We start from the raw sequence: 55,083 nt of genomic DNA on the forward strand, positions 1-55,083 counted from the left end.
TGTGCCTACCTGCTCAAGCCCGACGCCCTGCCCGAGGGCGAAGACGCGCATGAGCGCGCGGCAGCGGCCGGCAAGCAGAACCTGTGGACGCGCACCGTCGGCCTGTACGAGCACAGCCTGGACTGGGTGCTGGGCCACCAGCGCCTGACCCTGGCCGTGGCCGGTGGTGCACTGGTGCTGACCGTGCTGCTGTATGTGCTGATTCCCAAGGGCCTGCTGCCCGAACAGGACACCGGCCTGATCACCGGCGTGGTGCAGGCCGACCAGAACATCGCCTTCCCGCAGATGGAACAGCGCACCCGGCAGGTCGCCGAAGCACTGCGGCACGATCCGGATGTGACCGGCGTGTCGGCGTTCATTGGTGCCGGCAGCATGAACCCCACGCTCAACCAGGGCCAGCTGTCGATCGTGCTGAAGGAGCGCAGCCAGCGCGATGGCCTGGAGCAGATCCTGCCGCGCCTGCAGAAGGCGGTGGCCGGCATTCCCGGCGTGGCGCTGTACCTGAAGCCGGTGCAGGACGTGACCCTGGATACCCGCGTGGCCGCTACCGAGTACCAGTACTCGCTGTCGGACGTCGATTCGGCAACGGTGGCGACCCAGGCCACGCGCCTGACCGAAGCGCTGCGCAAGCGCCCGGAACTGGCTGACGTCGACAACAACCTGTCCAACCAGGGCCGCGCCCTGGAGCTGAACATCGACCGCGACAAGGCCAGTGTCCTGGGCGTGCCGATGCAGACCATCGACGACACGCTCTACGATGCGTTCGGCCAGCGCCAGATCTCCACCATCTTCACCGAGCTCAACCAGTATCGCGTGGTGCTGGAAGTGGCGCCGGAGTTCCGCACCAGCACCGCGTTGATGGAGCAGCTGGCGGTGGCCTCCAATGGCGCCGGCGCGCTGACCGGCACCAATGCCACCAGCTTCGGCCAGGTCACCTCGTCGAACTCGTCGACCGCCACCGGCATCGGCGCGCAGAACACCGGCATCACCGTCGGCGCAGGCAACATCATCCCGCTGTCGGCGCTGGCCGAAGGCAAGGTGAGCAGCGCGCCACTGGTGGTCAGCCACCAGCAGCAGCTGCCGGCGGTGACGGTCTCGTTCAACGTGGCGCCGGGCTATTCGCTGTCCGAAGCGGTGCGTGCAATCCAGGAGACCAAGGACAGCCTGGACATGCCCACCCACCTGCATGCCGAGTTCATCGGCAAGGCCGCCGAGTTCACTGGCAGCCAGACGGACGTGGTGTGGCTGCTGCTGGCCTCGCTGGTGGTGATCTACATCGTGCTGGGCGTGCTGTACGAGAGCTACATCCACCCGATCACGATCATCTCCACGCTGCCGCCGGCCGGTGTCGGCGCGCTGCTGGCGCTGATGCTGTGCGGCCTGAGCCTGTCGGTGGATGGCATCGTCGGCATCGTGCTGCTGATCGGCATCGTCAAGAAGAACGGCATCATGATGGTGGACTTCGCGATCGAGGCCCGCCGCGCCGGTGCCAACGCGCACGAAGCAATCCGCCGTGCCTGCCTGCTGCGCTTCCGCCCGATCATGATGACCACCGCCGCGGCCATGCTGGGCGCGCTGCCGCTGGCCCTGGGCACCGGGATCGGCTCGGAGCTGCGCCGCCCGCTGGGCATCGCCATCGTCGGCGGCCTGCTGCTGTCGCAGCTGGTCACGCTGTACACCACGCCGGTGATCTACCTGTACATGGAGCGCTTCTCCGAGTGGCTTGCCCGCCGCCGCGAGCAGCGTGCGTTGCGCGACGGGTCGCTGCAGGAGCCGCAGGCATGATCCACGCCCCGCTGCTGCGGGGGGCCGCGCGATGAACCTGTCCGGCCCCTTCATCCGCCGCCCGATCGGCACCGCGCTGCTGGCCATCGGCCTGTTCATGGTCGGCCTGATCTGCTACCTGCGCCTGGGCGTATCGGCACTGCCGAACATCGAGATCCCGGTGATCTTCGTGCATGCCAGCCAGTCCGGCGCCGATGCGGCGACCATGGCCTCCACGGTTACCGCGCCGCTGGAACGCCATCTCGGCCAGCTGCCGGGCATCGACCGCATGCGCTCGTCGAGCTCGGAAGGCAGCTCGCTGGTGTTCATGATCTTCCAGAGCGGCCACAACATCGATTCGGCCGCGCTGGACGTGCAGACGGCGATCAACTCGGCCCAGGCCGACCTGCCCTCGGGCATGGGCTCGCCGATGTACCAGAAGGCGAACCCGAACGATGACCCGGTGATCGCCATCGCGTTGACCTCGCAGACGCAGTCGGCCGATGAGCTGTACAACGTCGCCGATTCGCTGCTGGCGCAGCGCATCCGCCAGATCAGTGGCGTCGCCTCGGTCGACATCGCCGGCGCGTCGACGCCAGCGGTGCGCGTGGACGTCAACCTGCGCCTGATGAACGCGCTGGGCCTGACCGCCGATGACCTGCGCAATGCGGTGCGCGCGGCCAACGTGACCTCGCCCACCGGCTTCCTCAGCGACGGCAACACCACCACCGCGATCATCGCCAACGATTCGGTGGCGCGTGCGGCCGACTTCGCCGATCTGGTGGTCAAGACCCAGGGCGATGGCCGGGTGATCCGCCTGAAGGACATCGCCAACGTCTACGACGGCCAGCAGGATGCCTACCAGGCCGCGTGGTTCGACCACAAACCGGCGGTGGTGATGTACGTGTTCACCCGTGCCGGCGCCAACATCGTGGAGACCGTGGACCGGGTCAAGGCGCAGATCCCGACCCTGCGCGACTACCTGCAGCCAGGCACCACGATGACGCCGTACTTCGACCGTACGCCGACCATCCGCTCGTCGCTGCATGAAGTGCAGATCACGTTGCTGATCAGCCTGGCGATGGTGGTGCTGACCATGGCGCTGTTCCTGCGCCGGCTGGCACCGACGCTGATCGCCGCAGTGACCGTACCGCTGTCGCTGGCCGGTGCCGCGTTGGTGATGTACGTGATGGGCTTCACCCTGAACAACCTGAGCCTGCTGGCGCTGGTGATCGCGATCGGCTTCGTCGTGGACGATGCGATCGTGGTGATCGAGAACATCATGCGCCACCTCGATGAGGGCATGCCGCGCATGCAGGCGGCGCTGACCGGTGCGCGCGAGATCGGCTTCACCATCGTCTCGATCACCGCCTCGCTGGTCGCGGTGTTCATCCCGCTGCTGTTCGCCAGCGGCATGATGGGCGCGTTCTTCCGCGAGTTCACCGTCACCCTGGTGGCGGCCATCGTGGTCTCGATGATCGTTTCGCTGACGTTGACCCCGGCGCTGTGCAGCCGCTTCCTCAGCGCCCATGACCACAGCGCGCCGCCGTCGCGCTTCGGACGCTGGCTGGATGCCGGCCACGAGCGCATGCTGCGCATCTACACCGTGTTCCTGGACTTCTCGCTGCGCCACGCGCTGCTGCTGTCGCTGACGCCGCTGATCCTGATCGGCGCCACCATCTTCCTGTTCGGGGCGGTGAAGAAGGGCGCGTTCCCGCCGCAGGACACCGGCCTGATCTGGGGCCGCGCCAATTCCAGCGCCACCGTTTCCTTCGAGGACATGGTCGCCCGCCAGCGTCGCATCACCGACATGCTGATGGCCGACCCGGCAGTGAAAACCGTGGGTGTGCGCCTCGGCAGCGGCCGTCAGGGCTCCAGTGCACAGTTCAACATCGAGCTGAAGTCACGCAGCGACGGTCGCCGCGAAACCACCGCACATGCGTTGGCGCGACTCAGTGCCAAGGCCGATCGCTACCCCGACCTGCAGTTGCGCCTGCGCGCGATCCAGGACCTGCCCAGCAACGATGGCGGCGGTTCCAGCCAGGGCGCGCAGTACCGCATTTCCCTGCAGGGCAACGACCTGGCTGCTTTGCAGGAATGGCTGCCCAAGCTGCAGGCGGAACTGAAGAAGAACCCGAAGCTGCGTGACGTCGGCACCGACGTGGACAATGCCGGACTGCGCCAGAACATCCAGATCGACCGCGCCAAGGCCGCGCGCCTGGGCATCACTGTCGGCGCCATCGACGGCGCGCTGTACGGTGCGTTCGGCCAGCGCCAGATTTCCACCATCTATTCGGACATCAACCAGTACAGCGTGGTGGTCAACGCCCTGCCCTCGCAGACCGCCACCCCGGCGGCGCTGGATGAGGTGTATGTGCGTGCGCGCAACGGCGACATGGTGCCGATCACCGCGGTGGCCACGCAGATGCCCGGCCTGGCCCCCTCGCAGATCACCCACGAGAACCAGTACACGACGATGGACCTCAGCTACAACCTGGCTCCGAACGTGAGCATGGGTGAGGCCAAGGCGATCATCGATGCCACCGTCGCCGGCATGCGCATGCCTGGCGACATCCGCCTGGCCGACGATGCGGGCTTCGGCTTCAATTCAGATCCCAGCGACATGCTGATCCTGGTGTTTGCCGCGATCCTGACCGTCTACCTGGTGCTGGGCATGCTCTACGAGAGCCTGATCCACCCGGTCACCATCCTCTCCACGCTGCCGGCGGCGGGCGTCGGTGCGCTGCTGGCGTTGTTCGGCACCAACACCGAACTGTCGGTGATCTCGATGATCGCGCTGGTTCTGCTGATCGGCATCGTCAAGAAGAACGCGATCATGATGATCGACTTCGCCCTGGTGGCGCAGCGCGAGCATGGGCTGGCGCCGCGCGACGCCGCACGCGAGGCCAGCATCGTGCGCTTCCGCCCGATCATGATGACCACGATGGTCGCGATCCTGGCCGCCGTGCCGCTGGCGATCGGCCTGGGTGAAGGGTCCGAGCTGCGCCGCCCGCTGGGCATCGCGATGATCGGCGGCCTGCTGTTCTCGCAGAGCCTGACCCTTCTCAGCACGCCGGCGCTGTACGTGATCTTCTCGTGCCTGGCCGAGCGTTGGCGCGCACGCCGCGCACGCAGGCGCGAAGCCAAGCTGCTCAAGCGCGCGCAGCGGGCGTAGAAGGGCCCATCCACGCGCGGCGTGGATCTATGGGTAGAGCCGGCCGCTGGCCGGCTTTCTCCGTACCGCAAATCTGCCGGCCAGCGGCCGGCACTACCGGATTCCTGCGCGGGCTGTCCCCTTCACCCCACACCCGCAATAATGGTCGGAGACCCTTCCGCCGAGCCTGCATGTCCGCCCGACAATCCCGCCTCAGCCGCCTGTGGGCCCACGAGAAGGCCAGTTACGGCCTGCGGGTGTTCATCGCCCTGACCGCGGCGCTGGCGGTGTGCTGGCAGCTGGATGCGCTGACCGCCTTGCCCGGCGTGTTCCTCGGCATCATCGCCAGTGCCATCGCCGAAACCGATGACAACTGGTGGGGCCGGACCAAGGCGGTGGCGCTGTCGCTGTTGTGCTTCTGCATCGCCGCAGCATCGGTCATCTGGCTGTTCCCGTGGCCGTGGATCTTCATCGGCGCGCTGGCGCTGTCCACCTTCGGCCTGACCCTGCTCGGCGCGCTCGGCGAGCGCTATGCGTCCATTGCCCAGGCCACGGTGACGCTGGCGATCTACACCATGATCGGCCTGGAACAGCACGGTGCCAGCGACCTGCACAGTGCGCTGGAAGCGGTCAGCCACCTGCTGGCCGGTGCGGTCTGGTACGGCCTGCTGTCGATCCTGTGGACCGCGCTGTTCGCCAACCGGCCGGTCCGCGAGCGGGTGGCGCGACTGTACGTTGAGCTGGGCCGCTACCTGCAGCTGAAGGCCGCGCTGTTCGAGCCGGTGCGCGAAGCCGACCTGCAACGTCGCCAGCTCGACCTGGCCGAACAGAACCGCCGCGTGGTCGGCGCGCTGAACGAGGCCAAGACCGCGATCCTGGCCCGCTTCGGCCGCTCCGGCCGACCCGGCGTGAACTCCGGCCTTTACCTGCGCCTGTACTACATGGCGCAGGATTTCCACGAGCGCGCCAGTTCCTCGCATTACCCGTACGGCGCGCTGGTGGACGCGTTCTTCCACAGCGACGTGCTGTACCGCTGCCAGCGCCTGCTTGACCTGCAGGGACAGGCCTGTGCCCGCCTGGGCGAGGCAATCCGGCTGCGCCGTCCGTTCGTGTACGGCGAAGGCAACCAGCAGGCCGGGCGCGACCTGGCCGATGCGCTGGCCTACCTGCGCGACCAGCAGCGGCCGCAATGGCAGCGCCTGCTGGGCTCGCTGGACCTGCTGGTGCACAACCTGCGCAGCATCGAACGGCGCCTGCTGGATGCCGAGCGCTCCGAAGCCAGCCTGGACAACGTCGATACCCGCCTGCGCGACAGCAACCCACACACCCTGCGCGAGATGGGCGTGCGCATCCGCCAGCAGCTTACGCCCGGCTCGGTGCTGTTCCGGCATGGGCTGCGCATGGCGCTGGCGCTGATTGCCGGCTTTGCAGCGATCCGCCTGTTCAATGCGCAGAACGGTTCGTGGGTACTGCTGACCATCGTGTTCGTGTGCCGGCCCAACTTCGGCGCCACCCGCCAACGCCTGGCCCAGCGCATCGTCGGCACCCTGGCCGGACTGGTGCTGACCTGGGCGCTGCTGCAGCTGTTCCCGCAGCTGCACGTGCAGCTGCTGATCGCCTTGCTCTCTGCACTTCTGTTCTTCTTCACCCGCACCGACCGCTACCTGGTGGCGTCGGCGGCGATCACGGTGATGGCACTGACCTGCTTCAACCTGATCGGCGACGGCTTCGTGCTGATCGTGCCGCGCATGGTCGATACGGTGCTGGGTTGCGCGATCGCAGCGGCGGCCGCGTTCCTGGTCCTGCCCGACTGGCAGGGCCGGCAGCTGCATCTCGTCCTGGCACGCGTGCTGGACACTGCGGCTCGCTACCTGGATTCGGTGCTGGGCCAGTACCGCAGCGGCATGCGCGACGACCTGGCCTACCGCATCGCGCGGCGCGACATGCACAATGCCGATGCCGCGCTGTCCACCGCACTGTCGAACATGCTGCGTGAGCCCGGCCATGTGCGCCGCAATCTGGATGCCGGCTTCCGCTTCCTGGCGCTGTCCAACACGCTGCTGGGACACCTGTCGGCGCTGGGCGCGCATCGCGACCAGGTGGACAGCTATGCGGGCGACCCGCTGGCATTGGCGGCCGGCGAGCGCGTGCGCAAGGCACTGCAGCAACTGGCCTCGGCGCTGACCGCACGGCAACCGGTCGCCGACGATGACAACGACGCCGACCGCGCGGTGGCCGCCGAGCTGGAGCAGATCGACGAGGCGATGCCGCCGAAACTGCAGCTGATCCGCACGCAGATGGCGCTGGTACTGCGAATGCTGCCGAAGGTACGGGCAGCGGCCAATGAAGCGGTGACCAGCCTGACCTGACTCCTCATCGCTGATCGGAGATCCCACCCACGCGTGGCGTGGGTCAATTGCGCCGTGTGCAACGGCGCGTTGCGCGTGGCGCTGCGGTTCGATCACGCGGCCGCGCGGATACTGGGCAATTCCCCCCGCTCCGGACTATCGCCATGAAAATCGAGCTCAGTGGCCGCACCGCGCTGGTCACCGCCTCCACCGCCGGCATCGGCCGGGCCATCGCCCAAGGACTGGCCAGCGCTGGTGCGCGTGTCATTCTCAATGGCCGCAGCACCGACAGCGTCGAGCGCGCCCGCCGGCACCTGCTCGCCACCGTGCCGGGAGCCGACGTGCTCGGCCTCGCCGCCGATCTCTCTGATGCAGCCGGTGTCGAAACACTGTTGGCCGGCCTGCCCAAGGTCGACATCCTGGTCAACAACGCCGGCATCTTCGGCCCACAGGACTTCTTCGAGACCGATGACGCGACCTGGGAGCGCTACTGGCAGACCAACGTGATGTCCGGCGTGCGCCTGTCGCGTGCGCTGCTACCGGCAATGGTCGATGCCGGCTGGGGCCGCGTGCTGTTCATTTCCTCCGAATCAGCGCGCAACATTCCCGCCGACATGATCCATTACGGGGTCAGCAAGACCGCGCAGCTGTCGTTGTCGCGCGGCTTGGCCAAGCGCGTGGCCGGCAGTGGCGTCACCGTCAACGCGGTGCTGCCCGGCCCGACCCTCTCCGATGGTTTTGCGGCGATGTTCGAGGATGAACGCCAGCGCAGCGGCAAGCCGCTGGAGCAGATCGGCCGTGAGTTCGTGATGGCGCACCGGCCGTCCTCGGTGATCCAGCGCACCGCCACGGTCGAGGAAGTGGCCAACATGGTGGTGTACCTGGCCTCGCCGCAGGCATCGGCAACCTCGGGTGCGGCGCTGCGCGTGGATGGCGGCGTGGTCGACGATATCGTCTGAGAGTGCTGGCAGGTGTGCGGACCAACGGTCCGCACCCACAGGTCCGCACCCACAGCAGAGGGGAAGGAATGCTAGGCTGCGCCGGTCAAGGAGGTTCCATGTCCGGTCACAACCAGTTCGCCCTGCTGCGCCAGCGCCGTTTCCTGCCGTTCTTCGTGGTCCAGGCGCTCGGTGCGTTCAACGACAACGTGTACCGGCAGGCGATCATCAGCATGTTGCTGTTCATGGCTGTGCCGGAGGAAGAACTGGGGTTGTACGCCACCCTGGCACCGGCCATCTTCATCCTGCCATATTTCCTGTTCTCGGCGCTGGCCGGGCAGATCGCCGACAAACTGGAAAAATCGCGACTGATCGTGATCACCACCACCATGGAGATCGTGATCATGTCGCTGGCGGCCACCGGCTTCCTCACCCAGAGCCTGCCGGTGCTGCTGGTCGCGCTGTTCTGCACCGGCATGCAGTCCACCCTGTTCGGCCCGGTGAAGTACTCAGTGCTGCCGTCGGTGCTCAGGCCAGAAGAGCTGACCGGCGGCAACGGCCTGGTCGAGATGGGCACCTCGATGTCGATCCTCTCCGGCATGATCGTCGGCGGCCTGGTGTTCACCGTGGCTGGCAGTCACGGCACGGTGGTGGCCGCGTGCGCGATCATCGCCCTGGCGATCTGCGGCAACATCGCCGCCCGCCTGATTCCCAAGGTCGATGCCGGCGACCCGAATCTGAAGATCAACTGGAACCCGTTGCCGGAATCGCTGGCGGTGCTGCGCATGGCGCGCCAGCAGAAAGCCGTACGCAACTCGATCCTGGGCGTGTCCTGGTTCTGGTTCGTCGGCACCGTGCTGACCTCGCAGTTGCCGGCCTATGCGGTGACCAACCTGGGCGGCCAGCCGACCCTGTACATCTTCGCGCTGGCCCTGTTCTCGGTGGGCACCGGCGTCGGCTCGCTGCTGTGCGAGAAGCTGTCAGCACGTACGGTGGAAATCGGCCTGGTACCGCTGGGCGCGTTCGGCATGACCGCGTTCCTGCTCGACCTGTACTTCGCCCGCAGCGGCGAAGCGACAGTGCACGGGCTGACCATCGGGCCGTTCCTGCAGCAGCCCGGCAGCATCCGCATCGTCATCGACCTGATCGGCATCGGCCTGTTCACCGGCATCTTCGTGGTGCCGCTGTTCGCACTGATCCAGAGCCGCACGCCGAAGGCGCAGATGTCGCGCGTGTTCGCCGCACTGAACATCCAGAACTCGGGCTTCATCGTCGCTGCGGCGCTGCTGTCGCTGGCCGCCCACAAGCTGCTGCACTGGACCATTCCGCAGCAGTTCCTGGCGCTGGCCATCGCCAACGCGCTGGTGGCGATCTACATCTTCACCATCGTCCCCGAATTCCTGATGCGCTTCCTCAGCTGGCTGATGGTGCGCACCCTGTACCGGCTGCGCCCGCACGGCATCGAGGCCAACGTGCCGGACGAAGGCGCCGCACTGCTGGTCTGCAACCACGTCAGCTACATGGACGCGCTGATCCTGTCGGCGACCATCCCGCGCCCGGTGCGCTTCGTCATGTACTACAGGATCTTCAACATCCCGGTGATGCGCTGGATCTTCCGGACCGCCAAGGCGATCCCGATTGCCGGGGCGCGCGAAGACCCGGCGCTGATGCAGCGTGCGTTCGATGAGATCGACGCGGCGCTGGCCGAAGGCGAACTGGTCTGCATCTTCCCCGAGGGCGCGCTGACCCGCGACGGGCAGATGGCGCCGTTCAAGTCCGGCGTCGAGAAGATCCTCGAGCGGCGGCCGGTGCCGGTGGTGCCGATGGCGCTGCGCGGCATGTGGTCGAGCATGTGGAGCCGCCGCGACAGCCGCCTTGGCCGCATGCGGGTGCCGCGTCGTTTCCGCGCCACGGTCGAGGTGGTGGCGGCACCGGCCGTGGATGGCCGCACCACCAGCGCCCCGGTGCTGGAGGCCCAGGTGCGGGCCCTGCGTGGTGATCACGCCTGATCGACCGCACGGACACGGGTAGACCGTCCCAGCGACAAGCCCCCCATCCTCGCCCTCCGATGCATCGCAGAGGTCCGTCAGATGCGTCAGATCAAGGGCCATACCGGCCAGTATCTGACTGTAACCGCATACATGCAGCGCGGGTTGAGGTAGATTACGCACCCACAGGGGGGAGGTTCGGCCGTTTCATCATGGCCGGCCACCAAGGAATGGAGTCTTGCTTTGAATCAACCGCCACCGCTCAGCCGTCCGGTCTACATCCCCAACCATCTGGTCTGGGCGATCCTGACGACGCTGTTCTGCTGCCTGCCGTTGGGCGTGGTGTCGATCGTCTATGCCTCCCAGGTCGATGGCCGCCGCGCCGCCGGCGACCTGCCGGGGGCCTACAGTGCGTCGCGCAAGGCGGGCTGGTGGGCGGTGGCTTCGGCCGTGGCCCTGCCGGTCCTGTTGCTGTTGTGGTTCGGGCTGTTCGGCGGCTTGGCCGTACTGGGCGCTCTTTCCGACCAATGATTCACCACCACCACCCATCAAGGAGCTTGAACCCATGAACACCGCCACTCCGCAGGTCCCGAACAATCTGGTCTGGGCCATCCTGAGCACCCTGTTCTGCTGCCTGCCGGCCGGCATCGTGTCGATCGTCTACGCCGCGCAGGTCAACGGCAAGCTGGCCGCTGGCGACATCGCCGGTGCCCAGGACTCCGCCGCCAAGGCCAAGAAGTGGGCGATCTGGTCGGCCATCGCCGCCGTCGTGGTCGGCGTGCTGTACGGCATCCTGATCGTCGCTGTCGGCGGCATGGGTGCGATGAACAACAGCGGCTACTGATCCGCGTGGACGGATCCGGCGCCCGCGCCGGATCCGTTGCTGCAATGTCCGCACTTCCCGCCCGCTCCCGATTCGCCCGCTGGGCACCGCTGCTGGCCGCCACCGGCCTGGCCGCCGGTGCCGCGGTGGTGCTGCGCAATGTCAATCCGTATGTCGCCGGCAATCCTTTGCCGAGCTGCCCGCTGTACGCGCTGACCGGCCTGTACTGCCCGGGCTGTGGCAGCACCCGCTGCCTGTATTCACTGGTACATTTCGACCTGCCCGGCGCGATGGCGATGAACCCGCTGCTGGTCATCAGCCTGCCGTTCCTGCTGCTGATGCTGCTGAACGTCGCCGGCATCCGGCCGCGCGTGCTCGACCCGCTCATGCGGGTACTGGCCAATCCAACGTTCTGGCTCTGGGTGCTGCCCGGGTATGCGCTGCTGCGCAACCTGCCGTGGGCGCCGTTCACTGCACTGGCACCGATCTAGGTTTCCAGCCAACGGCCGCAGCCCCTCGTGGTGGGCGGCGTTTGAAGGCAGAAGCCTTGGGGTTGGCCGGGCGGGATGGGTTTGCGGGGGACGCCGTGAATCCGTCCATGGAGTCTTGGCCGCGGCATCCATGCGGCTCACGCCCCTGCGCAGCCCACCCGCCCGGCCACGGACAGTTTCCGTGTGCGTCCACCACGGAAAAGAAGGAGAAGATCAAAAGCGGAAGCGGATCGCTTCGCTGCGCTCGCTCGGAGCCGAGCATGGCTCGGCTCTACAGAACGTCAGTGCGCGGAAAACTGTCGAAGGCGGGGTGGGTCGGATGGCGGGGGTGTGAGCCGCATGGATGCGGCGACCAAGCCTCCATGGACGGATTCACGGCGTCCCCCGCCATCCGACCCACCCCGCCGACCCACTGCAATCCTGCCGTTGCAGTTGCTGTCGACTCTGCAGGTGTAGGGCTGCAAGCCCTGCAAAACAACTACGTCACCCAGCCTGCAATCACCAGCAGGGCGAGGACCGCCAGCCACAGCAGCAGCATCCGCCACACCAGGCTCATCGCATCACGCAGGTCCGGCAACCGCTGCCACACCGGCAGCAACCCTGCCTCGGTGTAATCGTGCGCATCCTCACGCAGCTCGGCGTTGACGCTGGCCCGCGCCACCGCGCCAAGGAACCCGATGTTGCCGGCCAGGCGTTCGCCATGGGCCTGGCGCCAGGCCTTCCACGCCGTATCGAAATTGCCCACCAGCGCCATCGAGAAGGCCATCAGCTGCGCCACCGGCCACTCGATCCAGCCCAGCAGGCGCTGCGCCAGCGCCAGCGGCTCCACCGGCACGCGTGCGCGCATCGGGCTCTCCGCCATCAGCGCCAGCAGCCGGTACCCGAGCGCGCCAGCCGGGCCCAGCAACAGGAACCAGAACAGCACCGCGAACCAGCGCCGCAGTGCGTTGAGCACCGTCGCCTCGACCAGTGACGGAATGTCCTCGCGCAGGCTGCCGCCGGCCGACTGCAGGTTGCGCACTGCAGCCTGCCGCGTCGCCGCATCATCGGCATCGATAATGGCCTCGATATCGCGGTCCAGGTCACGCGGGCCCCAGCACCAGGCCAGCACCGCCACGCCCAGCAGCAGCGACGGCAGGCCGAACAGCACCCCGCGCAACAGCCACGCCAGCAGCACCATCAGCAACAGCGGCGGCAGCAGTGCCAAGGCAACGCCGGCCGGTCCCTGCCAGGCCTTGCCACCACGCGCATCCAGCCAGCCCAGCCAACGCCGGAAACCGTCGAAACGGCGCAGCGAGGCAGCAGCGGCCGGAGCAACATGGCCCAGGGCCAGTGCCACCAGCACGGCGGCCAGAGTGGTGAACATGGCAGGTCTCCCTACGAAACAGAACGCTCGGCGCCGCTACCTTACCTGTCGCAGCGGCGCCCTCCGCGATGACCCGCACTGTAACCCGGGCCGTGTTCAGGTGGCGGCAATGCAATCGCCCCAGCCGGCCCGGCTCAGCCCTTCTGCTGCCGGTACCAATGCTCGATCAGGCCGCGCGAAATCGAGATCGGCGGCGACAGGCGGATACCCTGGCCATCGTCCTCCACGTCGCGCGCCAGTGCCGCGCCGACCTCGTCGGCACTGAACCAGCGCGCGTCTTCCAGCTCACCGTCCACGGTCGGCAGGTCATCCTGCGCCTGTGCGCGGAAGCCAACCATCAGCGCACCCGGGAACGGCCAGGGCTGCGAACCGAGGTACTGGCAGGCCGTCACCCGCACCTTGCTCTCTTCATGGACTTCGCGCACCACGGTCTGCTCGAAGGTCTCGCCGGGTTCGACGAAGCCGGCCAGCACCGAGTAGCGACGCGGGGCCCAGTTCGACTGCCGGCCCAGCAGCAGCCGGCCCTGGTTTTCCACGGCGACGATCACCGCCGGGTCGACACGCGGGTAGTGTTCGGTGGAACACTGCCCGCAGCGGCCGACGAAGCCACCACGGGCAAACGCCACGGCGCCGCCGCACACGCCGCAGAAGCGGGTGCGCGAGTGCCAGTACGACATGCCGCGGGCATAGCTGAAGGCGGTCGCATCGGCCATCGACCACAGCAGCGCGGCCTGGCGCAGATCAAGCCGGCGTGGTGCGCTGATGGTGACGTTGGTGGCTTCAACCGAGAACCACGCCTGCTCTCCGCGCAGGCCGAGGAAGATCGCGGCACCCGGGCCGCCGCCGATGTCGGCGCCGGTCAGCGCCAGTGGCTGATCGTCATCGCCGGTGAAGGCGCTGCCGTCCTGATCGAGCACGAGAATGCGCGCGCCCGGCCACAGGCGCGCCAGTGCATCGGCATCTTCGCGCAGGGCATCGGCGCGCTCCAGCGGTTCACCCACGAAGGCGAAACCGGAAAGCGGCGAAGGAGTATTGGGCATCCTGCAAGCGTGCCGCCAATCGATGCGGGTGGCAAGGTCGGCGCTGTGCGCAATCTGCCGTTGTGGATGCAGGAAGGATCATCCACGCATGGCGTGGATCTACCCGCTCTGGCAGGTGCCAACCCTGGTTGGCACATTCCGGCCACAGGCCTTTTACATGCTGAAGCTGCTGCCGCAGCCGCAGGTGGTCTTTGCGTTCGGGTTGCGGATCACGAACTGGGCACCGGTCAGGCTCTCGGTGTAGTCCACCTCGGCGCCCATCAGGTACTGCAGGCTCAGCGGGTCGACCAGCAGGGTCACCCCGCTGGTCTGTACCGCCAGGTCATCCTCGGCACGGTTCTCGTCGAACTCGAACCCATACTGGAAGCCCGAACAGCCGCCGCCCTCGATGTACACACGCAGGGCCAGGTCGGGGTTGCCCTCTTCCTGGATCAGGGATTTGACCTTGGCGGCCGCCGACTCGGTGAAGTTCAGCGGGCGCTCCAGCGATTGGTAATCGGGCGCGGCAACCGGGGTGGCGCCGGGCAGGGAGACTAGCGTGCTCATGGTGCCAGCATGGGGGTGCCGGGGATGGCTTTCAAGCCATCGCCTCGGCCAGCTTGCGGCGTGCGGCGGTGTCGCCCTTGCCGCCATTGGCCTCATCGCCTTCCGGCGCCGGCAGGGCCGCCATCGGGGCGCTGGCATGGATCAGGCGGCCGTTCAGCTGGGCGCCCGCATTCATCTCCACCACCTGGTAATGGACGTTGCCATTGACCCGTGCGCTGGGGGTCAGCTCGACCTTCTCGGTGGCGTGTACATCGCCGTCCAGACGGCCGCTGATGACCACCACCTGGGCCCGGATCTCACCCTCGATCACGCCATGCTCGGCGACCGTCAGGGTCGCGCCGCTGGCGCCTTCGGTGGCGATCACCTTGCCGTGGATGCGACCTTCCACATACAGGCCACCACTGAATTCCACATCACCGCGGATCACCACCTGGTTGCCGATCAGGGCATCCACCACCAGCTGGCCTTCACGGTTGGATTTGCTGCTTCCGAACATCTGCCTACTCCCCTTTGCTGGCCGGCGCGCCGGCCTGTTTCCAGTCGAATACCTGGGTGGTACCCCCCGTACCACTCCCCAATGTCACCCGCACGCGTTGCGGGGTGAAGTCAGCCGGCAGCATCACGCTGCCGGTGAGCTGCTGGAAGTACCGGAACGAGTAATCCTGTCCCGGCACCTTGCTGCGCTGGTGCAGATCATCCCAGCTGATCGTGGCCAGCTTGCCGTTCTTCACGCCTTCCACGGTGAAGCGCATCTGCCCCTGGCTGATGGCGCCGCGGTTGAGGTTCTGGGTCAGCACGGCGGTGTACTGCCAGGTGCCGGCCGCTTCCGGGCTGAACTCGATCGAGTGGGTGTTCAGGCCCTTGCGCTGGCTGGTCGAACCCACCAGGCGCTCATAGAAGGCAACGTCGGCGCGCAGGCCGGCGATTTCCTCATCGCGCTCGGCCAGCGAGGACTGCACCTCGGTATTGGCGGCGCGGCTGATGCGGTCGGAGGCTTCCAGCGTGGCCTGCTTCTGGCGCAGCTCGGTCAGCTGCGCCTGCAGCGTCTCGGCGCGCTTCTCGGCAGCCTGCAGGCGCTGGCCCTGGGCATCGCGTGGCGTGGCCATCCAGCAGCCACCCAGCACCGCCAGCACCAGGCTGAGCAGCCAGATGCCGCCGATCACCAGCAGGCGGCGACGGTCGGCCGGCGGTTGCGGCGCGCCGGGCAGGCGTACCTGCACGCGCATGGGAGGACGGTTGGTCATGGGTGGTTTCCGGGGTATCGCGAGGGCGACACCGGTACGGCCCCTGTGGCAAACGACGGGCTAGTGTATGACAGGACGGGTGGGTTTCCTGCGCCGTGGCCGGCCACGGTCTGTGGCGTTCAGGCATGCCATCGTCGATAGTGTGGTCCCCTGCACAGTTCCGTCGCCGGAGCATCGCCATGACCGAAGCCCACCTGTTCGTGATCGGCATCCTGCTGGCCTGGCTGGCCGGCATCCGCGTCTACCTCACCGTGTTCGGCGTCGGCCTTGCCGGCCTGCTCGGCTGGGTCGACCTGCCGCCCGCTCTGCAGGCCACCGAATCCTGGTGGGTGCTGGGCACGTCGGCGGCGCTGGCCATCGCCGAGTTCTTCGCCGACAAGATTCCCGGCGTGGACTCGGTCTGGGACCTGGTGCAGACGCTCGCACGCGTGCCGGCCGGCGCGTTCCTCGCAGCGGCTACCCTGTCGCCGGACGGTCAGCTCGGCGCCGGCGCACTCGCCGCCGGTGCCGGCGTCGCCCTCGCCAGCCACGGCCTGAAGGCCGGTACCCGCGCGCTGCTCAATACCTCGCCGGAACCGGCCAGCAACTGGGTCGCCTCCGCCGCCGAGGACACCGTGGTAGTCGGTGGCCTGGCGCTGGCCCTGGCACACCCGTGGATCGCGCTGGTGGTGGTGCTGGCCTGCAGCCTGGCCGGCGCGCTGCTGGTGTGGCTGGTCTGGCGCGCGCTGTGGAAGGGCGTGCGCTGGCTGGCGCGCGGTGCATCGGCAGCACCGCCGGGGCACAGCAGTACCGGTTGAGCACCGGGCTTGTCGCATAATGGACGCGAACACCAGGAGCACCGATGGCCGCAAACGAATCCCCCGCGGGCGCCCGCCCGGGACGCGCTGAAATCCCTCCGGCCGATCATTGGCAGCGCTGGGCACCCGAGGCGGCAGGCCCCGCTGTGGCCGCACCGACGGCTGCGACCCCGCCGCCCATCGCGACCGATGCCCCGGCGCCGGTCAACAGCGCACCGCCGCCGCTGCCCGGCCCGATCGCACTGGCCGAAGCCGGCAACAACGATCTGGCCCCGCCGCCCTCGGACTCGCCCTACCGCGTGCTGATCGTTGAAGACGATCGCGCCCAGGCGCTGTTCGCGCAGAGCGTGCTGCACGGCGCCGGCATGCAGGCGATCGTGCACAGCGATGCCGATGCCGCGCTGCAGGCGATCAAGGAGCACCGCCCCGACCTGATCCTGATGGATCTGCACCTGCCCGGGCTGGACGGCATGCGCCTGACCGCGCTGATCCGCCAGCAGCCCGGCCTGCAGCTGCTGCCGATCGTGTTCCTCAGCGGCGATCCGGATCCAGAGCGCCAGTTCGAAGTGCTCGACAGCGGCGCCGACGACTACCTGAGCAAGCCGATCCGGCCGCGCCACCTGATCGCAGCGGTGGCCAACCGCATCCGCCGCGCGCGTGCCCAGGCCGCGACCCTGCCGGGCGCCACCGGCGCACCGGCCACCAGCAATCCGGAAACCGGCCTGCCGACGCGCCACCATGTGCTGCAGCAGCTCAACACCGCACTCGCCCACCGCGACCGGGGCGGCGTGTTCTTCATCGAAGTGGCCAGTGCGCTGGGCCTGCGCGAACGCTATGGCTATGCCGCGTTTGAACGGCTGATGGTGCAGGCCGGGCAGCGCCTGGCCGAAGCCGGCCATCCGCACCTGCTGGCGCGGCTGAACGACAACAGCTTCTTGCTGCTGGCCCGCAACGCCGACGAGGACGCCCTCGAAGGCATCGCCGCGAGCCTGCGCGAGCAGCTGTCGGCCCGCGCCTTCGTGATCCGCGACGACGAATCCGTGCATCTGCGCGGCGTGGTCGGTTATGCGCCGCTGTCGCCGGGCTTCGAGGATGCCAGCAGTGCGCTGGAAGCGGTTGAGCGCACCACCCTGCAGGCGCGCCTGCTCAGCGCCGGCGTGGCGGGCCATGTGCATCGCCAAGCGGTCACCGAACAGGAACACCTGGCGCTGCTGGAGGGCCAGCTGGAACTGGCCTACCAGCCGATCGTCGCCGTGGCAGGCGGCAACACCGCGCAATACCAGTTGCTGCTGCGCCTGCGCCAGGCCGATGGCACGGTGCTGGCGGCCGGCCAGGTGATCCCCGCCGCGGAAGCCGCCGGGCGCATCGCCGACCTCGACCAGCAGGTGATGGACCACGCACTGGGCCTGCTGGATCTGTACCGGCACGCAACGCAGCCGCTGAGCCTGTTCGTCTCGCAGTCGCTGCGCACCCTGCAGCGCGATGCCTTCGCCGACTGGCTGCTGGAATCACTGCAGCAGCGTGACCTGCCTGGCAGTGCGCTGGTGATCGACGTGCGCCTGCCCGACGCACTGATCCACACCGTGCCGCTGCAGCAGTTCTGCCAGCGCATGGCCAGCGCAGGGGTGCGCTTCTGCCTGAGCCAGTTCGAACCCAGCGGCGAGGCCGATGCACTGCTGACCCAGCTGCCGCTGTCGTTCGTGCGCATGGCTGCGCGCTTCTCCAGCAGCCATTCCAATCCGGCCACGCGCGAGGCGCTGCGCAAGACGATCGAACAGGCCCATGCCGCCGGACTGCAGATCATCGGCCAGCAGATCGAGGATCCGCAGGCTGCAGCGGCGATGTGGGTAGGCGGCGTCGACTACATCCAGGGCAACATGGTGCAGTCGGCCGGCAGCGACCTGAACTTCGACTTCCACAACGCGGTGCTCTGACGTGCCGCTGTGGGGCGTGCTGCTGGTTGCCCTTGCTGCGGCCGCCATCGCGCTGCTGCTGTTGGGCCTGCGCCTGCGCGCGCGCAACCATGCGCTGGCCCAGCTGCAGCGCACGCACAGTGCGCTGGCCGCCGAACGCGACCAGCTTCGCCATACCACCGAACGCCAGGGCCAGCTGGAGCAACAGCTGCTGCAGGCCAAGCAGGCCGCCGAGGCGGCCGTGCTGGCCAAGGGCGAGTTCCTGGCCACGATGAGCCACGAGATCCGCACCCCGCTCAACGGCATCCTGCCGATGCTGGAGCTGATCGCACGCGGGCCGCTGGGCGAAGACCAGCGGCAGATGCTGGCCACCGCCTCGGCCAGTTCGCAACAGCTGCTGCGCATCGTCGACGACATCCTCGACTACTCCCGGCTGGAAGCGCAGGCGCTGGAACTGGAGATCACCAGCTTCAACCTGCGCGACCTGCTCGATGGCGTGGTACAGCTGATGCAGCGGGCCGCCGACGCCAAGGGCCTGGCCCTGGGCCTGCAACTGGATCCATCGGTGCGCCTGCCGGTGCGCGGCGACCCGGTGCGCCTGCGCCAGGTGCTGAGCAACCTGCTGGCCAACGCCATCAAGTTCACCGCCCGCGGCCAGGTGCAGCTGCGCGTGCTGCGCCTGGGTGAAAGTGCCGCGCAGCACCAGCTGCGCTTCGAGATCATCGATACCGGCATCGGCATCGACGACGCGCTGCAGGCACGCCTGTTCCAGTCCTTCAGCCAGGCCGACGCATCCACCACCCGCATCTATGGCGGCACCGGCCTGGGCCTGGCCATCTGCAAGCGCATCATCGACCTGATGCACGGGCACATCGGCGTGCACTCCACGCCGGGCCAGGGCGCAACCTTCTGGTTCGAGATCCCGCTGCTGAAGGTCGCTGGCGACCTGCCGGCGATGGCGCGCGCACCGGCACCGCTGCTGCTGTTCAGTGCCGATGCAACGCTGCAGGCACGTATCGAGCGCATCGCCGCCCACCATGGGCTGCAGGTGCAGGTGCTGGCACAGCTGGATGCCGTGGTCGAGCGCCTGCGCGCTCCCGCGCGGCCCGGACAACCGGCACCGGCATGGCTGCTGGTCGATGCCCGCGCACGCCGCAACGGTGAGGCCACGCTGCAGCTGGCGCTGAGTGAACGTGGTGACGACGATGCGCTGCAGGTGCTGTGGCTGCAGGAGGGCGCACTTCCACAACGCCAGCGCCAGCGCCAGCTGCCCCCGCACTTCGACGATGCGGCCCTGCATGCACTGCTGGCTGCACCGGTCGCCCCCGCCCGCCCCGCTGCGCTGCTGGCCAGCGCGGACAACGAGCAACCGGCTGCCACGCTGCCGCCGTTGCATCTGCGTGTGCTGCTGGTGGAGGACAATACGGTCAACCGGATGGTCGCCGAACAACTGCTGCGCGTGTTCCAGTGCGAAGTGCGCAACGCCGCCGATGGCGAGCAGGCGCTGGCCGCCCTTCGCGAAGGCGGCGTGGACATCGTGTTGATGGATTGCCAGATGCCGGTGCTGGACGGCTACGCCGCCACGCGCCGCTGGCGCGCCGAAGAAGTGGAGACCGGGCGCGCCCGCCTGCCGATCATCGCCATGACCGCCAACGCCATGGCCGGTGACCGCGAGCGCTGCCTGCAGGCGGGCATGGACGATTACCTGTCCAAGCCGATCGCGCGCGCCACGCTGCATGCGCTGCTGCTGCGTTGGGGTGGCGGCAAAGCTGCATCACCTGGACAATTTTCTGTGGAGCCGTCTGTAGAGCCGAGCCATGCTCGGCTGACGGCCAGTGGCACTCCCACTCCATCAGCCGAGCATGGCTCGGCTCTACAGGAGACGACAAGCCAAGCCGCGCCGAAACCGGTGATCGACCGCGACGTGCTGGATGAACTGCACACCGTGATCGGCGACGCTGCCACCCAGATCGTCATGGTCTTTCTTGAAGATGCGCCGGTGATGGTGCAGCAGTTGCAGCTGGCCGCGCAGAACGGCGATGAGCTGCGCTTGCAGGCCACAGCGCACAGCCTGAAGTCATCGAGTGCAAACGTCGGCGCATTGTCGCTGTCGGCGATCGCGCAGCGGATCGAGCACGAAGCCCGTAGTGGCAGCCTGCAGCGCCCCGCGGTGGCGGTGGCGCTGCTGGTTGCGGAATTCGCCCGGGCGCGTGTTGCACTGACGGGCTACCTGGCACAGCACCGCGCCGGCCAGGGCGGCTGACTCACTCTTCCAGCTTGCTCAGCAGGTACTTCGGCTCGCCGATACGCTCGATCAGGTCCAGCTGGGTTTCCAGCCAGTCGATGTGCTCCTCTTCCGAATCGAGGATCTTCACGAACAGCTGGCGGCTGACGTAGTCGCCAACCGAATCGGAATAGGCCACGGCCTCGCGCAGGGTGACCACGCCATCGCGTTCCAGCGACAGGTCGCACTGCAGGATCTCGGTCGGGTTCTCGCCGATGCGCAGCTTGCCCAGCGCCTGGAAATTCGGCAGGCCTTCAAGGAACAGGATGCGGTCGGCGAGCATGTCGGCATGCTTCATCTCGTCGATCGATTCCTTGTACTCGTGTTCGGCCAGTTCCTTGATGCCCCAGTTCTTCAGCATCTTGGCGTGCAGGAAGTACTGGTTGATCGCGGTCAGCTCGTTGTAGAGGACCTTGTTGAGGAATTCGATGACCTTGGTGTCGCCCTTCATGGGGGTGCTCCTGCACGCTGAAAACGCAGGCACTTTAACGCCTCGCGTGCGCTCGTGAAGGAACGCGAATCGTGTGCATTGGCCTGCGCGGCCGAAGGTGAAGGATGCGAAAGCGCGGCGTCAACGCGCCGCGAAAAGGCGATCAGGCGACCTGCGCCAGGCCCAATACCGGCAGCGGCAGATCGTGGGTCGCACGTGCCTTGGCCAGCAGGTCGCCGGCCATGTCCAGGCAGGAACCGCAGGTGGCACCACAACCGGTACGCATGGTCAGTTCGGCCACCGTGCTGACGCCATGGCTGGCGGCTTCGCGGATCTGGTGGTCGGTGACTCCGTTGCAGATGCAGACGTACACAGGCGTGAACCGGGCTGACAGGCCACAAGCGGCCTGGTGGCTATTCCAATGGAAACGAGAATGGTTGTCAATCAGAGACCTGAACCATTCTCGATACCGTTCAGCCGGTCAGCTGGCCGGGCCGTCGCCCGTGACCTTCTTCGGCCAGTACCCTCGGGTCCGCGGGCGCTTGCGCGGGCGGTCGTGCCCGGCGGTGTGGCCCGGCATCCAGGCCTCGGCGGCGCTCTTGGGCATGGCGGTGACGCCCTGCCCGGCCACGCCGCGCGCCAGTGGCGCCAGGTGTCGCAGGGCACGCGCATAGACGCCGCGTTTGAACATCACCACGTGCTCTACCGGGTACCAGAAGTCGACCCAGCGCCAGTGGTCGAACTCGGGCGAGTCGGTGTGGTCCAGCGTCACGTGGGATTCGTCGCCGGTCAGGCGCAGCAGGAACCAGACCTGTTTCTGGCCGATGCAGACCTGCCGCTCGTTGCGGCGGATGGCCCGCGCCGGCAGCTTGTAGCGCAGCCAGCCGGGCGTGGCCCCGAGCACTTCCACATGCTCAGGCAGCAGGCCGGTCTCTTCCTGCAGTTCACGATACATGGCCTCGACAGGCGTCTCGTCGGTGTTCATGCCACCCTGCGGGAACTGCCAGCCATCCCGGCGCACGCGTCGTGCCCAGAACACCTGGCCGTCCTGCCGCATCAGCACGATGCCGACGTTCGGTCGATAGCCGTCCGGATCGATCACGATGCGGACTCCTAAGAAAATCTACTGGTCGGGACTATCCCATGCCCTCTGTCGGCCCACAAGCACGACACAAAAGTGTTGACAGGGTCGATACACATCCGCAGAATAGCGGGCTCACCAAGGCTATGTAGCTCAGCCGGTTAGAGCACAGCACTCATAATGCTGGGGTCGGTGGTTCGAGTCCACCCATAGCCACCACACTGAAAATCAAGTTGTTTTTCAGTGTGAAAAGTGAGAAAATAGTTGCACGTTTTGCCCCGTCGCCAAGCGGTAAGGCACCTGACTCTGACTCAGGCATTCGGTGGTTCGAATCCATCCGGGGCAGCCAAATTAAAAGCAAAAGGCCAGATCGAAAGATCTGGCCTTTTGCTTTTAATTTGGTCGCGCATCCCACCTTATCCCCGCGCCTGTCGGCGCGCCCCCTTGAACATCAAGGGGGCTCTTCTCCAGAGAGAGGCCCGGGGTCGGATCCTTTTCCAAAGGAAAAGGCTCTGACCCCACCCCTTCCGAGATGCGAAACCCCGGGTAGTGCCGGCCGCTGGCCGGCAACCACGAAATGCCTGACTCCAAAACAACAAAAGCCCGGCCAAAGCCGGGCTTTTGCTTTTCCAACCAGCGGGCTCCCGCAGGAGCCCAACCAGGCGCGGTAAATCAGCGCTTGGAGAACTGGGTGGCGCGGCGGGCCTTGTGCAGACCGACCTTCTTACGCTCGACTTCACGGGCGTCACGGGTCATGAAGCCGGCCTTGCGCAGCTCGGACTTCAGGGTTTCGTCGTACTCGACCAGCGCACGGGCGATGCCCAGGCGGATCGCACCGGCCTGGCCGGTGGTGCCGCCGCCAGCGGCGGTGACCAGGATGTCGAAGCTTTCGGTGTTCTTGGTCAGCTCGAGCGGCTGGCGCACGATCATGCGCGCGGTCTCACGACCGAAGAACTCGTCCAGCGGACGACCATTGACGGTGATGTTGCCCGAACCCTTGCGCAGGAACACGCGAGCGGTGGAGGACTTGCGGCGGCCAGTGCCGTAGTTTTGAGTGATAGCCATGATTAGATATCCAGAACCTGCGGCTGCTGTGCGGCGTGCGGATGCTCAGTGCCGGCGTAGACCTTGAGCTTGCGGTACATCTGGCGACCCAGCGGGCCCTTCGGCAGCATGCCCTTCACGGCGATCTCGATCACGCGCTCCGGGTGGCGCTCCAGCGCCTGGGCCAGGGATTCGGTCTTCAGGTTGCCGATGTAGCCGGTGAAACGGTGATACATCTTGTCCTGCAGCTTCTTGCCGGTGACGGCAATCTTTTCTGCATTGATGACGACCAGGTAGTCGCCGGTATCAACGTGGGGGGTGTAGACCGGCTTGTGCTTGCCGCGCAGACGGCGGGCCAGCTCGGTGGCGAGACGGCCCAGGGTCTTGCCCTCGGCGTCGACGAGGTACCAGTCGCGCTGGACGGTCTCGTTCTTGGCAGTGAAAGTGCTCATGAAGAACTCTAGGTTAGGTCGGGCTCATTGCGGCGAAGGACTCGCCGGAACTCTGCCACGCGTTGTGAAAGGTGAAGCGCAAGAGGCGGGATTGTACGCAGGTCACGCTCTCGGTGCAAGCTGGCCCCTGCCCCGGGTTGGCAGGGGAGCGGGGGCGGGCGAGAATCGGCGGGTCTCCCGCCCCACCGCGTGCCGCCATGACCGTGCTCCGCCAGACCACCCCGCTGGACCACCTGCTGACCGAGGCGCAGCGCGCCCTGGACACGGTGTTCGGCAACCCTCCGGCGGCCCGCCCCTACCCGGCCGCAGGCACCGGCGAGCCGGGCATGGACCGCGCCGAGCGCCGCCACGCCGCGGGGCTGATGCGGATCAACCATGTCGGCGAGGTCTGCGCACAGGGCCTGTACTTCGGCCAGGCGGCCGTGGCCCGCGACCCGGCCACCCGTGAACACCTGCTGGAAGCGGCCCAGGAAGAGACCGATCACCTGGCCTGGTGCGCGACCCGGCTGGATGAACTGGACAGCCGCCCGAGCCTGTTCAATCCGCTGTGGTACGCCGGCAGCTACACCATCGGCACCCTGGCGGGTCTGCGCGGCGACGGCTGGAACCTGGGCTTCGTGGTTGAAACCGAGCGCCAGGTGGAAGCCCATCTGGACGAGCACCTGGTCGACCTGCCGGCCGGCGATCTGCGCAGCCGCGCGGTCATCCAGGTGATGAAGGAGGACGAGGCCCGCCATGCGGAGCACGCCGAACAGGCCGGCGCACGCCGCCTGCCGTTCCCGATCCCGGGCGCGATGGCGCTGGCTTCCAGGGTGATGAAGACCATCGCCTACCGCATTTGAAGGGTCGCCCGCACCAACGGTGCGGGCCTACCAGGAGGTGCGGGGGCGACGGTGGGGCCCGACCGTTGGTCGGGCCATCAATCAGTTGGGCGAGACCAGCTTCAGGCCGATCACACCGGCTACGATCAGGCCCACGCAGGCCAGGCGGGCCGGCGACGCACTGTCGTTGAACAGATAGATGCCCAGCACCGCCACGCCCATGGCGCCGATGCCGGTCCAGATCGCGTAGGCGGTGCCGACCGGGATGCTCTTCATCGCCTGGCTCATCAGGTACAGGCTGATCAGGGCGGACACCACCGTGGCAACGGTGGGCAGGGGTTTGCTGAAGCCTTCGGAGTACTTCATTCCGAGGGCGAAACCGATCTCGAACAGGCCGGCCAGCAGCAGATAGATCCAGGGCATGGGTGGGGGCTCCTTACCTTTTTGGGAAAAACGAAACGGCCCGGTGTTTTCACACCGGGCCGTGGGTCGGTACATCACCGTGGAACCGTAACGCGTGCGAGGCACTGGTTCCACGGGGCGGGTCGTCCCGCCTGGGCGGCGATGCCTGCGGGCATCGCACATGGGGCTTACTCGGACAGGTTCCGGCCGTGGAACAGCTCTTCGATCTCGCGCTTGAGCAGCGCTTCGATCTTCATGCGTTCCTTGAACGACAGGTTCTTGGCCTTTTCCTCGAACAGGTACTGGTCCAGGTCGAAGTCCTTCAGGTGCATCTTCGTGTGGAAGATGTTTTCCTGGTAGACGTTGACGTCGAACATCTCGTAACGCGACTTGATGTTCTTGGCCAGGAAGTTCTGGATCGAGTTGATCTTGTGATCGATGTAATGCTTCTTGCCCTTCACATCGCGGGTGAAGCCACGGACACGGTAGTCCATGATCACGATGTCCGATTCCAGGCTCTCGATCAGGTAGTTCAGGGCCTTCAGCGGCGAAATGACGCCACAGGTGGCCACGTCGATGTCCGCGCGGAACGTCGCGATGCCTTCCTGCGGATGGGTTTCCGGGTAGGTATGGACAGTGATGTGGCTCTTGTCCATGTGCGCGACCACGGCGTCGGGAATCAGTTCCTTGCCGGCCTGCTTCTTGTCGATCACCGGCTCTTCGGAGATCAGGATGGTCACCGAGGCACCCTGCGGGTCGTAGTCCTGGCGGGCCACGTTCAGGATGTTGGCGCCGATGATCTCGGCGACATCGGTCAAGATTTGAGTCAGCCTGTCGGCGTTGTACTCTTCATCGATGTATTCAATGTAACGCTGACGCTCCTCTTCGGTGCGCGCGTAACACACGTCATAGATGTTGAAGCTCAGCGCCTTGGTGAGGTTGTTGAAACCCTGCAGCCTCAGGCGAGGCAACGGCTTGACCACGGCGGTCGATTCCTGTGTAAGAAGGGAAAGGGGGAATTATGGGGCAAACTGCCCCCGGGGGGAACGTGAAGACGCAAGAGTTCTGGCACACTGTTTGCCCTTAACAATTGCGCTGGTTAAGCTCCGCTATCGACCCCGTGAATCCGTTCATGCGCAGAGGGAGCGCCCCTATCGTGTCAACCGTGCGCCTAGCTAGCAGTCCACTGGCCCTGGATATCGCCACAATCGATCGTTTCCTGGCGCACAGCCACAGGCGGCGATATCCCACCCGTACCGACGTCTTCCGACCCGGTGACCCGGCGGGAACCCTGTATTACGTCATCAGCGGCTCGGTTTCGATCATGGCCGAGGAAGATGACGATCGCGAGCTTGTGCTGGGCTACTTCGGTGCCGGCGAGTTCGTCGGCGAGATGGGCCTGTTCGTCGAATCGGACCGCCGCGAGGTGATCCTGCGGACCCGTACCGCCTGCGAGCTGGCTGAAATCAGCTACGAGCGCCTGCATCAGCTGTTCCTCGGCCCGCTGTCGGCCGACGCCCCGCGCCTGCTGTACGCGCTGGGCCAGCAGATCTCCAAGCGCCTGCTCGACACCAGCCGCAAGGCCAGCCGCCTGGCATTCCTGGACGTTACCGACCGGATCGTGCGCACCCTGCACGACCTGGCGCAGGAACCAGAGGCGATGAGCCATCCGCAGGGCAGCCAGCTGCGCGTCTCCCGCCAGGAGCTGGCACGCCTGGTCGGCTGCTCGCGGGAAATGGCCGGCCGCGTGCTGAAGAAGCTGCAGACCGACGGCCTGCTGCATGCCCGTGGCAAGACCGTGGTGCTGTACGGCACCCGTTGACCGTTGAGCACCCGGTGGGTGCGGACCTTGGTCCGCACTCCTTCGCGCGCTAGGCTCGGGGCATGGAACTGAGCAGCGAATTCTGGTGGTTCATCCTCATCGGCCTGGGCGCACAGCTGGTCGACGGCGCGCTGGGCATGGCGTTCGGCCTGGTGTCTTCGTCGGTGATGCTGAGCATGGGCCTGCCCCCGGCGCAGGTCAGCGCCAGCATCCACACCGCTGAAGTGTTCACCACTGGCGCCTCGGGTGTGTCGCACCTCGCAGCCGGGAATGTCGATAAGCGCCTGTTCCTGCGCCTGGCCCTGCCTGGCGCGGTGGGCGGTGCCGTGGGCGCGTACGTGCTCACGCAGATCCCGGGCGAGATCATCCGGCCACTGATCTACCTGTACCTGCTGGTGCTGGCGATCATCATCCTCGCCCGCGCGGCCGGACGCTGGATGCCCAAGGGCGAGATCCGCCGGGTACCGGTGCTGGGCTTCTTCGCGGGCCTGCTCGACGCCAGCGGTGGCGGCGGCTGGGGGCCGATCGCCACGTCCACCCTGCTCGCCCGGGGTGGCCAGGCGCGCACCACGATCGGCACGGTCAATGCGGCGGAGTTCGTGGTCACGCTGACGGTGTCGGCGACCTTCCTGCTGTCGATGGGGGTGCAGCACCTGCAGATCGTCGCCGGCCTGCTGATCGGCGGCATGATGGCCGCGCCGGTAGCCGCCATCCTGGTCAAGCGGGTGAAGGAGCGCTGGGTGCTGGTGGCCGTCGGCGTGCTGGTGCTGGGGATCAGCCTGTTCCAGATTGGCCACGCGGTGTACGGGCACCTGTACCGCTGAGCGTTTGCCGGCCAGCGGCCGGCCCTACCGGGACAGAGAAGCGCCGGCACAACCGCGACGGAGAGGGGTAGTGCCGGCCGCTGGCCGGCAGATCCATCACCGTGCGGCGGGATCAGGCCTTGTCGCCGCCCCGGTCCACGCAACCCCAGTTGAGGATGCGGGTACCCGCCGGCAGCACGCGGCGGAAGAACGCCACCCGGCCCGGCTTCGGGTTCACCACTACCGGCGCCTTGGCCGCCAGCAGCAGCGGCAGGTCGGCGGTGCTGTCGGAATAGGCGATATCGATGTCGCCGTAGCCGCGCTCGCGCAGCATGCGCATCTTCTCTTCATTGTGGCAGTGGCGGGTCGGGCCGACGCCGCCCAGCCGTGGGCCGACCTCGGTGCCGATCACCGGTACGTCCTGGTGGGCCACGAAAGCCAGGATCGCGCGCGCCAGCTCCGGCGGCGCACCTGTGGCAACCACCACGCGGTCGCCCTTGGCGCGGTGCGCGGCGAACACTTCCAGCGCCTGCGGCAGCAGCTTGGCGCGCATCTGCGCCTGGTTGCGCAGCACATAGGCGTCGATCACCTTGTTGAAGTCACGCGCACGGTGCAGGCCGAAGCTGCCGATCCACACATAGACCGAGATGCCCGCGCGACGGGTCGGCAGCATCGCCACCATCGGCCCGGCGATCGGCGTGACCAGCAGCGCCGCCAGCATGCGCAGCGGGTTGCGCTTGATCAGCGAGGCGAACAGGTGGGTGCCCGAATCGCCGTCGTACAGGGTGTGGTCGAAGTCGAAGACCACCAGCGGCGCATCCTCGCGCGGCGTTGGATAGTGCGTTGTCATGCCGCGAAGAATAGCTGACGCAGGCCCTCGCCCGGCTCTTCCACGCGCATGAAGGCTTCGCCGACGAGGAAGGCATGGATGCCGGCGTCACGCATCAGCGCCACGTCCTGCGGGCCAAGGATGCCGCTCTCGGTGACCAGCAGGCGGTCACGCGGCACCGCGTTCTGCATGTCCAGCGTGGTCTGCAGCGACACTTCGAACGTGCGCAGGTTGCGGTTGTTGATGCCGATCATCGGCGCCGGCACCTGCAGCGCACGCTCCAGCTCGTCGATGTCGTGCACTTCCACCAGCACGTCCATGCCCAGCGACAGCGCCAGTTCGGACAGCGTGGCCAGCTGGGTGTCGTCCAGCGCGGCGACGATCAGCAGGATGCAGTCGGCGCCCAGCACGCGTGCCTCGTACACCTGGTAGGCGTCGATGACGAAGTCCTTGCGCAGCACCGGCAGCGTGCACGCCTCGCGCGCCTGCTGCAGGTAGGCGTCGGCGCCCTGGAAGAAGTCCACGTCGGTCAGCACCGACAGGCAGCTGGCGCCGCCGAACTCGTAGCTGACGGCGATGTCGGCCGGGCGGAAGTCCGGGCGGATGACGCCCTTGGACGGGCTGGCCTTCTTCACCTCGGCGATCACCGCTGGATCGCCGTTGGCCACCGCCGCCTGCAAGGCGCGCACAAAGCCACGTACCGGCGGGGCGCTGGCCACGGCGGCCTGCAGCGCCTCGAGCGGGCGCTGGGCGCGGCGCTGGGCCACTTCTTCGGCCTTGCGGGCCAGGATCGTCTGCAGGATGTCGCTCATCGTCTTCGGTTCGGTGCGGGGGCGGTGAGGACGGCCATTATCGGCCATCGACGGGGTCAGGCTGAACCGCGCGCTCAGGCAACCAGCGCGCGGGTGGTCTCAACATACTGCTGCAGGCGCTGGCGGGCACTGCCGTTGGCGATGGCGGCACGGGCGCGGGCCAGGCCGTCGCCGATGTCGCTGGCCACGCCGGCAACGTACAGCGCGGCGCCGGCATTCAACGCAACGATGTCCAGCGCCGGGCCGGGCTCATTGTCCAGTACCGCGCGCAGCATCTGGATGGACTGCTCCGGGCTGTCCACGCGCAGGTTGCGGCTGGCCGACATGGCGATGCCGAAGTCCTCCGGGTGGATCTCGTACTCGCGCACCTTGCCGTCGCGCAGTTCGCCCACCAGCGTGCCGGCACCCAGCGAGATCTCGTCCATGTTGTCGCGGCCCCAGACCACCATGGCGCGCTCGGTGCCCAGCTCGCGCAGCACGCGGGCCTGGATGCCCACCAGATCGGGATGGAACACGCCCATCAGCACCGACGGCGCGCTGGCCGGATTGGTCAGCGGGCCGAGGATGTTGAAGATGGTGCGCACGCCCATCTCGCGGCGTACCGGCGCAACGACCTTCATCGAAGGATGGTGGATCGGCGCGAACATGAAACCGATGCCGGTCTGCTCGATGGCGGCGGCCACCTGATCCGGCTGCAGTTCGATCACCGCGCCCAGCGCTTCCAGCGCGTCGGCACTGCCGGACTTGGAAGACACGCTGCGGTTGCCATGCTTGGCCACGCGCGCGCCGGCGGCGGCCGCGACGAACATCGAGCAGGTGGAGATGTTGAAGGTGTGCGAGCCATCGCCACCGGTACCGACGATATCAACCAGGTTGGAGGTATCGGCCACCGGCACTGGCCGGGCGAATTCACGCATCACGGCGGCCGCCGCGGCGATTTCGTCCACGGTCTCCTTCTTCACGCGCAGCCCGGTCAGGATCGCCGCGGTCATCATCGGCGAGACGTCGCCGCGCATGATCTGCCGCATCAGGTCGACCATTTCGTCGAAAAAGATTTCGCGGTGTTCGATGGTGCGATGCAGGGCTTCCTGGGGGGAGAAGCTCATGGGAATGCTCCTTGGATCAGGCCGCCGGACGCTGCAGGAAATTGCGCAGCAGGGCGTGGCCGTGTTCGGTGAGGATGGATTCGGGATGGAACTGCACGCCTTCCACCGGGAACTGGCGGTGGCGCAGGCCCATGATTTCTTCGATCGAGCCGTCGTCGTTCTCGGTCCAGGCGGTCACTTCCAGCACATCGGGCAGGCTGTTCTTGTCCACCACCAGCGAGTGGTAGCGGGTGGCCTGGTAGCGGTCCGGCAGGCCGGCGAACACGCCCTTGCCTTCATGGCGGATCGGCGAGGTCTTGCCGTGCATGATGTTGCCGGCACGGATGACCGTGCCGCCGTAGACCTGGCCGATGCCCTGGTGGCCCAGGCAGACGCCGAGGATCGGCGTGGTCGGGCCCAGGCGCTGGATCAGCTCCAGCGACACGCCTGCTTCGTTGGGCGTGCACGGGCCGGGCGAGATGACGATGCGCTCGGGCTTCTGCGCGGCGATCTCGTCCACGCTCATCGCATCGTTGCGCACCACCTTCACCTCGGCGCCCAGCGTCTGCAGGTACTGCACGAGGTTGTAGGTGAAGCTGTCGTAGTTGTCGATCATCCACAACATGGTCAGGTTCCGTCGCTTATGAGGAAAATGGCGTACACGTTTTCGGTGTAGGTGATGGGGCCGGCTTCAATGGATTCGGGCTCAGCGGGCGCGGGCGCGGGTGCGGAGGCGGGCGCGTAGCTGCCGGTCACCGAGATCCTGTCGAGGTCCCCGCCGTCCTCGCCCTGCTGCGGCCATTGCCCGGCCCGGATGCCGTAGGCGAAGTCCGGCGCCACATCGGAGATGCTGTACAGGCCACGCACTCTTGTTCCATAGGCCTTGGCCAGGCCCAGCGCGGACTCGCGGGTCTGGGCCGCTGCCTCGCCCTTGAGTTCGCGGCGCAGCGCCACTTCGCCCGAATAGGTCGGCGCCAGGCTGCTCACCTGTACGTTCTCGTTGGCCTTCAACGCCCCCAGCACATCCTGCATCGCCTTCACGCTGGCGAAGCTGGCACGCAGCTGGCGCGATACGCGGGTACCGATGAAGACCTGCCGGCTCTGCTCATAGCGCGTGGCCGGGCCGATCCGCAGGTTGTCCGCACGCACGCTGCCCTCCACCGCCTTGTGCTGCTTGAACAGTGCCAGCACGCGGGCAACGTTGTCCTGCACGCGGCGGCGCGCGGCGTCGGCGTCCATGTCGGTCTCTTCGATGTTCAACTGCAGGCCGAACCGGTCCGGCATCACCGTGCGGCTGCCCTGCCCCTTCACCAGCAGGTGCGGCTGCGAGGGAATCGTGTTGGCCTGCGCCCACGCAGACGGGGCCATCGTGGCCAGCAGTGACGACCACAGCAATGCGCTCAGCAGCTTCATGCGGTACTCCTTGTCTTGAATGGGAACAGCGGAAGGTGCCGCGGCGCAGGCCACGGCACGGGGAGGATCACAGGCCCTTGGCGGCCTGGGCGACGGCGCGGAACAGCGCGCGGCCCTTGTTCATCGTCTCGTCCCATTCCTTGTCCGGGTCCGAGTCGTAGACGATGCCGGCACCGGCCTGCACGTACAGGCGGCCATCCTTGATCACCGCGGTGCGGATCGCGATCGCGGTATCGGCATCGCCATGCCAGCCGATGTAGCCGATGCTGCCGGCGTAGACATTGCGCTTGATCGGTTCCAGCTCGCGGATCACTTCCAGCGCGCGGATCTTCGGCGCGCCGCTGACCGTGCCGGCCGGGAAGGTGGCACGCAGCACGTCGGCATAGCTCAGGCCCGGCTGCAGCTGCCCGGTCACTTCGCTGACGATGTGCATCACGTGGCTGTAGCGTTCGATCACGAACTGCTCGCCCACCTCCACGGTACCTGCCTTCGAGACGCGGCCGGCATCGTTGCGGCCGAGGTCGATCAGCATCAGATGCTCGGCGCGTTCCTTCGGATCTGCCAGCAGCTCGGCTTCCAGCGCCAGGTCCAGCTCGGGCGTGGCGCCACGCGGGCGGGTGCCGGCGATCGGGCGCACGGTGACTTCGCCATCCTGAAGGCGTACCAGGATTTCCGGCGATGAACCGACCACCTGCAGGTCGCCGACATCCAGGAAGTACATGTACGGCGACGGGTTCAGTGCACGCAGCGCGCGGTACACATCCACCGGGCGCGCCTTGAACGGCACGCTCAGGCGCTGGCTGAGCACCACCTGGAAGATGTCACCGGCGCGGATGTATTCCTTGCTGCGCTGGACCGCATCGACGAACCCTTCGCGGGTGAAACCGGAGACGAAGTCGGACTCGTCCAGCACGTCGCTGTTGAGCGGCGCCGGATAGCCGGCGCCCGGTGCACGCAGCTTGGCAGTCAGTGCATCCAGGCGCGCCTGGGCCTGCTCGAAGGCGCCCTCGACGCGCGGGTCGGCGTGCACGATCAGGTACAGCCGGCCCTTGAGATTGTCGAACACCGCCAGCTCGTTGGAGTCCAGCAGCAGGATGTCCGGCGTGCCCAGCTCATCGCGGCCGGCCGGCGGGGCCAGGCGCGGCTCGATGTAGCCGATGCACTCGAAACCGAACCAGCCGACCAGGCCACCGGTGAAGCCCGGCAGGCCTTCCAGCTTCGGCACCGAGTGGGCGCTGCGCAGCGCCTCGACCTCGGCGAACGGGTCGGCCACTTCGCGGGTGTCCACCACCTGGCCGTCTTCGCGCACGGTCAGCGTGTGGCCATGGAAGGCGTACACGCGACGCGCCGGCAGGCCGATGATCGAGTAACGACCAAAGCGCTCGCCGCCTTCGACGGATTCAAACAGGTAGGTATTGGGGCCGTCGGCGAGCTTCAGATAGACCGAAAGCGGCGTGTCCAGGTCGGACAGCACTTCACGGACGACGGGAATATGGGTGTGGCCTTCAGCGGCCTGCTGCTGAAACTGAGCGTGCGAGTTCAAGACGACTTTCCTTCCGGGACACAGCGTTATGGGGGCGGACGACGGCAACGGGCCACCATCGCCACCAACGGCGTGCGGAAGAAAGGGTATGCGGGGTCGTCAGGCTGGACACCCCCTGACTGTATCGCAGCCGGGGCGGGAGGGGAACCCTGGGAAACTGAACCACGGGACGGGCGGGGCCGGCCACGGGAACCAACGACGCGGACCGGTAGAGTCGACTGTTGGTCGACTTGCGCGCGTAGCGCGGGGTTTTACGCCGTCGGAACGAAAAGCAGTCGACCAACAGTCGACTTTACCCCCTACCCGGCCAGCAACGGGCATCCGGTCGGCAGGTGCATCCGCACCCTGCCCGGCACGCACGCGATGCGGAACTGGCGGGCCTGCACCGGTTCGCCGTCCAGGTTGAGGGTCAGCGCCTTCGGTGCGTCGATCTGCAGCCACGGCAGCCGCGCGCGCGTGGCCAGCTGTTCGAGCGCCGCCTGGGTGCCCGACTTCAGCATCTGGCCGAGCGTGGCGGTGACCTCACCTTCCAGTTCCGGAAGCACGGTGACATCCAGCAGCCCATCGTCGATCACGGCCTGCGGGCACAACTGCTGGCCACCGCCGGCCTGCCGGCCATTGCCGATGCCCAGGGCGATGAAGTCGCCTTCCCACGCGAAATCCGGGCCGGACAGCCGCGCGGTGATCGGCTCGATGCGGCCCAGCTTGGCGATGCCGGTGATCACATAGGCCAGCCCGCCCAGCATCTTCTTCAGGCCGGCATCGGTCTCCACCGTCACCTGCGTGCCGAAGCCACCGCTGGCGAGGTTGGCGCACCACCAGGGCGTGCCATCGGCATCCACGCGCAGCAGATCGATGGCACGCGGCGTGGTTTGTCCGATCAACGCAAACGCGCCCTCAGGCTCGGTCGGAATACCCGCAGCCGTGGCGAAATCGTTGGCGGTCCCCATCGGGATCAGCGCCAGCGAGGGCAGCGCATCCGCCGCTTCCTCACGATGCGCCAGGGTTTCGGCCACCGCGCTGAGCGTGCCATCGCCACCGGCGGCAACGATCACGTCCACGCCATGATCGATGGCCTCGGCCACGTAGCGTTCGGCGTCACCGTCCTCCCAGGTCACCCGCACGTCCAGCTGCACGCCCTGCTCGCGCCAATGGCCGACAGCCTCGCGCAGTTCCTCGTTGCCTGCGGATTTGCCATTGAGGATCAGGCGCCAGCGCGGGGTGGTCATGCGGTACTTCCAGGAGGGGGTGGCACAGGCTAGCAATGCGCTGTTTGCCCGCGGTGAATGTCACGCAGGTGTCATTCAGTTGCTGGAGAATGGAAGGCCATAGCAGGGACGATGGATGGAGGCAGGATCAGCCTCCCACGCATGCAGCGAGGCCACGCCAGTGATTGGCGTGGCTTTTTTTATTTGCCCAGCAGTAGATCCACGCCAAGCGTGGATGCACGTCATCTCACCCGTTGGCGAAATCGTGCAGCGCCTGGCCCTGCAACCGGTACACGGTCCACTCGTCCTGCGGTTTGGCACCGGCAGCGGTGTAGAACTCGATGGCCGGGGTGTTCCAGTCCAGCACCGACCATTCGAAACGGCCGCAGCCCTCGGCCACGGCCTGGCGCGCGATGTACTTCAGCAGTGCCTTGCCGGCGCCCGCACCGCGCTTTTCCTGGCTGACGTAGAGGTCTTCCAGGTAGATGCCCTTGCGGCCCAGCCAGGTGGAATAGTTGTAGAAATACACCGCATAGCCGATGGCCTCGCCGTCGGCTTCGCAGATCAGTGCGCGTGCCGTGGCATCGGGACCAAACAGGCTCTCGGCGATGCCGATCTCATCGGTCTGCACCGAATGCTCGGCCTTCTCGTAGATGGCCAGCTCGCGGATGAAATGCAGGATCAGTCCCGCATCGGCGACGGTGGCCGGGCGGATGTTCAACACGGCCACCGTACTCATGGCTCAGCCCCGTGCCGCAGCGACGTTGGCGCGCATCTGCGCGATCACATCCTGGTAGCTGGTCCTGGCGTTGAAGATGGCCGAACCGGCGACGAAGGTGTCGGCGCCGGCAGCGGCGATCTCGCCGATGTTGTCGGCCTTCACGCCGCCATCGATCTCCAGGCGGATGTCCTTGCCGCTGGCATCGATCATCTTGCGCACCACGCGCAGCTTGTCCAGCGCCGAGGGGATGAAGGCCTGGCCGCCGAAGCCCGGGTTGACCGACATCAGCAGCACCAGGTCCAGGTCATCCAGCACCCAGTCGAGGATGTCCACCGGAGTGGCCGGATTGAGCACGATGCCCGGCTTGCAGCCCAGCGAGCGGATCAGCTGGATGGTGCGGTGCACGTGGCGGCTCGCCTCCGGGTGGAAGCTGATGTAGGTGGCACCGGCCTCGGCGAAGTCCGGGATGATGCGATCCACCGGCTCGACCATCAGGTGCACGTCGATCGGCGCGGTGACGCCGTGCTTGCGCAGCGCCTGGCAGACCATCGGGCCGATGGTCAGGTTCGGCACGTAGTGGTTGTCCATCACGTCGAAGTGGACCCAGTCCGCGCCAGCGGCGAGGACGTTGTCGACTTCCTCGCCGAGGCGGGCGAAGTTGGCGGACAGGATGGAGGGGGCGATGAGGCAGTTGGACATGGCCGGGGCCTTCGGAACGGGGAAAAGGTTCTCCCGCCCGCAGGCGGGACTCTGGAATCAGCGCTTGCGCAGGGTCTTGATGCGGTCGTAGGCGGCATTGATCCGCCGCGACTTCTGCTCGGCCTGCTGCTGCAGCTCGGGGGCGGCACCGCCCAGCTTGTCGGGGTGGTACTGCGAGATCAGCTTGCGGTAGGCGCGCTCGACCTCGGCATCGGTGGCCTCGGAGGTCAGCCCAAGCTCCCGGTACGGGTTCTCCTTGTTCAGGCGGAACCAGTCCGAATCGAAGGCGTGGCCGATCAACAGGCCGACCACCGCGCCGAACAGCGGATTGGGCCGGAACAGCAGGGCGCCGGCGATGAATCCGAGCAGTTTTCCGTACCAGCGCATGGCGCTCCGGGGTCGACCGACGAAATGGACGCTCATTTTACGTCACAGCGGGCCCGGACCGCTTTACACTAGGCCGCCCGCTGGTCAGCGGGCCCGCCGGGTCCGTTGGGCAGCAGCCGTATCGACAACGCCCCAGGAGTGCCCGTGCCAACCACGCTGTTGCAATCCGATCTCCCCGGCCTGCCCTTGCGCCATCGCGGCAAGGTGCGTGATGTGTTCGATATCCCGCGCGAGCGGCTGCCAGCCGGAACCCCGCCGGGCGAGTACCTGCTGATGGTCGCCACCGATCGCCTGTCGGCGTTCGACGTGGTCCTGCCTGACCCGATTCCGGGCAAGGGCGAGATGCTCTGCCAGGTCTCCAACTTCTGGTTCGCCAAGACCGCGCACCTGATGCCCAACCACCTGACCGGCATCGACGTGGCCAGCGTGCTGCCCGAAGGCGTGGACCCAGCCCTGTACGCCAAGCGTGCGGTAGTCACCCGCAAGCTGAAGCCGGTGCCGGTGGAAGCGATCGCCCGCGGCTACCTGATCGGCAGCGGCTGGAAGGACTACCAGCGCACCGGCAAGGTCAGCGGCATCGACCTGCCCGACGGCCTGCGCCAGGCCGAGCAGCTGCCGGAGCCGATCTTCACCCCCTCGACCAAGGCCGCGGTCGGCGACCATGACGAGAACATCGATTTCGATGCGATGGTGAAGCAGGTCGGTGCGGAACTGGCCGAGCGCGTGCGCGACGCCACCCTGCGCATCTACAAGTTCGCGGCCGATTACGCCCGCGAGCGCGGCATCATCCTGGCCGATACCAAGTTCGAGTTCGGTACCGACGCCGATGGCCGCCTGTACATCATGGACGAGATGCTGACGCCGGATTCCTCCCGTTACTGGCCGGCCGACGAATACGAAGTGGGCACCAGCCCGCCGAGCTACGACAAGCAGTTCGTGCGCGATTACCTGGAGACGCTGGACTGGGGCAAGACCGCCCCGGGCCCGAGCATCCCGGCCGAGATCATCGAACGCACCCGCGCCAAGTACGCCGAGGCGCTGCAGCGCCTGGCCGGGATCAGCGTCGACTGATCCCCCCGCGTCCCCCCGGCCGGAAAGGCGGGGGGCGCTCTGATCGCGGTAGTGCCGGCCGCTGGCCGGCAACCTCGCGAACTCGGCTATGCTCTGGAGTGCCGGCCAGCGGCCGGCACTACCGTTGCCCGAGGAAGCGACGCAGCATGCAGACATCCACCCAGCTTGCGCGGCCGATCGACCGCTATTTCGCCAGCTACTCCGACGACCACCGCAATGTGATCAACCAGCGCATCCACGTGGTGGCGGTCCCGGCGATCCTGTGGTCGGTGGTGGCCCTGCTGTGGTGCCTGCCGCCGCTGATCACCTGGTTCCAGTACGGCATCTGGTCGGCGTTGGCGATGTTCAGCGCGTGGTGCTTCTACAACAAGTTGTCGCGCCCGCTGGGCATCGGCATGCTCATCCAGTTCTTCGTGTTCGGCTGCCTGTGCCGGCTGCTGGAGGCCGAGATCGGCCTGCAGGCCCTGCGCTGGCTGGCGGTGGGCGTGTTCGTGGCGGCCTGGATCGCGCAGTTCATCGGCCACAAATTCGAGGGCCGCAAGCCCAGCTTCCTGACCGACCTGACCTACCTGCTGATCGGCCCGGCCTGGGTGATGGCCAAGTTCTACCGCAAGCTGGACTGGCGCTACTGACCTGGCGGCGGCCGACAGCGGCCGTCGTTTCCTGAACGGGCGGATTCCGTCACCCGTAGTCCACGGGGGCCCTGCCAGCCTGCGCCGGTGATCCGCTCCCCATTGCCCGCCCGTCGACGGCAGCCCCTGTGCGACAGGGCCTGCGGTCTCCCTGCGTGGGCGTAGGGTGTCCCCCGAGGGCAGCCAGGGAAGGGATGCAGGAATGTGATGTTGCATCGCAGAAAAAATGAATCAGCGAACGTTACATGCAATTGATCGCTGTTCGATGGGTTTCGGCGACATTTCGCAGCCTGTTATCCTCCCTGACCTGCTCGTGAATCATGGATTCCCTGCATGCTCCCCAGCCTGCCCCTGCTGCTGGCCCTGCCGTTCCTGATGGCAGCGGCTGTTGCGGCCTTCCCCCGTAGTTCGCGCTCGACTGCTGCCTGGCTGGCGGCGCTGGCGCCGTTGGGCGGGCTGGCCATCCTCGGCTGGCTGACCCCGTCGGTGCTCGATGGCCAGGTGGTCCGCACCCTGGTGCCCTGGCTGCCGCAGCTCGGGCTGGACTTCACCCTGCGACTGGACGGGCTGGCCTGGATGTTCGCCGGGCTGGTGCTCGGCATCGGCGCGCTGGTGGTGCTGTATGCGCGCTACTACCTGAGCCAGCAGGACAACGCGCACCGCTTCTACTGCTACCTGCTGCTGTTCATGGGCGCCATGCTGGGCATGGTGCTGTCGGGCAACCTGCTGTTGCTGATGATCTTCTGGGAAATGACCAGCATCAGTTCGTTCCTGCTGATCGGCTTCTGGTCGCACCGCCAGGACGCCCGCGAAGGCGCACGCATGGCGCTGGTGATCACCGGTGGCGGTGGCCTGGCCCTGCTCGGTGGCGTGCTGCTGATCGGCCGCATCGTCGGCAGCTTCGACCTGGACGTGGTGCTGGCCGCTGGCGAGCAGATCCGCGCCAGCGCGCTGTACCCCTACGCCCTGTTCCTGGTACTGGCCGGCATCTTCACCAAGAGCGCGCAGTTCCCGTTCCACTTCTGGCTGCCGCACGCGATGGCGGCGCCGACCCCGGTCTCGGCCTACCTGCACTCGGCCACCATGGTGAAGGCCGGCGTGTTCCTGCTGGCGCGCCTGCATCCGGCACTGGCCGGCAGCGACCTGTTCTTCTACACGGTCAGCGGCATCGGCGCACTGACCCTGCTGATCGGCGCCTGGAATGCGATCTTCCAGCATGACCTGAAGGGCCTGCTGGCGTACTCGACCATTTCCCACCTGGGCCTGATCACCCTGCTGTTCGGCCTGTCCACGCCGATGGCGGTGGTGGCCGGCGTGTTCCACATCCTCAACCACGCCACCTTCAAGGCCTCGCTGTTCATGGCCGCCGGCATCATCGACCACGAGACCGGTACCCGAGACATGCGCAAGCTGGGAGGCCTGCGCAGGCTGATGCCGTTCACCAGCGCGCTGGCGATCATCGCCTCGCTGGCGATGGCTGGCATCCCCCTGCTCAATGGCTTCCTGTCCAAGGAAATGCTGTTCGCCGAAGCGATCACGGCCGGCGGCCCGGGAATCATGCGCACGGCGGTGTCGATCGCAGCGTTGCTGGCGGGCGTATTCGGGGTGGCGTACAGCCTGCGCTTCGTGCACGACACCTTCTTCGGCCCCGGCCCGCACGACCTGGACCGCGTGCCCCACGAACCGCCGCGCTGGATGAAGGTGCCGGTGGAACTGCTGGTGGTGATCTGCGTGGCGGTGGGCGTGGCACCGGCACTGACCGTAGCGCCGGTGCTGCACGCCGCTGCGGCCTCGATCCTCGGCGACGCCATGCCCGAGTACAGCCTGGCGGTATGGCACGGCTTCAACCTGCCGCTGGCGATGAGCGCGATCGGCGTGATCGGCGGCGTGGCGCTGTACTTCGGCCTGCGCAAGCTGATCAACCTGCACGCCGTGAACAACGTCAGCACTGGCCGCAATGTGTTCCATGCGCAGCTGGACGCGCTCTCCGCACTGGCCATGCGCCTGACCAACGGCATCGCCAACGGCAGCCTTCAGCGCATGCTGCTGGGCCTGGTGCTGGTGGCGATCGTGGCCGCCGCCGCGCCGTTCGTGGCCAACCCCGCCTCGCCGAACTGGACCAGGCCACAGCCGATCCCGCTGCTGGGCTGGGCGCTGTGGCTGGTGATGATGGCCTGCGCGGTGGCTACCCTGCGTATCTACAAGCAGCGCCTGCTGGCGGTGCTGCTGGTCGGCGGCGTCGGCCTGATGGTGGCGCTGACCTTCGTGTTCCTGTCCGCGCCGGACCTGGCCCTGACCCAGCTGCTGGTGGAGATGGTGACCCTGGTGCTGATGCTGCTGGGCATGAACTACCTGCCTGCGCAGTCCGGGCCGGAGCGGCCGCGCTGGCGCAAGCGCCGTGACGCGGTGATCGCGATCATCGCCGGTGCCGGACTTGGCGCCTTGGCCTATTCCGCGATGACCCTGCCGCCGAACACCATGGCCGGCGAGCTGCTCGCCCGTGCCCTGCCCGAGGCCTATGGCCAGAACGTGGTCAACGTGATCCTGGTCGACTTCCGCGGCTTCGATACCTTCGGCGAGATCACCGTGTTCGGCATCGCCGCGCTGGTGGTGCATGCCCTGCTGCGGCGCACGCGGATGGCGCCGGAGCAGATCATGCCCGGCCCGCCGATCAAGCTGCCGGTGCCGGCCGACCTGGCCCAGATCATGTTCCCGCTGACCCTGACCGTGTCGATCTTCCTGTTCCTGCGCGGCCACAACGCGCCGGGTGGCGGCTTCATCGCCGGCCTGGTGCTGGCGGTGCCGCTGCTGATCCAGTACGTGATCCAGGGCACCGCGTCGGTGGAGTCGCGCTTCGGCTTCGACTACATCCGCTGCATCGGCATGGGCCTGCTGATCGCCCTGCTCAGCGGCAGCGCGTCGATGCTGTTCGGCGTGCCGTTCCTGACCAGCGGCCACCTCGACCTGCACCTGCCGCTGATCGGCGACGTGCCGCTGGCCAGTGCGATTGGTTTTGACATCGGCGTCTATCTGGTGGTGTTCGGCGGTGCCATGCTGATGCTGTCGATGATGGGCACGATCAAGCCATCGCGTACCCGTACCGCCCGCAAGGGTGAGATCGACCTGCAACGCCGCTCGGCACGCACCGGGGAGATGCACTGATGGAACTGGCCCTGGCTACCGCGATCGGCGTGCTGACCGCCATCGGCATCTACCTGCTGCTGCGTGCGCGCAGCTTCGATGTGATCCTCGGCATGACCTTCCTGTCCTATGCGACCAACCTGCTGATCTTCGCCGGTGGCCGCGTGGTGCTGGGCAAGGCGCCGGTACTGCAGGACGGCGTGGACAGCCACCTGGGCAACTACACCGACCCGCTGCCGCAGGCGCTGGTGTTGACCGCGATCGTGATCGCCTTCGCGATGACCGCGGTGAGCATCGTGCTGGCCATGCGCAGCCGCAGCGACAACCACAGCGACCATGTGGACGCCCACGAGACGGATGACGACCTGCAGGATGAGCGCGTACCACCACGGCAGGGCGAGGACCGCGCATGAACCACCTGGTCATCCTGCCGATCCTGATTCCGCTGCTGGGTGCGGCACTGTCGCTGTTCGTCGAACACCGCCGCTATGGCCCCAGGGTGCAGCGCGCGGTGGCCTGGACCGCGCTGTCGGCGCTGGCGCTGGCGGTGGGCCTGCTGTTTGCCACCACCGCCAGTGGTGAGATCAGCGTCTACCTGCTGGGCGACTGGCCGTCGCGGCTGGGCATCGCGCTGGTGGCCGACCGGCTGTCGGCGTGGATGCTGCTGACCACCCTGCTGCTGGCCATTCCCTGCCTGCTGCACGCCTGTTCGGGCTGGGACCGCCGCGCACCGCACTTCCATGCGCTGTTCCAGTTCCAGCTGGTCGGCCTCAACGGTGCGTTCCTGACCGGCGACATCTTCAACCTGTTCGTGTTCTTCGAGGTGATGCTGATCGCCTCCTACGGCCTGCTGCTCAGTGGTGGCCGCGGCCTGCGCATGCGCATCGGCCTGCACTACGTGGTGTTCAACGTCACCGCCTCGACCCTGTTCCTGATCGCTCTGGGCCTGCTGTACGCCACGCTGGGTTCGCTGAACATGGCCGAGCTGTCGCAGCGCATCGCCGAGGTACCGCCGGCGCAGCTGACCCTGGTGAAGGCGACGATGGGCCTGTTGCTGCTGGTGTTCTGCGCCAAGGCCGCCCTGATGCCGCTGTACCTGTGGCTGCCGGAAGCCTATTCACGCGCACCGGCGGCGGTGGCTGCGCTGTTCGCGATCATGACCAAGGTCGGCCTGTACTCGGTGCTGCGCATCCAGATGCTGTGGTTCGGCGACGATGCCGGCGCGATGGCCGGCTACGGCCGTGACTGGCTGCTGTGGGCCGGTGTGGCGACGCTGGTGCTGGGCGGCCTGGGCGCCCTCGCCGCGACCCGCCTGCGCGTGCTGATCTCCTACCTGGTGATCGTGTCGGCAGCCACGCTGTTCATCGCCTTCTCGGTCGGCACACCGCAGGTGCTCTCGGCCGGCCTGTACTACCTGCCGCACAGCAGCTTCGTCGCCGCCGCGCTGTTCCTGATCGCCGACCTGATCCGCCGTCGTCGCGGCGGTGCCAGCGACCGCAAGGAAGTGGTCGCGCCGATGCCGGGCAAGGAGACACCCGCCGTGCTGTTCCTGATCGGCGCGGTGTCGGTGGCCGGCCTGCCGCCGCTGTCCGGTTTCCTGGCCAAGGCCGCACTGCTGGCCGGCATGCCGGCGCAGTACACCGCTCCGGTCTGGACCGCGGTGCTGGTCAGCAGCCTGCTGGTGATCATGGGCCTGACCCGCGGCGGCATCCGCCTGTTCTGGCGCGTGCCGCCTGTCGATCCGGAGGCACCGAAGCCGCGCAAGGCTCCTCTGCGCCGGGTGGAGCTGTACGCCGCGTGCATCCTGCTGGCCTACGGTATCGCCATGACCCTGGCCGCTGCACCGTTGATGCGCTACACCGACGCCACCGCCGCACAGCTGCTGCAACCGAGCGAGTACGTGCAGCAGCTGCGCGCGACCGCACCGGAGATCCGCCAGCCATGACCGCCCAGCGCTCCCTGTTCCGTCGCCTGATTCCCTCGCCAATGCTCAGCATCATGGTGGTGGCATTCTGGCTGCTGATGTCCGACAGCTTCACCCTCGGCCAGATCGTGCTGGGGCTGGTGCTGGGCGTGGTGGTGCCGCTGTTCGCCGCACGCCTGGACCGCGAGTTCGCGCGCATCGGCACGTTGCGGCCGCTGCCCAAGCTGGTATGCGTGACCCTGTGGGACATCCTGATGTCCAACATCCGCGTGGCCCTGCAGGTGCTGGGCCCGGAGAAGAAGATTCACCCCGGTTTCATCTGGCTGCCGCTGGACATCGCCAACATCCACGGCATCGCGGCGCTGACCAGCATGATCACGCTGACCCCGGGCACGGTCTCGGCCGCGCTCAGCGACGACCGCAAGTTCCTGCTGGTGCACGTGCTGCACCTGGAGGACCCACAGGACCTGATCGATACGATCAAGCGCCGCTACGAGGCGCCGTTGATGGAGATCTTCCCATGACTGGATTCCAGATCATCCAGACCACGCTGGTGGTGTGCATGCACGTGGTCGGCCTGGCCATGCTGCTGGCCACCTGGCGCCTGCTGCGCGGACCGACCGTGCCCGACCGCATCCTCGCACTGGACACGTTGTCGGTGACCGCCATTGCCGAGCTGATGCTGTTCGGCATGTACCTCAACTCCGCGATCTACTTCGAAGCCGCACTGGTCATCGCCATGCTCGGCTTCGGCAGCACCGTGGTGCTGAGCAAGTTCGTGCTGCGCCGGGACATCGTCGAATGATCACCGCGATCCAGATCGGCCTGTCGATCCTGCTGCTGTTCGGCTGCTTCTTCATCCTGGTCGGCGCACTGGGGCTGGTGAAGCTGTCCACGTTCTTCAAGCGCCTGCACGCGCCGACCAAGGCCAGCACGCTGGGCGTGGGCTGCGTGCTGGTGTGCTCGGTCTGCTACCACATCTTCCTGGGCCAGGACCCGCAGCCGCGCGAGCTGCTGATCACCGTATTCCTGTTCATCACCGCGCCGATCAGCGCCCACATGATGGCCAAGGCGGCGCTGTCGCTGCTGATGGAAACCCGTCCCAGCCTGCCGGGCAACGAGCCGGCTGCCGAGGAACAGCTTCCGCCGCCGGAACCGGCGCGGGAAGAGGAAGCCACGCAGAACCGGTAGTGCCGGCCGCTGGCCGGCAGTGGCAAGGGTTCCGTCAGAGGCAGTGAGGTTGCCGGCCAGCGGCCGGAACTACCTCATGCCGCGCCGACCAGCAGCAGCTCCAGCACGAACCAGCCGGCGAACGCGACCAGCAGGATTCCGCCTTCACTGCGGCTGATCTTCAGATCGCCACGCAGCATCGGGTACAGCACCAGGGCGAACGCCAGCAGTGCCGGCAGTTCCAGGCGCACGAACGAGGCCGGCAACGCCAACGGCTGCAATACCGCCATCGCCCCGATCACCAGCAGCAGGTTGACCACGCTGGAGCCCAGCACGTGGCCAAGCACCATGTCGCCGTGGCCGCGACGCGCGGCAGCAATTGCGGTTGCCACCTCCGGCAGTGCGGTGCCGATCGCCACCGGCAGCAGGCCGACCAGCAGCGGTGTCCAGCCCAGCGCGGCACCGAAGTCAGCGGCGGCGCCCACGACCAGGCGCGCGCCCCAGTACAGCGTCAGCGCTGCGATCAGCACCCGCAGCACGTTCAACGGCAGGCTGGTGCGGCTCAGGGCGGACTCGGCGATGGCCGCCTGCACCTCGGCACGCTCAACGCGGCCGCGGCGCAGCAGCAGCACCTGCATGACGATGAAGCCTGCCACCAGCACGCCGCCTTCCCAGCGCGCCAGGCGACCATCCAGCCCGAACAGGACCAGCAGCACGCCGGCCACCAGCAGCGACCACCACAGCACCGTCTGCAGGCGCGCGCGCAGCAACAGGGGCGCGGCGATGGCTGCCACCGCCAGGGTGAAGCCCAGGTTGACGATGCTGCTGCCCACGGCATTGCCCAGTGCCAGCTCCGGCTGGCCGACCGCCAGCGCGCGCGCATTGACCGCCAGTTCCGGCAACGAGGTGGTCACCCCGAGCAGCAGCAGCCCGGCAGTGAACGGGCTGGCCCCGAAGCGCTGGGCCAGGCCGGACACGGCCTTGACGATGGAATCCCCGCCCAGCGCCAGCAACAGCAGGCCGAGCAGGAACCAGGCAATGGCAATGGCGATCATCGAGCACTCCCCAGCAGTGGTGGCGCGATTCTACGCTTGGCCCGAGCGCATGGCTGGGCGGTGGATCAAGGATCAGCCACAGCCTTCGGCGTAATCGACCTGCGGGGTCTGGCCGACGCGCCAGGCGCTGACCCGACCATCGGCGCCGAGCGCGAAGTCGATGACCGCCCCGCCTTCCTGCGCCGGTCGCACGCGCAGGTGCTGCGCCTTCTCGTCGTACTTGTCAGGGCCGACGTCGGCGCGCTCGGGGTACAGCACCTGCAGCTCGCCCAGGGTCATGCCGACCTTGCCGCCGCCCGGAGCGACGATCGCCGCACTGCGCACGTCATAGCGCACCAGCTTGCGTGCCTCGATCATCAGGCGAGGGTCTTCGGCGCCCTGCGGACGCAGGAAGTAGCAGCCGTCGTTGCTGTCGTCGGCCGGCAGGGGCTTGCCATTGGCGTCGGTGCCCAGTCCCTGCAGCGGCGTGCCGAAGCCGCTGCGGACCTCGGCGATGCCGGCGCCCAGCGTTGCACCGCCGAAGCCGTCCAGGCGCGCTGGACTGTCCTTGCGGAGGTCGTTGGCCGGGCGGGCGGCCAGGTCGGGATCCGCCGACTGCGCGGGCCCGGTCGCCGAGGCGGTTTCGGCCGGGGTGTCGCTGCCACTGCCGGCCGCCCCCTGCTTGTCGGGGCCAGCACTGCAGGCGGTGAGCGAAAGGAGCAACAGACCAGCAAGCGGAAGGTGCTTCATCGGTGCGGTTCCCTGGCACGAAGATGGCTGCACGCTAGCCCATCCCGTGTGCAGGCGCTGCATTGTCATCGCGGTTTCATCGCCTTCGTTCAGGCTCGGCGTGCACCGACTTGGCTGTCCCTTCCATGCAACCGCGCAAGACCGAACTCGCCCGAACCGCGCTGCAGGCCCATCGCGCGCCGCTGGACATGCGCCAGCGCCGGCTGCTGATCCTGTGCGACGGCCAGCGCAGCATCGCCGACCTGACCGGCCTGCTCGGCCAGGACGCGCCCGCCATGGTCATCCAGCTGGTGCAGGCCGGCTACCTGAGCACCGGTACCGGCGCCACAGCCGCACCGCCACCACCCGCAGACGCGGCAGCACCGGCCCCCACCACGCCGGCGGCGGCACCGGCTGCACCCGCAACCGGCAGCGAGCGCCGCCGCTCGCTGGTGGCCGCGCGCATCTATGTACTGGGCATCCTGGAAATGCAGCGCCACCCGCAGGCGGCGGCGCTGTTCCGCGACCTGCAGCAGGCGCGCGCCGAAAGTGAAGTACTGCAGGTGCTGCACTCGGCGATGCAGATGCTGCCCGGGCTGACCTCGGAGGGTTATTGCCAGCGTGTGCGGCAACGCCTGCTGGAAGCGCTGCCGCTGGAGCATTGCGACGCGTTCACCGAGGCCGCCTGAAGAAAAAGGGGACGGAGGGGAGTAAGTCGTTTCAGGCACACGTGTGCTGATTGCGGCTTAATCCCCTCCGTCCCCTTTTTCGGGTCAGCGGTAGTTGTTGCGCAGGCCGTTCCAGCACTGCTGGTAATCGCCCTGGCGATGGCCGGCGGCCAGCGCCTGCGCGGTCGGACGGATCACCGCGCGGGTCTCGAACATGAAGGCCATCGTGTCCTTGATCACATCGGCCTTGGACAGATCGGCATTGGAGGCCTTGTCGAAGGTCGGCGCATCCGGGCCGTGACCGCTCATGCAGTTGTGCAGCGATGCGCCACCCGGCACGAAGCCTTCGGCCTTGGCGTCGTAGGCGCCATGCACCAGGCCCATGAACTCGCTGGCGATGTTGCGGTGGAACCACGGCGGGCGGAATGTGTTCTGCGCCACCAGCCAGCGCGGCGGGAAGATCGCGAAGTCCATGTTGCTGGTGCCGGGTGTGTCGCTGGGCGAATGCAGCACCAGGAAGATCGATGGGTCCGGATGGTCGTAGCTGATCGAACCGATGGTGTTGAAGCGACGCAGGTCGTAGCGGTACGGCGCGTAATTGCCGTGCCAGGCCACCACGTCCAGCGGCGAATGGTCGATCGGCGCGCGCCACAGGCGGCCCTCGAACTTGGCGATCAGTTCGAAATCGCCATCGACATCCTCGAACGCCGCGTGCGGGGTCTCGAAGTCACGCGGGTTGGCCAGGCCGTTGGAACCGATCGGGCCAAGGTCGGGCAGTTTCAGCAGCGCGCCGTAGTTCTCGCAGATGTAACCGCGGCTAGGGCCATCGGGAAGTTCGACACGGAAGCGCACGCCGCGCGGGATCACCGCGATCTGCTGCGGCTCGATCTCGATCACGCCCAGCTCGGTCAGCAGGCGCAGTGCGCCCAGCTGAGGCACGATCAGCAGTTCACCGTCGGCGTCGTAGAAGTAGCGGCCGACCATGTCGCGGTTGGCAGCATAAAGGTGGATGCCCACGCCGGCATGCGCGTCGGGCGAGCCGTTGCCACCCATCGTGTACAGGCCTTCGACAAAGTCGGTCGGCAGCTCCGGCAACGGCAGCGGGCGCCAGCGCAGCTGGTTCGGTGAAGCCGGCTGTGCGCCGAAATCACACTGCAGCTGCGACTGCGCGAACGGAGTGAACTCGCCATGGGTCACCGCCGGGCGGATCCGGTACAGCCAGCTGCGGCGATTGCTGCCGCGCGGCGCGGTGAACGCGGTGCCGGTCAACTGTTCGGCGTACAGGCCGTGGGCCACCTTCTGCGGTGAGTTCTGCCCGACCGGCAGCGCGCCGGCGACGGCCTCGGTGGCGAATTCGTTGCCGAAGCCGGACTGGTAGCCGCGGGCGGTGATGGCGGGGGACATGGGAACTCCAGAGATTGCCGGCCAGCGGCCGGCACTACCATTCGGACAGGCAATGCCGGCGGGACGCCGACATTGCCTGCGGACCTTACAGCACGCCGCGGCGGATCTGGTCGCGCTCGATGCTTTCAAACAGCGCGGTGAAGTTGCCTTCGCCGAAGCCTTCGTTGCCCTTGCGCTGGATGATCTCGAAGAAGATCGGGCCAATGCAGTTCTGGGTGAAGATCTGCAGCAGCTTGCGCTGGTGGGTTTCCGGATCGGCGTCGATCAGGATCTTGTTCCTGGCCAGGCGCGCCACGTCTTCACCGTGGTTCGGCACGCGCTGGTCGATCACGTCGAAATAGGTTTCCGGCGTGTCGAGGAAATCCACGCCCTGCGCGCGCATCGCTTCGACGGTCTCGTAGATGTTCTCGGTGAAGCAGGCGATGTGCTGGATGCCCTCGCCCTTGTACGCGTCCAGGTACTCGTTGATCTGGCTCTTCGGGTCGGACGATTCGTTCAGCGGGATGCGCACGATGCCGTCCGGTGCGGTCATCGCCTTGGACACCAGGCCGGTCTTCAGGCCCTTGATGTCGAAGTAGCGGATCTCGCGGAAGTTGAACAGGCGCTCGTAGTAGTCCGACCACTGCTGCATGTTGCCGAAGTACAGGTTGTGGGTCAGGTGGTCGATGAAGGTCAGGCCGAAGCCGAACGGGTGCAGGTCGGCCCCTGCGATCGGCTCGTAGTCGCCGTCGTAGATGCTGCCGGCGCTGCCATAGCGGTCGACCAGGTACAGCATGCAGTCGCCGATGCCCTTGATGACCGGCGCGCTGACCGCCTTGCTGTCCGGCTTGAAGGCGATGGCTTCGGCGCCGTTGCCCAGCGCGGTCTGGTAGACCTCCTGGCCCGGCTTCTTGAAGCGGATGGCAAAGCCACAGGCGCAGGGGCCATGCTTTTCGGCGAAGTCGGCGGCGAACGAATCGGGGTCTTCGTTGACCAGGAAGTTGACGTCGCCCTGGCGATAGACGGTAATCGGACGCTGCTTGTGCTTGAGCACCGCGCTGAAGCCCATCTTCCGGAAGTACTCGTGCAGCTCCTGGCCACGGCCGGCCGGGGCGGCGAATTCGACGAACTCGAAGCCGTCGATGCCCATCGGGTTCTCGAAGGTGGTGACCTGCATGCCGGGGTTGGGATGCGAGGCGGTCGGGACTGCGGTATTCATGGCGTGGCTCCGAATCGGTACCGCATCGGTACAAACCAGGTGCGGGCAGGTAGGGACCCGGCGAGAATGCAGGGTCTGGACCCACCCCTTATAGTTACACTTGAAACCACCAGCAAGGTGCACCGCAACATGAGCCCCGCCGATCCCGTTTCGACCCGCCTGCGTGCCTCGCACGTCCTGCTCGACCTGGAACAGTTCCTGCCGTACCGGCTGAGCGTGCTGTCCAACCGGGTCAGCGGCAACATCGCCAAGCTGTACGGCGATCGTTACGGTCTGGCGATCCCCGAGTGGCGGGTGATCACCATCCTGGCGCTGTACCCGGGCTCCTCGGCCAGCGAGGTCTCCGACCGCACGGCGATGGACAAGGTGGCGGTCAGCCGCGCCGTGGCCCGCCTGCTGGAGCGCGGCTTCATCAAGCGCGAGACCCACGGCGACGATCGCCGCCGCTCGGTGCTGGCGCTGTCGGCTGCCGGTTTCGAGGTGTACGAGACCATCGCGCCGATGGTGATCGAGATCACCCGCAAGCTGATGTCGGTGCTGAGCGAAGAGGAAGAGCAGGTGCTGGAAAAGCTGATCCTTCGCCTGGCCGGCGAAGGCCTGGAGCGGATGGGCGAAGGCGTCTAGAAGAAAAGGGGACGGAGGGGATTAAGTCGCATCAGGCACGCCTGTGCTGATTGCGGCTTAATCCCCTCCGTCCCCTTTTTTCAGCTGAGGTGCTTGCGGCGTGCGTGGATCCACGGCACGGCCAGTGCTGCGATGGCGCCGCCGGCGAAGCCCAGCGAGGCGGCCACCGTCGCTGCTTCGACCGCCCCCGGAAGCGCCAGCGCCGCCGCCACCAGCAGCAGCGACGGCAGGCCGACGAAGGTGCCCAGGAAGAAGTGCCAGCGCGGTGACCAGGTGTTGAGCTGGAGCAGGCTGACCGGCTGCCAGGCGTCAGAGGCGGCGTCCTCGGCGATCTTCGCCACGGCCTTGGCCAGGTCCACTTCCGGCAGCGCGCGCCCCAGGCGGGCGGTCGCCAGCAGCTCGGCCACCGCTTCCACCGGCGGGAAGCTGGACGGCCACGCAACCGGCGCCGGCACGCCGTAGGCGGTCAGCAGCGGCACGCTCAACCACGGCGCCACCAGCGGGCGCATGCGGCGGCGCCCGTGCACGCACCAGATCTGCGGCTGGCCGTGCGCAGTGACGCTGTACAGCGCCAGTTCGTTGGCCGGCGGATAGCCGAGCATGGTCACCCGCGCGGCCAGGCTGTCCTGGCCCATCGCGCGCAGGAAGCCGGGGCGGCTGCGACCTTCCTGCATCCACGCCAGGCCCAGTGCGCCCACCAGATATGCCTCGGCGACGTCCTTGCTGCCGGCCGTGGCGCGCTCGTCACTGGCCAGATACCACGCCAGTGATTTCGGTTCGGCCACATCGTCCAGGCCCCAGCGGCTGTCGTCACCCAACACATGGCGCACCGGCAGTCGCGCGGGGGCGGTCTCGCCACGCTCGCCGGTCTGCAGGAAGGGCAGCACGCCCTGGATGAAGGTGGACAGCTCGATCGCGCGCGCGCCGTGGCCCTGCCATTCGGGCGGCAGCAGCCCGGCCAGCTGGCCTTCGGCGGCCAGCGCATCAAGCCGGGACTTCTGCTCGACCAGCTTCTGCACCGCCCCCTTCAGCACCACGTTGTCCGGCAGCGCGATCTGCGGCAGGCGATGGCGTGGCGGCGCCAGGTCGACGCTGTCCTCGCCGGTACCGGCGTCATCCAGCAGCGCTTCCTGCGGCGGCAGGGTCACGCCCTCGCCTGCCCCACCCTCGGCCAGGTCGCTGGCGGGTTCGGGCAATCGTTCGGCGTGGTCGCTGTGCATGGGCGTTCCGGAAGGTTGCATCGACGGGATGTCGACTGAGGTCCTTGCCGGTAACGGCGTGCTCACGGTGAAGTTGAGACGCCGATTCAGAGAGTGTGACGGTGCGCGCAGTAGATCCGCGCCAGGCGTGGATGCGCCTCAGTGCCGACCAACGGTCGGCACCCACCGGGGTGGGCGGTCAGCGGTCGGCACCCACCAGAGCATGCCGGCCAGCGGCCGGCACTACCCTATTCCGGTTTGTCAGGCGCCCACTGCTTGAGGAAGGCACTCACCCGCGCAGGCTGGAACGCCTCGCCCCTGCGCAGCTCGCCGGTGGCCTGCGATACCAGCAGGCCGCCATCTGCATCGAGCACGAGCAGGTACGGGTAGTCGCGCGCCATCACCGGGTACTGGGCGAAGAAGGCGGTGTTGGGCTGCTCGTCGCTGGCGTTGACCTTCACCCACACGTAGTGGGCATCGCGGAAGCGACGCAGGTCGCCGTTGCCTTCCACCACGTCGTCCAGCGCCCGGCAGCGCTCACAGGCGGCGTTGCCGACCTCCAGCAGGATCCGCTTCTTGCCACGCTGGGCTTCCACCTTGGCGGTGGCCAGGTCGTCGGCGGGGTTGCGGGCCGGGTCGAACTGCGCGCCGAGCCCGGCGATGGCGGCGATGTCCGCCGCCACCGGGGTGTTGCCCGAGGCCACCGGTTCGCTGGGGTCAGCAACCGGTGGCTCGGTGGGTCGGGTATCCAGGGGCTGCGTGGGCTCGGCGGCGGCAGGCGGTTGCGGTTGCGAACAGGCGCCGATCAGCGCCGCACAGACCACCACCATTGCACCACCGAGCTTGCTGCGCATGCCTTCTACCCTCTCATCATTACTTGACGCCGTGCATCAGCTTGTTGATCAGCGGGGCGATCAGGAACAGCACCACGCCGGAGCCGATCAGGGCCCAGAACCCGAAGGTATACCCCTTCAGGGCCGACTCGACCGTCATGCCGCCTTCACCACTGACCACGCCGGCGAAGATGCCCGACAGGTTGTTGCCGATGCCGGTGGACAGGAACCAGCCACCCATGCCGAAGCCGACCAGGCGCACCGGGGCCAGCTTGGTCACCATCGACAGGCCGATCGGCGACAGGCACAGCTCACCCACCGACTGGATGACGTAGACCATGAACAGGGTCCAGAACGGGATCTTGCCGTCCACGACCATCTGCGACAGGGCGAACATCAGCAGCGCGAAGGCGGCGCCGTTGAACAGCAGGCCCAGGCCGAACTTGCGCGGGATGGACGGATTGGCGCGGCCCATGGCCACCCAGATCCAGGCAATGACCGGGGCCAGGGTGATGATCGCCACCGAGTTGACCGACTGGAACCACGCGGTCGGGAAGGTCCAGTCACCGAACTGGCGGTTGACGATGTTCTCGGCCAGGAAGGTGAACGAGCTGCCGGCCTGTTCGAAGAACATCCAGAACATCACGTTGAAGGCGAAGATGATCAGCATGGCGATCACGCGGTCGCGCTGCACCTTGCCTTCGCGGACGCCCTCGACCAGCAGCAGGATGGCCAGCGCGGTGAACATCGCACCCAGGATCCAGGCCAGCGCGGTGGCGCCGGTAGCCAGCAGGAAGTACGCCACCGGGATGGCGACCACGGCACCGGCCAGCACCATGATGATGCGGCCGAAGCCTTCAGCGCCGGCCGGCGGTGCACCGATGCCCTTCAGGCCGGCGCGACCGATGTAGAACCACACCAGCGAGATCAGCATGCCCACGCCCGAGGCGATGAACACGACCTTGTAGGACGGCATCGCGTCGGTACCGAACACCTTGCGGGCCAGGTACTCGGTCAGCACCGGGGCGATCATCGCGCCGATGTTGATGCCCATGTAGAAGATGGTGAAGCCGGAGTCGCGGCGCTCGTCCTTCAGGCCGTACAGCTTGCCGACCATGGTCGAGATGTTGGGCTTGAACAGGCCGTTGCCTACGATGATCGTGGCCAGGCCAAGCTTGAAGATGTGCTCCTGCGGCAGCGAGATCATGAACAGGCCGGCGGCCATGATGATCGCGCCGGTCAGGATCGAGCGCTGGTAGCCCAGTACCCGGTCGGCCACGTAGCCACCGAAGATCGCCGCGGCGTATACCAGGGCCAGGTAGGCGCCATAGATGCGGCTGGCGTCGCCTTCACCGGCAGCGCTGCCGTTGTAGAACTGGGCGACGATGTACAGCACCAACGCCCAGCGGATGCCGTAGAACGCAAAGCGCTCCCAGAACTCGGTCATGAACAGCATCCACAACGGGCGCGGGTGGCCCAGCGTGGTCTTGAAGTCCGGCAGCGCCGGCTCTGGGGTGTTCGCAGTGGCGTTTACGCTCATGCGGATTTCCTGGTTCGGTGGATGACGAGCACGTCCGCTGTGCAGTTGGAGCAACGCGCGAGGATCACCGACTTCTGCCGTTCACGTCAAATACACGCCGTTTGAGGCAGGTGCCAGCCTGCTCGCTGAACTTGCATCTGAAACGATCCAGCCAATGGCCGGGGTCCAAGCTGAATGGGGGTCAGCCCAGTTCTGCCGGGGGTGCCGCCTGCAGGCTGGTGCGCACCTGGAACAGTTCGGGGAAGAAGGTCAGCTCCAGCGCCTTGGCCAGGAAGCCCACGCCGGACGAGCCGCCGGTGCCGCGCTTGAAGCCGATCACGCGCATCACCGTGCGCATGTGTCGGAATCGCCACAGCTGGAAGGCGGTCTCCAGGTCCACCAGGTCCTCGCACAGCGCGTACTCGCGCCAGTAGCGGTCGGTGTCCTGGTAGATGCGTTCGAAGACCGGCTGCAATGCGTCGTCAGCCACGTGCGGCTGGGTCCAGTCGTGGGCCTCGTAGACCGCCGGCACGGCATGGCCGAAGCGGGCCAGGTACTTCAGGAACTCCTCGTACAGGCTCGGCGCCTCCAGCACGGTGCGCAGCTGCGCCTGCCCGGCCGGGTCGTGCTCGAACACCTGCAGCATCTGCGCGTTCTTGTTGCCCAGCAGGAACTCGATGTAGCGGTACTGCAGCGACTGGAAGCCCGAAGACGGGCCCAGCACGTCGCGGAAACCCATGTATTCGGACGGGGTCAGCGTTTCCAGCACCGACCACTGCTCGGTGAGCTGGCGCAGCACCTGCTTGCTGCGCGCCAGCACCTTGCGGCACTGCCAGACTTCATCGCGCTGCAGGAAGCCGATCGCCGCACGCAGTTCGTGGCCGAGCAGCTTCAGCCACAGCTCCGAGGTCTGGTGCTGGATGATGAAGAGCATCTCGTCGTGGTGCGGCGGGTTGGACAGCGGCTGCTGCGCGCTGAGCAGCTGGTCCAGCCGCAGGTAGCCGCCGTAGGTCAGGCGTCCCTGCAGGTCGGTGTGGATGCCGGCTTCGAGATCGCGTTGGTTGTTGTCGACGGACATGGGCGGGACCAGATCGGGGGCGGCAAGGGTAGCGCGTTGCCGCCGCGCTGGCAGCCGCCGGGTCCATACCGGGGCGTGCGGTGCCCCGTGGAGCATTGGCCGATGCGGGGCCTGCGCGTGGAACCGATCGGGTCGTTGCGCCAGCAGTCAGCCAGAGGCGTATTCTGATGCTTTGCAGCAACGACTGAATACGTTGTTGTTATTGGCCCCCCACCCGCCGGCAGGGGTAAAACAGGGCGTTGCCGTGTTGCGGCGCAGGAAGGCTATTCCGTACGCGTTCCTTAACATGGCGATTCATATCATTTGTAACTTCTCTGTCGAAGGTGCAGTACGCAATGACGGTTGCCGCTGAATTCAAGATCGAATACCTGCAGTACCTGGATACGGACGGCAAACTCGTCCGCGATGACCTGCCCGCGTCGCTGCGCGATCCCAAGGTCCTGGTACCGCTGTTCAAGCAGATGCTGTTCGTACGTACGTTCGACAGCAAATCCATCGCACTGCAGCGCACCGGCAAGCTGGGCACCTATGCCGCCTGCCTGGGCCACGAAGCCGCGCACGTGGGTATCGGCGCGGCGATGCAGAAGGACGACGTGTTCGCGCCTTCGTAC

The 55,083-nt window shown here is 67.1% G+C and carries 55 protein-coding genes and 2 tRNA genes (2 of these 57 cut by a window edge); 27 read left to right on the top strand and 30 right to left on the bottom strand.

Going from position 1 to position 55,083, the window contains the following annotated elements; translation table 11 throughout:
- The 8 genes from AC5P6H_RS03035 to AC5P6H_RS03070 all read left to right on the top strand — a co-directional run.
- Positions 1–1,785 carry the 3' portion of an efflux RND transporter permease subunit gene (locus tag AC5P6H_RS03035; protein WP_049440059.1) on the top strand. The gene continues 1,449 nt to the left of window position 1, outside the view, so only the last 1,785 of its 3,234 coding nucleotides appear in the window; its start codon lies off the left edge, out of view; its stop codon occupies positions 1,783–1,785.
- Between the two features lie 31 nt (positions 1,786–1,816).
- Positions 1,817–4,939, top strand: coding sequence for an efflux RND transporter permease subunit (locus AC5P6H_RS03040; protein ID WP_142235103.1), 3,123 nt, complete (start codon positions 1,817–1,819; stop codon positions 4,937–4,939).
- A gap of 170 nt (positions 4,940–5,109) precedes the next feature.
- On the top strand, positions 5,110–7,287 hold the full coding sequence (gene yccS, locus AC5P6H_RS03045) for a YccS family putative transporter (RefSeq protein ID WP_014648650.1): 2,178 nt from the start codon (positions 5,110–5,112) through the stop codon (positions 7,285–7,287).
- 143 nt (positions 7,288–7,430) lie between these two features.
- Positions 7,431–8,225 (top strand): SDR family NAD(P)-dependent oxidoreductase, encoded by a 795-nt coding sequence (locus AC5P6H_RS03050; protein ID WP_049440057.1) that lies wholly within the window; start codon positions 7,431–7,433, stop codon positions 8,223–8,225.
- A gap of 98 nt (positions 8,226–8,323) precedes the next feature.
- Positions 8,324–10,213 carry an MFS transporter gene (locus AC5P6H_RS03055; RefSeq protein ID WP_014648652.1) on the top strand — a complete coding sequence of 630 codons (1,890 nt, stop codon included), beginning with the start codon at positions 8,324–8,326 and terminating at the stop codon, positions 10,211–10,213.
- Between the two features lie 222 nt (positions 10,214–10,435).
- Positions 10,436–10,723 (top strand): CD225/dispanin family protein, encoded by a 288-nt coding sequence (locus AC5P6H_RS03060; protein ID WP_005419784.1) that lies wholly within the window; start codon positions 10,436–10,438, stop codon positions 10,721–10,723.
- 34 nt (positions 10,724–10,757) lie between these two features.
- Positions 10,758–11,036, top strand: coding sequence for a CD225/dispanin family protein (locus tag AC5P6H_RS03065; protein WP_014648653.1), 279 nt, complete (start codon positions 10,758–10,760; stop codon positions 11,034–11,036).
- A 44-nt stretch (positions 11,037–11,080) separates the two neighbouring features.
- Positions 11,081–11,506 (top strand): DUF2752 domain-containing protein, encoded by a 426-nt coding sequence (locus AC5P6H_RS03070; protein WP_014038725.1) that lies wholly within the window; start codon positions 11,081–11,083, stop codon positions 11,504–11,506.
- 478 nt (positions 11,507–11,984) lie between these two features.
- Here AC5P6H_RS03070 and ampE read toward each other — a convergent pair whose 3' ends face one another.
- The 5 genes from ampE to AC5P6H_RS03095 form a co-directional block, all read right to left on the bottom strand.
- The gene (gene ampE / locus AC5P6H_RS03075; RefSeq protein WP_014648654.1) at positions 11,985–12,872 is read right to left on the bottom strand and encodes a regulatory signaling modulator protein AmpE; all 888 of its coding nucleotides are present in this window, start codon (positions 12,870–12,872) and stop codon (positions 11,985–11,987) included.
- 134 nt (positions 12,873–13,006) lie between these two features.
- Positions 13,007–13,912 carry an NAD(+) diphosphatase gene (gene nudC, locus AC5P6H_RS03080; RefSeq protein ID WP_014648655.1) on the bottom strand — a complete coding sequence of 302 codons (906 nt, stop codon included), beginning with the start codon at positions 13,910–13,912 and terminating at the stop codon, positions 13,007–13,009.
- Positions 13,913–14,065: 153 nt separating this feature from the next.
- Positions 14,066–14,458, bottom strand: a complete 393-nt coding sequence (gene erpA / locus AC5P6H_RS03085; RefSeq protein WP_005419789.1) for an iron-sulfur cluster insertion protein ErpA — start codon at positions 14,456–14,458, stop codon at positions 14,066–14,068.
- Positions 14,459–14,489: 31 nt separating this feature from the next.
- A complete protein-coding gene (locus AC5P6H_RS03090; RefSeq protein WP_032956754.1) occupies positions 14,490–14,954 on the bottom strand; it encodes a bactofilin family protein in 465 nt (154 codons plus the stop codon).
- A gap of 4 nt (positions 14,955–14,958) precedes the next feature.
- Entirely contained in the window at positions 14,959–15,702 is a 744-nt protein-coding gene (locus tag AC5P6H_RS03095; protein ID WP_005411304.1) for a DUF6776 family protein, read from the bottom strand.
- Between the two features lie 179 nt (positions 15,703–15,881).
- Here AC5P6H_RS03095 and AC5P6H_RS03100 point away from each other — a divergent pair, with 179 nt between their 5' ends.
- The 3 genes from AC5P6H_RS03100 to AC5P6H_RS03110 are packed head-to-tail and all read left to right on the top strand — an operon-like array spanning position 15,882 to position 20,675.
- On the top strand, positions 15,882–16,499 hold the full coding sequence (locus AC5P6H_RS03100; protein ID WP_014648657.1) for a DUF4126 domain-containing protein: 618 nt from the start codon (positions 15,882–15,884) through the stop codon (positions 16,497–16,499).
- 44 nt (positions 16,500–16,543) lie between these two features.
- Positions 16,544–18,433 (top strand): EAL domain-containing protein, encoded by a 1,890-nt coding sequence (locus AC5P6H_RS03105; protein ID WP_288496602.1) that lies wholly within the window; start codon positions 16,544–16,546, stop codon positions 18,431–18,433.
- A 1-nt stretch (position 18,434) separates the two neighbouring features.
- Entirely contained in the window at positions 18,435–20,675 is a 2,241-nt protein-coding gene (locus AC5P6H_RS03110) for an ATP-binding protein (RefSeq protein WP_142235101.1), read from the top strand.
- A 1-nt stretch (position 20,676) separates the two neighbouring features.
- Here the strand turns inward: AC5P6H_RS03110 and bfr are convergent, their stop codons facing one another.
- The 3 genes from bfr to AC5P6H_RS03125 form a co-directional block, all read right to left on the bottom strand.
- Entirely contained in the window at positions 20,677–21,147 is a 471-nt protein-coding gene (bfr, locus tag AC5P6H_RS03115; protein ID WP_005419804.1) for a bacterioferritin, read from the bottom strand.
- A 142-nt stretch (positions 21,148–21,289) separates the two neighbouring features.
- A complete protein-coding gene (locus tag AC5P6H_RS03120; protein ID WP_005411309.1) occupies positions 21,290–21,499 on the bottom strand; it encodes a (2Fe-2S)-binding protein in 210 nt (69 codons plus the stop codon).
- Positions 21,500–21,607: 108 nt separating this feature from the next.
- Positions 21,608–22,228 (bottom strand): RNA pyrophosphohydrolase, encoded by a 621-nt coding sequence (locus tag AC5P6H_RS03125; RefSeq protein ID WP_014648660.1) that lies wholly within the window; start codon positions 22,226–22,228, stop codon positions 21,608–21,610.
- Between the two features lie 121 nt (positions 22,229–22,349).
- Between AC5P6H_RS03125 and AC5P6H_RS03130 the strand changes: the two genes are divergently transcribed.
- Together AC5P6H_RS03130 and AC5P6H_RS03135 are read left to right on the top strand one after the other, a co-directional pair.
- Positions 22,350–22,426 (top strand) — tRNA-Met (locus tag AC5P6H_RS03130).
- A 55-nt stretch (positions 22,427–22,481) separates the two neighbouring features.
- A tRNA-Gln gene (locus tag AC5P6H_RS03135) sits at positions 22,482–22,556 on the top strand.
- Positions 22,557–22,879: 323 nt separating this feature from the next.
- Here AC5P6H_RS03135 and rpsI read toward each other — a convergent pair.
- The gene (gene rpsI, locus AC5P6H_RS03140) at positions 22,880–23,272 is read right to left on the bottom strand and encodes a 30S ribosomal protein S9 (RefSeq protein ID WP_005411311.1); all 393 of its coding nucleotides are present in this window, start codon (positions 23,270–23,272) and stop codon (positions 22,880–22,882) included.
- A gap of 2 nt (positions 23,273–23,274) precedes the next feature.
- Positions 23,275–23,703: a 50S ribosomal protein L13 gene (gene rplM, locus AC5P6H_RS03145; RefSeq protein ID WP_005414692.1), complete on the bottom strand. Its 429-nt coding sequence runs from the start codon at positions 23,701–23,703 to the stop codon at positions 23,275–23,277.
- Positions 23,704–23,900: 197 nt separating this feature from the next.
- Here rplM and coq7 point away from each other — a divergent pair, with 197 nt between their 5' ends.
- Complete coding sequence (coq7, locus tag AC5P6H_RS03150) at positions 23,901–24,545, top strand: 2-polyprenyl-3-methyl-6-methoxy-1,4-benzoquinone monooxygenase (protein ID WP_014648661.1); 645 nt, start codon at positions 23,901–23,903, stop codon at positions 24,543–24,545.
- An 81-nt stretch (positions 24,546–24,626) separates the two neighbouring features.
- Here coq7 and AC5P6H_RS03155 read toward each other — a convergent pair whose 3' ends face one another.
- Positions 24,627–24,947, bottom strand: coding sequence for a DMT family transporter (locus AC5P6H_RS03155; RefSeq protein ID WP_005419816.1), 321 nt, complete (start codon positions 24,945–24,947; stop codon positions 24,627–24,629).
- 167 nt (positions 24,948–25,114) lie between these two features.
- A complete protein-coding gene (speD, locus tag AC5P6H_RS03160; RefSeq protein ID WP_014648662.1) occupies positions 25,115–25,909 on the bottom strand; it encodes an adenosylmethionine decarboxylase in 795 nt (264 codons plus the stop codon).
- Between the two features lie 149 nt (positions 25,910–26,058).
- Between speD and crp the strand changes: the two genes are divergently transcribed.
- Both crp and AC5P6H_RS03170 read left to right on the top strand, forming a co-directional pair.
- A complete protein-coding gene (gene crp, locus AC5P6H_RS03165) occupies positions 26,059–26,748 on the top strand; it encodes a cAMP-activated global transcriptional regulator CRP (RefSeq protein WP_010482649.1) in 690 nt (229 codons plus the stop codon).
- Positions 26,749–26,810: 62 nt separating this feature from the next.
- Positions 26,811–27,572, top strand: coding sequence for a sulfite exporter TauE/SafE family protein (locus tag AC5P6H_RS03170; protein WP_010482650.1), 762 nt, complete (start codon positions 26,811–26,813; stop codon positions 27,570–27,572).
- 112 nt (positions 27,573–27,684) lie between these two features.
- On the opposite strand, the gene AC5P6H_RS03175 is transcribed toward AC5P6H_RS03170, so the two are convergent.
- From AC5P6H_RS03175 to AC5P6H_RS03220, 10 genes are all read right to left on the bottom strand, one after another.
- Positions 27,685–28,401 (bottom strand): haloacid dehalogenase-like hydrolase, encoded by a 717-nt coding sequence (locus AC5P6H_RS03175; protein ID WP_005419826.1) that lies wholly within the window; start codon positions 28,399–28,401, stop codon positions 27,685–27,687.
- Complete coding sequence (trpC, locus tag AC5P6H_RS03180) at positions 28,398–29,192, bottom strand: indole-3-glycerol phosphate synthase TrpC (RefSeq protein ID WP_008264665.1); 795 nt, start codon at positions 29,190–29,192, stop codon at positions 28,398–28,400. Before trpC ends, AC5P6H_RS03175 begins: the two co-directional genes overlap by 4 nt.
- 74 nt (positions 29,193–29,266) lie before the next feature.
- On the bottom strand, positions 29,267–30,298 hold the full coding sequence (gene trpD, locus AC5P6H_RS03185; protein WP_111205885.1) for an anthranilate phosphoribosyltransferase: 1,032 nt from the start codon (positions 30,296–30,298) through the stop codon (positions 29,267–29,269).
- A gap of 16 nt (positions 30,299–30,314) precedes the next feature.
- A complete protein-coding gene (locus tag AC5P6H_RS03190) occupies positions 30,315–30,902 on the bottom strand; it encodes an anthranilate synthase component II (RefSeq protein ID WP_014038739.1) in 588 nt (195 codons plus the stop codon).
- Positions 30,903–30,904: 2 nt separating this feature from the next.
- Complete coding sequence (locus tag AC5P6H_RS03195) at positions 30,905–31,690, bottom strand: SIMPL domain-containing protein (protein ID WP_197604955.1); 786 nt, start codon at positions 31,688–31,690, stop codon at positions 30,905–30,907.
- Between the two features lie 67 nt (positions 31,691–31,757).
- A complete protein-coding gene (gene trpE / locus AC5P6H_RS03200; RefSeq protein WP_014648670.1) occupies positions 31,758–33,233 on the bottom strand; it encodes an anthranilate synthase component I in 1,476 nt (491 codons plus the stop codon).
- Positions 33,234–33,532: 299 nt separating this feature from the next.
- Complete coding sequence (yegS, locus tag AC5P6H_RS03205; RefSeq protein ID WP_197604957.1) at positions 33,533–34,462, bottom strand: lipid kinase YegS; 930 nt, start codon at positions 34,460–34,462, stop codon at positions 33,533–33,535.
- Positions 34,463–34,688: 226 nt separating this feature from the next.
- Entirely contained in the window at positions 34,689–35,171 is a 483-nt protein-coding gene (locus AC5P6H_RS03210) for a GNAT family N-acetyltransferase (RefSeq protein ID WP_014648672.1), read from the bottom strand.
- 12 nt (positions 35,172–35,183) lie between these two features.
- Entirely contained in the window at positions 35,184–35,861 is a 678-nt protein-coding gene (gene rpe / locus AC5P6H_RS03215; RefSeq protein WP_006474082.1) for a ribulose-phosphate 3-epimerase, read from the bottom strand.
- Positions 35,862–35,918: 57 nt separating this feature from the next.
- Positions 35,919–36,248: a J domain-containing protein gene (locus AC5P6H_RS03220; protein ID WP_005411327.1), complete on the bottom strand. Its 330-nt coding sequence runs from the start codon at positions 36,246–36,248 to the stop codon at positions 35,919–35,921.
- A 144-nt stretch (positions 36,249–36,392) separates the two neighbouring features.
- Here AC5P6H_RS03220 and AC5P6H_RS03225 point away from each other — a divergent pair, with 144 nt between their 5' ends.
- From AC5P6H_RS03225 to AC5P6H_RS03260, 8 genes are all read left to right on the top strand, one after another.
- Positions 36,393–37,319 (top strand): phosphoribosylaminoimidazolesuccinocarboxamide synthase, encoded by a 927-nt coding sequence (locus AC5P6H_RS03225; protein WP_014648673.1) that lies wholly within the window; start codon positions 36,393–36,395, stop codon positions 37,317–37,319.
- Between the two features lie 146 nt (positions 37,320–37,465).
- A complete protein-coding gene (locus tag AC5P6H_RS03230) occupies positions 37,466–37,951 on the top strand; it encodes an Mpo1 family 2-hydroxy fatty acid dioxygenase (protein ID WP_069117730.1) in 486 nt (161 codons plus the stop codon).
- Between the two features lie 333 nt (positions 37,952–38,284).
- On the top strand, positions 38,285–41,113 hold the full coding sequence (locus AC5P6H_RS03235; protein WP_495202305.1) for a monovalent cation/H+ antiporter subunit A: 2,829 nt from the start codon (positions 38,285–38,287) through the stop codon (positions 41,111–41,113).
- Entirely contained in the window at positions 41,113–41,505 is a 393-nt protein-coding gene (locus AC5P6H_RS03240) for a Na+/H+ antiporter subunit C (RefSeq protein WP_262224433.1), read from the top strand. The genes AC5P6H_RS03235 and AC5P6H_RS03240 overlap by 1 nt, the downstream gene beginning before the upstream one ends.
- Positions 41,502–43,037: a monovalent cation/H+ antiporter subunit D gene (locus tag AC5P6H_RS03245; protein ID WP_032957144.1), complete on the top strand. Its 1,536-nt coding sequence runs from the start codon at positions 41,502–41,504 to the stop codon at positions 43,035–43,037. Before AC5P6H_RS03240 ends, AC5P6H_RS03245 begins: the two co-directional genes overlap by 4 nt.
- Positions 43,034–43,540, top strand: coding sequence for a Na+/H+ antiporter subunit E (locus AC5P6H_RS03250; RefSeq protein ID WP_032957141.1), 507 nt, complete (start codon positions 43,034–43,036; stop codon positions 43,538–43,540). The genes AC5P6H_RS03245 and AC5P6H_RS03250 overlap by 4 nt, the downstream gene beginning before the upstream one ends.
- Positions 43,537–43,821: a K+/H+ antiporter subunit F gene (locus tag AC5P6H_RS03255; protein ID WP_006399171.1), complete on the top strand. Its 285-nt coding sequence runs from the start codon at positions 43,537–43,539 to the stop codon at positions 43,819–43,821. Before AC5P6H_RS03250 ends, AC5P6H_RS03255 begins: the two co-directional genes overlap by 4 nt.
- Positions 43,818–44,207 (top strand): Na+/H+ antiporter subunit G, encoded by a 390-nt coding sequence (locus tag AC5P6H_RS03260; RefSeq protein ID WP_014648679.1) that lies wholly within the window; start codon positions 43,818–43,820, stop codon positions 44,205–44,207. The genes AC5P6H_RS03255 and AC5P6H_RS03260 overlap by 4 nt, the downstream gene beginning before the upstream one ends.
- A gap of 74 nt (positions 44,208–44,281) precedes the next feature.
- Here the strand turns inward: AC5P6H_RS03260 and AC5P6H_RS03265 are convergent, their stop codons facing one another.
- Complete coding sequence (locus AC5P6H_RS03265; RefSeq protein ID WP_014648680.1) at positions 44,282–45,241, bottom strand: sodium:calcium antiporter; 960 nt, start codon at positions 45,239–45,241, stop codon at positions 44,282–44,284.
- A 72-nt stretch (positions 45,242–45,313) separates the two neighbouring features.
- A complete protein-coding gene (locus AC5P6H_RS03270; protein WP_032957138.1) occupies positions 45,314–45,970 on the bottom strand; it encodes a hypothetical protein in 657 nt (218 codons plus the stop codon).
- Between the two features lie 125 nt (positions 45,971–46,095).
- Here AC5P6H_RS03270 and AC5P6H_RS03275 point away from each other — a divergent pair, with 125 nt between their 5' ends.
- Positions 46,096–46,638 (top strand): hypothetical protein, encoded by a 543-nt coding sequence (locus AC5P6H_RS03275; RefSeq protein ID WP_046432894.1) that lies wholly within the window; start codon positions 46,096–46,098, stop codon positions 46,636–46,638.
- Positions 46,639–46,722: 84 nt separating this feature from the next.
- Here AC5P6H_RS03275 and hmgA read toward each other — a convergent pair whose 3' ends face one another.
- Both hmgA and hppD read right to left on the bottom strand, forming a co-directional pair.
- Positions 46,723–48,021 carry a homogentisate 1,2-dioxygenase gene (hmgA, locus tag AC5P6H_RS03280; protein ID WP_495202306.1) on the bottom strand — a complete coding sequence of 433 codons (1,299 nt, stop codon included), beginning with the start codon at positions 48,019–48,021 and terminating at the stop codon, positions 46,723–46,725.
- 85 nt (positions 48,022–48,106) lie between these two features.
- Complete coding sequence (gene hppD, locus AC5P6H_RS03285; protein WP_014648684.1) at positions 48,107–49,219, bottom strand: 4-hydroxyphenylpyruvate dioxygenase; 1,113 nt, start codon at positions 49,217–49,219, stop codon at positions 48,107–48,109.
- Between the two features lie 129 nt (positions 49,220–49,348).
- Here hppD and AC5P6H_RS03290 point away from each other — a divergent pair, with 129 nt between their 5' ends.
- Positions 49,349–49,843: a MarR family winged helix-turn-helix transcriptional regulator gene (locus AC5P6H_RS03290; protein ID WP_014648685.1), complete on the top strand. Its 495-nt coding sequence runs from the start codon at positions 49,349–49,351 to the stop codon at positions 49,841–49,843.
- Between the two features lie 80 nt (positions 49,844–49,923).
- On the opposite strand, the gene AC5P6H_RS03295 is transcribed toward AC5P6H_RS03290, so the two are convergent.
- From AC5P6H_RS03295 to AC5P6H_RS03310, 4 genes are all read right to left on the bottom strand, one after another.
- The gene (locus AC5P6H_RS03295) at positions 49,924–51,063 is read right to left on the bottom strand and encodes a hypothetical protein (protein ID WP_014648686.1); all 1,140 of its coding nucleotides are present in this window, start codon (positions 51,061–51,063) and stop codon (positions 49,924–49,926) included.
- Positions 51,064–51,290: 227 nt separating this feature from the next.
- Positions 51,291–51,896, bottom strand: coding sequence for a thioredoxin family protein (locus AC5P6H_RS03300; RefSeq protein WP_014648687.1), 606 nt, complete (start codon positions 51,894–51,896; stop codon positions 51,291–51,293).
- Between the two features lie 19 nt (positions 51,897–51,915).
- The gene (locus AC5P6H_RS03305; protein WP_014648688.1) at positions 51,916–53,415 is read right to left on the bottom strand and encodes a peptide MFS transporter; all 1,500 of its coding nucleotides are present in this window, start codon (positions 53,413–53,415) and stop codon (positions 51,916–51,918) included.
- Between the two features lie 181 nt (positions 53,416–53,596).
- On the bottom strand, positions 53,597–54,472 hold the full coding sequence (locus AC5P6H_RS03310; RefSeq protein ID WP_049415479.1) for a tryptophan 2,3-dioxygenase: 876 nt from the start codon (positions 54,470–54,472) through the stop codon (positions 53,597–53,599).
- Positions 54,473–54,807: 335 nt separating this feature from the next.
- On the opposite strand from AC5P6H_RS03310, the gene pdhA reads away from it, so the two are divergent.
- Positions 54,808–55,083 carry the beginning of a pyruvate dehydrogenase (acetyl-transferring) E1 component subunit alpha gene (gene pdhA, locus AC5P6H_RS03315; protein ID WP_014648690.1) on the top strand. The gene runs 807 nt beyond the window's last position, so only the first 276 of its 1,083 coding nucleotides appear in the window; its start codon is at positions 54,808–54,810; its stop codon lies off the right edge, out of view.

The organism is Stenotrophomonas sp. YJH_SMC_110 (genome assembly GCF_059369255.1).

Bases quoted from the DNA above. Each gene is read 5' to 3' on its own strand.
- AC5P6H_RS03260 (WP_014648679.1), top strand. From the start codon at position 43,818: ATGATCACCGCGATCCAGATCGGCCTGTCGATCCTGCTGCTGTTCGGC.
- AC5P6H_RS03240 (WP_262224433.1), top strand. From the start codon at position 41,113: ATGGAACTGGCCCTGGCTACCGCGATCGGCGTGCTGACCGCCATCGGC.
- AC5P6H_RS03230 (WP_069117730.1), top strand. From the start codon at position 37,466: ATGCAGACATCCACCCAGCTTGCGCGGCCGATCGACCGCTATTTCGCC.
- crp (WP_010482649.1), top strand. From the start codon at position 26,059: ATGCGCAGAGGGAGCGCCCCTATCGTGTCAACCGTGCGCCTAGCTAGC.
- AC5P6H_RS03255 (WP_006399171.1), top strand. From the start codon at position 43,537: ATGACTGGATTCCAGATCATCCAGACCACGCTGGTGGTGTGCATGCAC.
- trpD (WP_111205885.1), bottom strand. From the start codon at position 30,298: ATGAGCTTCTCCCCCCAGGAAGCCCTGCATCGCACCATCGAACACCGC.
- hppD (WP_014648684.1), bottom strand. From the start codon at position 49,219: ATGAATACCGCAGTCCCGACCGCCTCGCATCCCAACCCCGGCATGCAG.
- AC5P6H_RS03305 (WP_014648688.1), bottom strand. From the start codon at position 53,415: ATGAGCGTAAACGCCACTGCGAACACCCCAGAGCCGGCGCTGCCGGAC.
- AC5P6H_RS03155 (WP_005419816.1), bottom strand. From the start codon at position 24,947: ATGCCCTGGATCTATCTGCTGCTGGCCGGCCTGTTCGAGATCGGTTTC.
- AC5P6H_RS03190 (WP_014038739.1), bottom strand. From the start codon at position 30,902: ATGTTGTGGATGATCGACAACTACGACAGCTTCACCTACAACCTCGTG.
- AC5P6H_RS03090 (WP_032956754.1), bottom strand. From the start codon at position 14,954: ATGTTCGGAAGCAGCAAATCCAACCGTGAAGGCCAGCTGGTGGTGGAT.
- AC5P6H_RS03055 (WP_014648652.1), top strand. From the start codon at position 8,324: ATGTCCGGTCACAACCAGTTCGCCCTGCTGCGCCAGCGCCGTTTCCTG.
- AC5P6H_RS03300 (WP_014648687.1), bottom strand. From the start codon at position 51,896: ATGCGCAGCAAGCTCGGTGGTGCAATGGTGGTGGTCTGTGCGGCGCTG.
- AC5P6H_RS03235 (WP_495202305.1), top strand. From the start codon at position 38,285: ATGCTCCCCAGCCTGCCCCTGCTGCTGGCCCTGCCGTTCCTGATGGCA.
- AC5P6H_RS03250 (WP_032957141.1), top strand. From the start codon at position 43,034: ATGACCGCCCAGCGCTCCCTGTTCCGTCGCCTGATTCCCTCGCCAATG.
- AC5P6H_RS03100 (WP_014648657.1), top strand. From the start codon at position 15,882: ATGACCGAAGCCCACCTGTTCGTGATCGGCATCCTGCTGGCCTGGCTG.
- trpC (WP_008264665.1), bottom strand. From the start codon at position 29,192: ATGAGCGACATCCTGCAGACGATCCTGGCCCGCAAGGCCGAAGAAGTG.
- AC5P6H_RS03040 (WP_142235103.1), top strand. From the start codon at position 1,817: ATGAACCTGTCCGGCCCCTTCATCCGCCGCCCGATCGGCACCGCGCTG.
- AC5P6H_RS03170 (WP_010482650.1), top strand. From the start codon at position 26,811: ATGGAACTGAGCAGCGAATTCTGGTGGTTCATCCTCATCGGCCTGGGC.
- AC5P6H_RS03310 (WP_049415479.1), bottom strand. From the start codon at position 54,472: ATGTCCGTCGACAACAACCAACGCGATCTCGAAGCCGGCATCCACACC.
- ampE (WP_014648654.1), bottom strand. From the start codon at position 12,872: ATGTTCACCACTCTGGCCGCCGTGCTGGTGGCACTGGCCCTGGGCCAT.
- AC5P6H_RS03270 (WP_032957138.1), bottom strand. From the start codon at position 45,970: ATGAAGCACCTTCCGCTTGCTGGTCTGTTGCTCCTTTCGCTCACCGCC.
- nudC (WP_014648655.1), bottom strand. From the start codon at position 13,912: ATGCCCAATACTCCTTCGCCGCTTTCCGGTTTCGCCTTCGTGGGTGAA.
- coq7 (WP_014648661.1), top strand. From the start codon at position 23,901: ATGACCGTGCTCCGCCAGACCACCCCGCTGGACCACCTGCTGACCGAG.
- AC5P6H_RS03175 (WP_005419826.1), bottom strand. From the start codon at position 28,401: ATGACAACGCACTATCCAACGCCGCGCGAGGATGCGCCGCTGGTGGTC.
- erpA (WP_005419789.1), bottom strand. From the start codon at position 14,458: ATGAGCACGCTAGTCTCCCTGCCCGGCGCCACCCCGGTTGCCGCGCCC.
- AC5P6H_RS03290 (WP_014648685.1), top strand. From the start codon at position 49,349: ATGAGCCCCGCCGATCCCGTTTCGACCCGCCTGCGTGCCTCGCACGTC.
- AC5P6H_RS03065 (WP_014648653.1), top strand. From the start codon at position 10,758: ATGAACACCGCCACTCCGCAGGTCCCGAACAATCTGGTCTGGGCCATC.
- AC5P6H_RS03195 (WP_197604955.1), bottom strand. From the start codon at position 31,690: ATGAAGCTGCTGAGCGCATTGCTGTGGTCGTCACTGCTGGCCACGATG.
- AC5P6H_RS03095 (WP_005411304.1), bottom strand. From the start codon at position 15,702: ATGACCAACCGTCCTCCCATGCGCGTGCAGGTACGCCTGCCCGGCGCG.
- rpsI (WP_005411311.1), bottom strand. From the start codon at position 23,272: ATGGCTATCACTCAAAACTACGGCACTGGCCGCCGCAAGTCCTCCACC.
- hmgA (WP_495202306.1), bottom strand. From the start codon at position 48,021: ATGTCCCCCGCCATCACCGCCCGCGGCTACCAGTCCGGCTTCGGCAAC.
- AC5P6H_RS03275 (WP_046432894.1), top strand. From the start codon at position 46,096: ATGCAACCGCGCAAGACCGAACTCGCCCGAACCGCGCTGCAGGCCCAT.
- bfr (WP_005419804.1), bottom strand. From the start codon at position 21,147: ATGAAGGGCGACACCAAGGTCATCGAATTCCTCAACAAGGTCCTCTAC.
- AC5P6H_RS03245 (WP_032957144.1), top strand. From the start codon at position 41,502: ATGAACCACCTGGTCATCCTGCCGATCCTGATTCCGCTGCTGGGTGCG.
- AC5P6H_RS03220 (WP_005411327.1), bottom strand. From the start codon at position 36,248: ATGCGCTGGTACGGAAAACTGCTCGGATTCATCGCCGGCGCCCTGCTG.
- rplM (WP_005414692.1), bottom strand. From the start codon at position 23,703: ATGAGCACTTTCACTGCCAAGAACGAGACCGTCCAGCGCGACTGGTAC.
- yccS (WP_014648650.1), top strand. From the start codon at position 5,110: ATGTCCGCCCGACAATCCCGCCTCAGCCGCCTGTGGGCCCACGAGAAG.
- rpe (WP_006474082.1), bottom strand. From the start codon at position 35,861: ATGTCCAACTGCCTCATCGCCCCCTCCATCCTGTCCGCCAACTTCGCC.
- AC5P6H_RS03295 (WP_014648686.1), bottom strand. From the start codon at position 51,063: ATGCACAGCGACCACGCCGAACGATTGCCCGAACCCGCCAGCGACCTG.
- AC5P6H_RS03070 (WP_014038725.1), top strand. From the start codon at position 11,081: ATGTCCGCACTTCCCGCCCGCTCCCGATTCGCCCGCTGGGCACCGCTG.
- yegS (WP_197604957.1), bottom strand. From the start codon at position 34,462: ATGACCACCCCGCGCTGGCGCCTGATCCTCAATGGCAAATCCGCAGGC.
- AC5P6H_RS03050 (WP_049440057.1), top strand. From the start codon at position 7,431: ATGAAAATCGAGCTCAGTGGCCGCACCGCGCTGGTCACCGCCTCCACC.
- AC5P6H_RS03265 (WP_014648680.1), bottom strand. From the start codon at position 45,241: ATGATCGCCATTGCCATTGCCTGGTTCCTGCTCGGCCTGCTGTTGCTG.
- AC5P6H_RS03105 (WP_288496602.1), top strand. From the start codon at position 16,544: ATGGCCGCAAACGAATCCCCCGCGGGCGCCCGCCCGGGACGCGCTGAA.